This window comes from Brevibacillus sp. FSL K6-6036 (genome assembly GCF_037964015.1).
Classification (GTDB): domain Bacteria; phylum Bacillota; class Bacilli; order Brevibacillales; family Brevibacillaceae; genus Brevibacillus; species Brevibacillus borstelensis.
The window spans coordinates 3,537,501-3,594,647 of the sequence record NZ_CP150173.1 but is presented as its reverse complement, the minus strand read 5'-3'; the positions used below and the strand labels follow the sequence as shown (position 1 = coordinate 3,594,647).

Sequence of the window (57,147 nt, the reverse complement as noted above, 5' to 3'; positions counted from 1 at the left end):
ATGTCCTTCATCGGATTTTGGATATAAGGATTGACGCCAATGGCAAATTCCCCGATGAAACGGGCGCCCTCGTCTGTGTCGAATACTTCGTTGATCTTTTTCGTATCGTTGGCGGTCGCTTCGACGATTTTGCCATCCTTGAAGGTCAGCTTGATATTGTCGTATGTAAAGCCTTGGTAAGGAGACGGCGTATTGTAGGAGATGACGCCGTTGACAGAGTCGCGAACAGGTGCGGTAAACACTTCCCCGTCCGGAATATTGGCTTCCCCGGCGCATTTGATCGCAGGAATGCCTTTGATGGAAAAGCTCAGATCGGTGCCAGGACCTACGATGCGGACCTTGTCGGTTTTCTCCATCAGTTCGACGAGGCTGTCCATCGCCTTATCCATTTTTCCGTAATCCAGCGTGCAGACATCGAAATAGAAATCTTCAAAGGCTGCCGTGCTCATGTTGGCCAACTGGGCCATCGAAGCGTTCGGGTAGCGGAGGACGACCCATTTTGTTTCAGGAACACGCACATCCAGTACCGGGCGCGTGTGCAGTCTGGAACTCAACTGGATCTTGTCGCCGGGAACATCAGCGTATTCATTGATGTTGTCGCCGCCGCGAATGCCGATGTAGACGTCCATCTTCTTCATGAAGGACACGTCAGCCTCGCGCATGATTTCCAGTTGCTTTTCATTGGTGTGAAGAAGCAGTTCACGCTGAATCGTAGGATCGATCAGCTGTACGAAAGGATTGCCTCCTGCTGCATACACTTCCCTGATGACGGCGCGAGTCAGTTCGGAAACAGAACCGACGGCATAGATGAGAACGTTTTCACCGCTTTGTACGCGGGTCGAGTAATTGACCAGAACATTGGCCAGTTTTTCCAAACGGGGATCTTTCATGGGTGAGTGTACCTCGCTTTCAGTAGCGTTCATACAGTATTGTAACATGAGAAAATCTGGCTTTGCCAGAAACCGCTATGCAAGCGATAAAAAATTTTTTTCTTACTCGTGAAGAAAAGAAAAAAGCTACCCGTCGACAGGGCAGCATGCGTATGAAACGCGCTATTCAGGATCCGGTCCTAATATATATGCAATCATTGGCCCTTATGTTCCACTAGTGCTGATTAATTGTCACAAGAGCAGCCGACAATTACCAACAGGATAAACAGGATCAACACCAGAGTGAAGTCGTCAAGGTTGCCGTTAAAGATGCTACTCATTAAACATCCTCCTTTGTTTGTTAAGCGTCAGTGCTTACATCCATAACATATGGGTTTTCGCACAATGCCGTAACAAGGGCAAACGCCCATTTTTCCGAAGTATATTATTCTGAAAACATGGAAAAGCTAGAGGATACGAAAGTACGACGCGAAACGAAAGGATGGCATTTGTCATGCGCAAAGCCTTGTCCGGCATGGACCATTATTTTTTGGAACCCGTTTTGATCAACGTGGGAGAAGACTTCAAATCGATTGTGTGGAAAGCGCAATACGATATGGATTTTAATACGGAGTGTCTGTTCTGTTTTTCCGAAAAGATTACCGGGTACCGGGTCGAAGATGAAGCAGGACGCTCCGGAAAAGTCGCAGTCTGTCCCCATTGCGAAAAAGTGAACGCCATTTACGCTTGAGTAATCCAGGTAACTTTTCCCGCTGCCGCTAAGAAAAAAGGGGGAAAGGTTTAGCCGGGGGGACCATGCTCGCAGAAGGGCATGGCGAAATGGCGGCAACAACAGGTTTCATCGAAGATCCGGGAGCATCAGCCCCTGATCGGGCAAAAGCGATGTCTCTTACAGGGGCATCGCTTTTGCTTGTGTCTGCCACTCTATCCACCATGTACCACCCCTGTTTTAGCAGGATTGAACCCTGTTAAATCGAATACGTAAGGGAGCATACATAAGGCAGGATAGAGGTGAACACATGCACAAGAAATGCAGCCGCTGTGGGAGAGACATGGAGATCATGCTGCGAAATGTCGTGTACCGGAAAAGGGTCAAAATCTTGAATGTACCGGTGCAAGTCTGTCAGAATGATCACTGCTCCCATTCCCAGGTCGTCGACGTAGTCAAGGAAGACCTGAAAGAATTGATGGAGAACCTGGGCCAGTATCCGGAGCGGCAGAACATCGAATTTGAAGACGTGTCAGAACTCTCTCATTTGCTGGTATTGATTGCGAACCAAGAAGAGGATGCTACGGTTCGGCAGGCTTTGGAAGAGCGGGTAAATGAACTGTTGGACCTGTTTTTGCTTGCGCAATCGCTTGGGGATCAGGAGTGGATGCGAGAGCTCCGGCAGCGTTTGACCAAAATCATGATTTGACTGTGGAGAGTTGTCCTGTTTGCTAGGACGGCTCTTTTTGTTATCGCTTCAAAATGCGGAAAGAATGCTTTTCGATACGGAAAGAATGCATCGCGATTGTGGGCTGGCGGGTGCACCGGAAGCATGGACTTCCGCATTTCTTTTCCGTATACTATGAACCACATAGGAGTGATGAGAGGAGCGATACGCCAATGTCAGTAAATCAGCTTCATTCCCTGGAGGAATTGGACCAGTTTGTGTCGGAAACAGGCAAGCGCCTGCTGTTCAAGCATAGTACGGTCTGCCCGATCAGCACGACTGCCTACGAGGAATTTCAAGCATTTTTGCGTGAACAGGACGTGCCGTCAGCGGTTATTCTCGTGCGGGAGGATCGTCCCGTATCCAATGCCGTTGCCGAGCGTTTCGCGATTACGCACGAGTCCCCGCAGATTTTTCTGCTGGAGGACGGCCAGGTCAAATGGCACACATCGCACTGGAAAATCACCAAAGCTGCGATAGCCGAAGCGATTAACGGGTAAACCAAAAACGGGTTGGCATATGGCGCCAGCCCGTTTTTCTATTCGGTCAAACGTTTCTCTCAAAAGCTATTCCCAGTACAATTCCAGTTTGTCGCCCGCCTGCAGCTCGCTATGAAAAGAAGCGGGCTCTCCGTTTATCAGCATGACGAGCCTGGTGAGGCCATCCGTCCCCGGTTTTTCCAGCGAGACGTCAACATAGCGGAAGACATCGCTGAATACGGGCGCGGCAGGCTGTGTCGCCTTTACGGTAATGATCGCACCGTCCTCTACCCGTTCGTGCTGCTCGGCAGGGCGGCCATTCATCGTAATCGACAGGGAAGAAAGCGCGATCGATACGGGAGTGCCGTTGAAGTGGACGGTCATCGACTCCTGCACCCATTCCTCCGGCGGAATGACGTCGCGGATCGCCGGCAGCTCGAGCGGCTCCTCCCGGAAGATCAGCTCATCTCCAGGTCTGACAAAGTCGCTGAGAGAAGCTGCCTTGCCGTTTATCTCCACGACTGTCTGTCGGGATGACAAGGAATACTCACGGCCGTTTACGCTGAATTGAACGGTTTCGGCGGCCGCGTCGGCAGATGCCGCAGAAAGCATGCCGGATTCGCGCAAAACCTCTTCTACCGTTCGCGGCAAACGGATGACAACCTCGCTCCGGTCAGCCAGCTCGGCGTCTAGCGGATGGGGCTGGCCATTCACCAGCGCGATTGGGCCCAAGGAAAGCGGCTGGCTGTTTACGGTCAGCTCCAGCGTATCCAGCTTGTCCATCAAATCGATCACTTGAGCCTTGGCGTCTTCTCCGTCTGATCCCGCCTCTGCCACGATCCGGTCGCCTTCCATGATCGGTGCGTCCAGACCGCTAGCCTCTCCGTTTTTCATGATGACAGGAGCGGTTCCATGCCCGCCGGGGATCATCTTCATCCGGCCGTTGACGGTCAGGGTGATCGCCATTCCCGGACGGCCATGCAGACGGCGAATATCCAGACCGGCAGCGATCAAAGCGTCACCGACGGTCATTTTCCGCAGATCGAAGATGCGGATGGGACTGTCGTTGACGGTGACGGTTACGTACTTCACCGGATGCCGCTGTGCAGCGACCGCAATCCCTACTGGCGTTACGAATTCCGGTCCGTTCAGCAGCGGATGCTCGCCGACAAATTGGCGGATGGCATCCGCTCCTCTGACCGCGACTCGCGCTGCCGGCAGCCCGAGTGCCTCTGCGACCCGTTCCGTCAGCTTGGGTGTCAGGCTGCCGCCGCCGATCAGCATCACGGCTTGCGGAGGCTTGCCGTTGAGCTCGAGGATCTTCATCGCGATTTTTCCGGCGAGATGGTTGATCTCCTTGTCGATTGCTTTTACGATCTCTTCGCTCGGCAGCGTCTGTTCAAGTCCGAGAATATCCGTGAACGTAATCATCTCGGAGCCGGTGAGGGCGCGCTTTACTTCCTCGGCCATCGGGAAGTCGAGCAGGAATGCGTTCATGAGAGCATCGGTAATTTCGTCACCGGCGACGGGCACCATCCCGTACGCGGTAATCGCTCCCTCCTCGGTCAAGGCGACGTCAGATGTGCCGGCGCCGATGTCGACAAGCGCGATGTTCAGCCTGCGCATCGTGACCGGGATGAGGACGTTGATGGCAGCGATCGGCTCCAGCGTGAGCGCCTGCATGTTTAGTCCGCAGCGGTTCAAGGCAGCCAGCAGAGAATCCACGACGACACGTGGCAAAAACGTCGCAATCACGTCTGCACTGGCTGTTTCACCGCGCTGGTCGATCAGGTTGCCGATCAATTCTCCATCCAGAAAGTAATTGACCACGCTGTACCCGACACAGTAATAGCGAGTCACGTCCTGTTCGTTCAGCTCCTGGGCCAACTGTGCCTGTGCCTCCTGTACGGCGGAAAACTCCAATGTCAGGACATCGTCACGGGCAATGGCTGCGTGACGCGACAGATGAATGTCCATCCTCACGCGCTTTGTCCGAAGCGAGCGGCCCGCCGCAGCGACAGCTACCCGCTTGAGCGGCCCGTGCTTTATTTCCAACTCTTCTTTTATTTTTCCGATGACTTTGGAAACGGCGATCACATCGTGTATTTGACCGTCCAGCATCGAGCGTTCGTCGTGCTCGCGGACGGTGCAGTCAATCACGCGAAATTGTTCTCCACAGGGTTCCACGATCAGCCCTACTACGCTGCGGGTTCCGATATCCAAAGCAAAAATCAGCTCTTCTGACGATGATTGTTCATGGTCTGACAATGGGATGTCACTCCTCTTACCGGTGGAAATTCCGGGAAATGAATGTGTATGTTATTCGACTCGAAACGGGGAGAATCCTGTCGAATCAAGGAATCTTCTTATTCCTACAAGAAAATTTTGAAAACGCTATAAAATACTTCACAATTTACTTTCGCGCTTTTTGGCGCTAAACTGCTGACAAAGGGGTTTCGATCCATTATAATAAGCCTAATTTATTTCAAAAAGCCTACAAACTAGAAGAGAAGAGGAGAGTGGAGACGAATGGCACATGATCCAATCGAAACCATGCGCAAACAGATAGACGAGATCAACCTGGAGATTCTCGCCTTAATCAACAAACGGGCAGCTCTTGTCCAAGACTTGGGGAAGGAAAAGCTGAAGCAGGGGATCAATCGTTTTGATCCGGAGCGCGAGCGCGAAATGTTGAACCTACTGGTGGAAAACAACAACGGACCTTTTACCGACAATACCATCCGTCACCTCTTCAAACAGATTTTCCAGGCTTCTCTCGACTTGCAAAAGGACGACAACAAGAAAGTCCTGCTTGTGAGCCGCAAGAAGCAGCCGGAGGACACCGTACTTACCATCAAAGGAGTAGTGTTTGGCGGAGGCGAACCGCTTCTGATCGCCGGACCGTGTTCGGTCGAAAGCTATGAGCAAGTCCGGGCTGTGGCGGAAAACCACGTCAAACGGGGACTTCGCGTATTGCGCGGCGGCGCGTTCAAGCCTCGCACATCGCCTTACGACTTCCAAGGCCTGGGCGAAGAAGGCCTGCAGATTCTCAAGCGCATCGGCGACGAATTCAACCTCGTCACCATCAGCGAGATCGTGACGCCTGCCGACCTGGAGATGGCAACCAAATACATCGACGTGATCCAGATCGGCGCCCGCAACATGCAAAACTTCGAGCTGCTGAAAGCTGTGGGACGCCTCAATCATCCGGTTTTGCTGAAGCGCGGCTTGTCTGCGACGATCGAGGAATTTATCTACGCTGCCGAGTACATCTTGTCCGAAGGCAATACCCAAGTCATGCTCTGCGAACGCGGTATTCGCACGTACGAAAAAGCGACCCGCAACACGCTGGACATCTCCGCAGTGCCGCTTTTGAAGCAGGAGACGCATCTTCCTGTTTTCGTAGACGTCACTCACTCTACCGGCCGCCGCGATCTGCTCCTCCCTACGGCCAAGGCAGGTCTCGCTGTGGGAGCAGACGGTGTCATGCTGGAAGTCCATCCTGACCCGGATGTGGCCCTCTCCGACGCCAAGCAGCAGGTCAACATTCCGCAGTTCAACGAAATCGTGGATCAATTGCTTGCTTCGGGATTATATAAGGAAGCAAAGATTGCCGTAGAAAGATAAACCGCAAGCGGATAACTGAAACTGGATGCACCAAAAGAGCTTTCCCGATTGCGGGAAAGCTCTTTTTGAAAGCCGACACGCTCGAAAGCAGCTATAATGGAAACCTCCCCGCTAAAAAAGCGTATAACTAAGAGAAACAAAGGGGGGACGAGAAATGCTTGCAATGAATGCAGCCATGATTGTTTTTACGCTTTTGATTCTCGCATCTCTCGCTATAGCCGGCTACAAGGCATTTGTCCGCAAGCAAAGCATTTCTCACAGCTACACCCCGTTTGATTATATTGCCGGCCAGACGAACGTGGAGTTTCATGAGGAAAAGGAAGAGCAGGAAGAACACGCCGGTCAGGGAGACGGCTTCGATAAAAATGAACGTTCCAGGCGGTTCCGGGTGTAGCTGGGACATCCTTTCATTTGACGAAAAACCTCGCAACCAGTAAGCTAAAACATAACAGATGGACTTCGGGGGAAGGAGCATGTTTATGAGTGAGCAGGGCCATTGCTGTTCGTCAGAGCGGTCGACGCCGCGGGCAGACAAGATCAAGGCAAATATGATCTCCCGTCTGAACAGAGTTGAGGGACAGGTTCGCGGCATTCGCGGCATGGTGGAAAAGGATGTCTACTGCGACGATATCCTCAACCAGATCGCCGCCGTTCAATCTGCGCTGAATGCCGTCGGAAAAATACTGCTGGAAGGGCACATGAAAAGCTGTGTCATGGAGCGGATCCAACAAGGCGACAACGAAGTGATCGACGAGCTTTTGAAAACGATGAATAAATTGATGAAATGACGGGGAGCCGTGTCCGGAAAACAATTGCAACCGGACACTGCTTGTCGTATCATAGGTGCATACATTTATGAAAACACTATGAAAACCATAAAATGGGGAAAGTGAGGGTGTGTGATGCCGGTAACTATCTATGACGTGGCTCGGGAAGCAGGGGTCTCCATGGCGACAGTGTCCCGAGTCGTTAACGGAAATCCGAACGTAAAACCGCTGACAAGGAAAAAGGTCTTGGCTGCCATTGAGCGCCTCGGATACCGTCCCAATGCAGTCGCACGCGGTTTGGCGAGCAAGAAGACAACTACGGTCGGTGTCATCATTCCGGATATCTCCAGTTTGTTCTTTTCCGAATTGGCACGCGGGATCGAAGACATCGCGACGATGTACAAATACAATATTATTTTGTGCAACTCTGACCAGCGCCTGGAGAAAGAGCTTCAATTGATCAACACCCTGTTGGAAAAGCAGGTGGACGGGTTGTTGTTCATGGGAGCGGAGATTAAAGAGGATCACCTGCAAGCTCTGACTTCTTCCTCCGTCCCTACGGTGCTGGCAGCTACGAGAGACGCCGACAACACGCTGCCTTCGGTCACGATCGATCACTTCCAGGCTGCTTACGATGCCACCAAGGAATTGATCGACCACGGACATGAGCGGATCGCCATGATTACCGGGCCGATGAACGACCCGCTTGGCGGCTTGATGCGCTATCAGGGCTACAAGCGTGCGCTCGAAGATGCGGGTCTGCCGGTTGATGACGCATTGGTCACGCAAGGCAATCTGTTTTATGAGTCCGGCTTGCAGGCAACAGGCCAATTCCTCACACTGGAGAAACGGCCTACGGCTGTGTTTGCGGCCAACGATGAGATGGCCATCGGAGCAATTCACGCGGCGCAGGATGCCGGCCTGAACGTTCCCGAAGACCTCGAGGTGATCGGTCACGACAACATTCGATTGGTCGAAATGGTGCGTCCTCGCCTGACCTCGGTCGTACAGCCGATGTATGATATCGGTGCCGTTGCAATGCGACTGCTCACCAAATACATGAACAACGAACAAGTCGACGAGCATGTCGTTTTGCTGCCGCACCGGATTGAGTATCGGGAAAGCACCAGGCCGCGAGTGACAGCTACGAGCTAAGGCTGCATCACAGCAGCAAGAGGAGGACAGCAATGAGAATCGGAATAATCGGCGCCATGGATGAAGAAATCGCCTTGTACATGGAGAACATGACAGGGACGACTGCTTCTGAAAAGGCGGGGATCACATATTACGAAGGCGAATGGGAAGGCAGTACAATCGTCCTGTGCAAATCAGGCGTGGGAAAAGTAAACGCTGCTGTTACCACGCAAATCCTGATCGACCAGTACAAGGTGGACAGCGTCATTTTTACCGGGGTAGCGGGCGCGCTGCATCCGGAGCTGAACATCGGCGACATTGTCGTTTCGACAGACTGTATCCAGCATGATATCGATGTGACGCCGCTCGGGTTTGCGCCAGGGCAAATTCCGTTTACGGAGAAATCCGTCTGGGAGGCAGACCCGGGCTTGATCCAGCTGGCAGTCAAAGCGGGCAAGGAGCTCGAAGCCGGTGTTCAAGTCACGACCGGCCGTATCCTCTCCGGCGACCAGTTCGTGGCCGACCGCGAAAAGGTACAGCAGCTCCATCAGCAGTTTGCTGCCCATTGCACCGAGATGGAGGGGGCTGCGGTCGGACAAGTATGCTCGATGAACGGCATTCCCTTTGTCGTCGTTCGGTCGATGTCGGATAAGGCAGATGGCTCTGCACACGTCAATTTTCCGGAGTTTACCAAGCTAGCATCCGAGCGCTCCTACTCTATGGTCCAGCGTATGCTGAGAGCGATGACACCCGCAGTCATTGTGTACTCGACGAAAAACTGCATCGACTGCGATATGGTGAAAAATTGGCTGACCGCGAAGGGAATTGCCTTTGAGGTGCGCGATGTCATGACCAGCCGGACGTTCCAGGAGGAAGTAGAACGTTTTGGCTTCATGGGAGTGCCGGTCACCGTAGTCGGGGACAAGGCAGTAAAAGGCTTCCAGCCAGCAGAGCTGGAAAAATTGGTGGACGGACGTTCATAATCGTTTCGACAGTGAAAAAACCGGTCTCTGAGAGGCCGGTTTTTTGTATATGCGAAGGTAAAATTCCTCATTATTCTTGCGATTTGGTCAAATTCAGTCTCCATCTGTGATCGGCGCGTACATTTTGGCTCTCTCCAGCGTCACCCGATTTTTCTCGGTGATTTCGGCTCGGCGGGGGATCGGCGGAAACGGGGTGTCGAACAGCCTGTCCGGAAGCTTTTCTTCACTCAGAGGTTGCCAGCGGGCAAGCCAATTAACCGGCAAAGGCCCGTCTGCAAGTGGTTGATCGCTCATCTCGCTCCACAACAAGGTCCAGGCCCTGGGAACGACCCGCCAGATATCATAGCCGCCGCCGCCGACTGCGATCCATTTTCCGTCGCAATACTCATGGGCGAGTTGATGGGCCAGACGCGGGATTTCCTGATAAATCCTCATGGAGCAGGAAAGGTGCGTAAGCGGATCGTAAGCATGGGCGTCACAGCCGTTTTGTGTCAGAATGACATCCGGTTGAAAGCCTCTGGCCAGCTTCGGAAGCAAATCCCGATAAACATCGAGGAACGAATCGTCCTCTGTAAACGCATCCAAAGGGACGTTTACCGAATAGCCGTATCCGCTTCCATCTCCGCGTTCCGTCAGGTTGCCGGTACCGGGAAACAAGTACTTTCCCGTTTCGTGAATCGAGACGGTCAGGACGTTGGGATCGTCGTAAAAAGCCCATTGCACCCCGTCGCCATGATGGGCGTCCGTGTCGATATAGAGGACGCGCGCATTCCAATGCTTGCGCATATAAGCGATTGCCACGGAGCAGTCGTTGTAGATGCAAAACCCGGAAGCCCGGCCGCGGAAAGCGTGGTGCAGACCGCCAGCGGGATTGAACGCATGCTCGGCACGGCCGGTCATGACAGCGTCTACCGCTTGCAGCGTACCGCCGACGATCCGGGCGGAAGCTTCATGCATTTGCGGAAAACAGGGAACATCCTCCGTCCCCAGACCATAGCTGGCTGCTGCAGGCAGTTCTTTGTCGCTATGTCCCTGTTCGCGAACAAAATCGATGTAGCGCCGGTCGTGCACCAGCGCCAGTTCATCATCCGTGGCCATCCGCGGAGGCAGGATATCGGCGTCAGTCAGTAAGCCATAAGCGCTCATCAGATCATGGGTCAACAGAAGACGGCGCTGGTTGAAAGGGTGTTCATCATTGAAGTAATACTGGGTGTAGTCCGGAGAGTAGATCAGACGAGCGTTGCGGCTCAATGGCTGGTCCCTCCTTCCCCGGGCGCGATGACGGTGAAGCCATGGTCGCGCAGCTTTTGGACGATCGGGCGGGGGTCAATGGTTTGAGCGCGAAAGACGAGACTTTTCTTCGCCGGCTTGGACCCGGGGAAAACGACGATGCTGGATACATTGACCTGGGCTTCCCGGAACACCTGGCTTACTTCCGCAAGCATTCCCACGCGGTCGTCCACCTCCACCTCGATGTGCGAGCTCGGCTTGTTTACGCCAAAAAGCTCGATCAAGCTGTTGAACAAATCCGATTCCGTGATGATGCCAACCAAGCGGTTTCCTTCCACGACGGGAAGCGACCCAACTTTGGATTCGTAGATCTGCACGGCCGCATCCTCGATGAAATCCAGCGGATGGGCAGTGAGGACCTGGCGCTTCATAATCTCGGAAACGGGCTTGCCAAAAATGGTCTCGTCGTCTTTTTTCGGCAACAGAATGGAAGGGAGGGCTTCCCGCAGGTCGCGGTCGGAAAGAATGCCGACGAGACGTTCCTGTTCTACTACGGGCAGGTGTCGAATCTTATTTTCACGGAGCAGCTGCAAGGCTTCGCCGATCGTGGTCGTCGGACTTGCGGTGATGACCTGTCTACGCATAATGCTTTCGATACGCATGAAAGATTATCTCTCCATTCGTAATTGAGATCAAAGCTGACAGAATCTCGTAAAGCAGTGATGCCAGGAGCTAAAATAAGAAACGATTCTGAAACCGCATGGCGTCAAAGGCAGCCACGCTCTCCGGCGGGACGCGCTTGCCGATGCGGGCCATCAAACAGTTTGCCGGATGCGAGCAGATTTCCGGATCATCCGTAGCCATCCAGACCATTCCGGCGCTGCCCATCACTTTCTCCATCACTTTACGGTACTGCCACACATCTAGGCCGGTTCCTTTCAAATCCCAATGCCAGTAGTACTCCGTCGTAATGACGATATAATCCTCCAACGCGTCATCCGAGAAAGCCACCTCCAGCAGGGCTTTGGCCACGCCTCCCGCACGGATGCTCTGGCTCACTTCAATCGCTCCGAGCTCCAGCAGATCAGGGAGCCTGGCCTGGGACCACCTCTCCATCGGGTCCGGATAGAGAAAGGTAGCATAACCGAGCACGAGATCCCCGTCCCGGACGAGTACGATGCGACCTTCAGGCAGTGCCGCGATCTCCACCAGCGCTTTGTGCTGTTCTTCCGGTATCCGAAACGCCTTCAGGCCATCGTCAAATCGCATAGCCGCCAAACGATCCGCTGGAACGGGGCCCTCCACCAGCAGGCTTTTGCCGTTTATTGCGACATGCTTGGAGTAGTATCTCTTGATGTGTTCCATTCGGTCACCTCCCGTAGTAGGAAAACAGAGATGGCAAGCAAGCTACCATCTCTGTTGTGTGTTTCTCATCTCTAGCTGTATTCAGTTTAGTTCGCTGTTACGCTGTTGGATTGTGACGATTCTCCGTAACTATTTACGGCTGTGACATAGTATGAGCCGGCCACATCTCCGGATTTGTTGATATAGCTGGTACCCGTCACCGTGTCGATCAAAAGGAATCCGCTCGCAGGATCGGGACTGTAGTACACGTTGTAGGCAATGACCTGTTCACTGCTGCGGTTTGCCTTCCATTGCAGCTTCCAACCATCGGACGAGGTGGACATCGTCAAGGATTGGGGAGCAGAGGGCGGAGCATTGGAAGGCTGCTGGCCACCATTGCCTTCGTTCGTCTCGCCGGTTGGCGGTACCTGTACATCCGGCGGAATAGCATCAGGCTGTCCGATACCGTTTGGCGGCACGGGAACCTCCCATGTACCGGCAGAGGAGTCGGCAGAAGCGATCGCAGAAGGCGATGATTCTTGTCCGCTGATATCCACAGATGTGATGTAGTACCCGTTCAAGCCGCTGCCGCCTGCGTCTGTATAGGTAACGATTGCAGGATCCTTGACGGTAGCGATCTGCACGAAGCCCACTTGCGGATCGGCCCGATAGACCCGATAGCCGAGGAGATCAGCTTCTCCGCCGGATTGCCAGCTGAGAACCGTCTGATTGCCCGATTTGGAAGCCTTGACGTTGCTCGGCGGAGCGGGCGGACCACCCGTTTCCGTCCGGGGGTCTTCTTTCTCAGGCAGCCGCTGATCCCAATCCGGCGGCTTGGCTGAAGTCTTCCTGTTCTTGTCCGTGACCTCGAGCACTTGCTTGCCGTCTGGTGCCGGGTCTGGTGAACGGAAGAAAATTCCTTCTGTCACGAAATCGTCCGGCGTCCCTTCCTTGGCCAGATAGCGGACATTGTTGTATTCAACGATTCGTGCCCGTTGATGGGCATCGTCCACTTTTGTCGGGACAAACTGGCGATTAAACAGATCGGTTATCAGATGCCCGGCTTCTTTCGACAGCTCGCTCGGCAAAAGGCCCGACTTGCTGTCTATCGTAGCGCTGACGATCCCGGCCGGTTTTTTGAAAGTGGCATCCGGCGGCGACAGCTCGGGATACTTTTCGCCGATTTCTTTAATGATTTTGCCCCAGACGACCATCGGCACGTACTTGTCCTTGTCAGGCATCGGATACGGCTCATCGTAGCCGACCCATACGCCCAAGGAGACCTCAGGGGTATACCCGACAAACCAGAGGTCATTGGAGTTGTTGGTCGTTCCCGTCTTGCCTGCTACATCTACCTTGCGCGGCACGTATTTGCGAATGTGGTTGCCCGTACCGGCATTGACGACGGTGCGGAGCGTATCGGTGACCAGGTATGCTGTTTGTTCGCTGTACACCTGCACGGGCTGGCTTTCGTGACGATAGACGATTTTGCCCTGGCTGTCCTCAATCCGGTCGATGAGGTAAGCGTCGACAAACGAACCGTGGTTGGCAAAAGTAGCATAAGCATTGGTAATTTCTTCGACGGTCAAACCGTAGCTCAGACCGCCGATAACCCCGGTGGCTGCGTAATTGTCATTTTCCACCAGTGTGGTTACGCCCATTTTTTTTACGTACTCCAGAGCGGTCGGGATTCCGACTTTCAGGTAAGTCTTGATCGCCGGGATATTCCACGATTGGCGCAGCGCTTCTCTGGCGCTTACCACGCCCTGGTATTTGTTGTTCCAGTTCATGGGCATGTGCGATCCGTTGCGCCCGTCAGCGAGGACGAGCGGCGAGTCGTCGATCGGTGATCCAGGCTGCAGGATTCCCAGCTCAAAGGCGGGGGCATAGGCAGCCAAAGGCTTCATCGCCGACCCCGGTTGACGCGGAGCAGTCGCGTGATTGGTCTGCTCTACCTTGAAGTCGCGCCCCCCGATCATCCCCAGAATGGCGCCGGTTTTGTTGTGGATGAGCATTGCACCCACTTCTTCCAGCGCGTTTTCAATCTTTTCTGTCTTCCCGTTGGAACGGCGGATGGTGTAGGTCCGGTTTTGGCCGAAATTTTTCGGATCGGCTGCGATTTGCTGCATGAACTTGTATACATCCTTGTGAATCGTGGTATATACCTTGTAGCCCCGTGTCAGGATGTCGCGCCGTTTTTCTTCGACCAACTGGCGGTATTCATTGCGGCCGACTGTTTCCTTGTCGCGCCCTTTTTCTTTCAGATCGGCATCCACCAGTGCCCGTGCTGCGCGTTCCTCGATGTCCATCATCAGGAACGGGACCTCCCTGTAGGCCTGCTTTGTGGGCGCGGCCAGGCGGGGAGTGAGATCAGTCTTGAGGGCCTCGTCGAACTGTGCCTGTGTTATGTAGCCGTTCTCCTGCATGCGCTCGAGCACCATTTTCTGGCGGTCCTTGCCGCGCTGGTATCCTTCGCTCGTAAACGGTGTATACATCCCGGGGTTTTGAATCATTCCCGCCAGGTAAGAGGCCTCTGCCAAATCGAGGTCCTTCACATCCTTGTTGAAAATCCCTTTGGCAGCTGCCTGAACGCCGTAAACAACAGAGCCGTTCACGTTTTTGCCGAGATAGATTTCATTCAGGTAGGCTTCCAGAATCTGATCCTTGGAAAACATGCGCTCGATGCGGATCGCGGTGAAGATTTCGCGAACCTTCCGGGAATGGCTTACTTCCTGGGAGAGGATCGTGTTTTTGACCAGCTGTTGGGTGAGCGTGCTGCCTCCGGTTACGACCGGCTGGTTGGTAAAGTCCTGATAGGCTCCCCGCAGCGTGGATTGCAAGACCACTCCTTTGTGGTGAAAGAAATTTTTGTCTTCCGTCGCAATGACCGCATTGATCAGATGAGGCGATACTTCCGACTTTTTCACCAAACGCCGGTCGCCCTCGGCTGCACGGAGCGGACCGATCAGCGTACCGTCATTGTAGTAGGCAAAGCCGGTCAAATAGTTGGTGAAAATTTTCTCGGCCAACTCTGCTTTGCTGCGTACAGGCTCGTCCTTCACAAGGGCGGCAACGTAGCCTGCCAGAATTCCTCCTGCCAAAACGCCACCCATGAGTCCTAAGAGAAACAGGCCCGAGACGATCAGCGTCACCATTCGTCTGCGGCCTCGTCGGCGTTTTTTCTTTGTCGATTCAGAGGAAGAAGTGTGGTTGTTCGACATGATCTACGACCCCCTAGCATCCTGATTATACCATAGGAGGAACCGCGAGGATAGCAGGTCTGAGTTGACACCGTCGGGGCGTTATGCCAAAATAGCCTTATAATTTTTTGCGAGTAAAATGCAAAACAGCGTCGAACGGCGACAGTAGCAAGTGACAAGCGGATGAAAGGGAAAGTGGCATGGATCAGCCGGACGAAAGTGGCGGAGGATTCGGGCCGATTCCTGCAGAGAGCTGGTGGTCGGTGAAAATCAGCCCCTTGCACGTTGCGAATTACACGTCGGGAGCTTGCCGGTTATGCCGGACGGTGCAGGCCGTTATCCTGTATTCGAGCGGAAAAAATGAGCATTCTTCATTTTTTCAACTAGGGTGGTACCGCGGGTTCAATCTCGTCCCTATTTTGGGGCGGGATTTTTTTGTTTTTCACAAACTTATTTGAATAGGAGCTGTAACAGTGATGAGCAGTGAGCAAATCAATCAAACCAACGAAAAATTCACGCTGACGGAAGCGCAAAAGCAAGAGGTGGAGCGTCAGTTGGCGATCATTCGCCGCGGCGCGATGGAGATCATCCCGGAGGAGGACCTGCGCCGCAAGCTGGAGCGTTTCGTCGTTACGGGCCAGCCGCTGAAGGTGAAGCTCGGGCTCGATCCGTCCGCCCCTGACATTCACGTGGGCCATACGGTTGTCCTGCAAAAAATGCGCCAGTTCCAGGAGCTGGGCCATACGATCCAGCTCGTGATCGGCGACTTTACCGGCCGGATTGGCGACCCCACCGGAAAATCCGAGACCCGCAAACCGCTCACCGAGGAACAAGTAAAGGAAAACGCGAGAAGCTATGTGGAGCAATTCGGAAAGGTGCTCGATGCCAGCCGTGTCGAGGTCAACTACAATTCCAGCTGGCTGGCTCCGCTGACATTCTCCGAGGTTGTGGAACTGGCAGCCAAGACGACGGTTGCCCGCATGCTGGAGCGGGATGATTTTGAAAAACGGTACAAAAGTGAACAGCCGATTTCCCTGCATGAATTTTTTTACCCGCTGATGCAGGGATACGATTCCGTAGCGCTTCAAAGCGACGTCGAGCTGGGCGGTACGGACCAGAAGTTCAACCTTTTGATGGGACGCAACCTGCAAAAGGAATACGGTCAGGAACAGCAAGTGATTCTGACGATGCCGCTCCTTGAGGGCCTGGACGGCGTGCAAAAAATGTCCAAAAGCTTGGGGAACTACATCGGCGTCAACGAACCGGCCAACGAAATATACGGGAAAGCGATGTCTGTGCCGGATGAGCTCATGCTTCGCTACTACGAGCTGGCTACGGACATGAGCAATGAGGATCTGGAGGCGCTCCGGGCAGGGCTGGCAGACGGCAGCGTTCACCCGCGCGATGCGAAAATGAATCTCGCCAAGACCTTTGTCCGGATGTACCACGGAGAGGAAGCGGCGGAAGCGGCGGAGAACTACTTCAAAACCGTATTCCAGCAGCGGGCGCTGCCGACGGACATTCCGGAAGTAAAACTGGACGCAGCCGCGTATGAAAATGGCGAAGCGGGTATCGTCAACCTCGTCTTTGATCTCGGACTGGCAGACTCCAAAGGGGAGGCACGCCGGATGGTTCAGCAAGGAGCTGTCAAAATCAACGAGGAAAAAGTGGCGGACATCAACGCCAGTGTGAAGCTTGCAGACGAGATGGTCGTTCAGGTCGGCAAGCGGAAGTTTGCCAAAGTGAAGCTGGGGTAGTTGAAGCGTATCGTAGAATGGTTAGAGAGCTCCTGCGTTGTATTCCAAAGCACAGCGCCGGGGCTTTTTTCTTCGGGTCAGCTAAAACGAGGAATCGGCAAGGTCGCCGTGGAAGAGAAAAAGGGGAGTCCGAAGACTGTCGGAAATGGGAGTGGAAACGCATGGTGAAACGGCTGATCGAAGACTACGCAAATGGAAGTGAAAAGCTCCGCAGGTCCATCCACGGACTGACTACAGAGGAAATGAGCTTCAAGCCGGGGCCGGAAAAATGGAGCATCCACGAGATCATCGTACATATTTGCGATGCGGAGATCGTAGGCGTGCAGCGGATGAAGAAGGTATTGGCAGAAGACCGGCCGCTCCTGACCGGGTATAATCAGGATGCCTGGGCGCGTTCTTTGGGTTATTCGCAGCAGAATGCCGAGCGGGCCTTGCAGTTGTTCCAGTTGCTGCGTGAGGAAATGGCGTCTGTACTGCAGCGGGTGAAGGATGAAGAGTGGGGGAGAGAAGGCATTCACACCGAAGCGGGTCCGCTTTCGCTGCTGCAGTTGTTGGAGCGCTATGTCAACCATGTCCATGACCATCTGGCACAAATTGAGCGGGTAAAAGCGGCATATGCCGCCCGTTAGCCCTTAAATTCGGAAAGCACTTCTGTAAAGGCTGCGGAGAAAACAAAAAGAGCAGGCCAGTAATGGCACTGCTCTTTTTTTATCCGAAAGATTAACGGCTGTAGAACTCAACGATCAGAACTTCGTTGATTTCAGCAGGCATTTCTTCGCGGTCTGGCAGGCGGTTGAACGTACCTTCCAGTTTGTTGTCGTCGAACGTGATGTAGTTCGGCAGGAAGTTGCGTGCTTCCACAGCATCCTTGATGATTTGCAGGTTGCTGGATTTCTCGCGAACGGAGATCACGTCGCCTGGTTGTACGCGGTAAGAAGGAATGTTAACTTTTTTACCGTTTACCAGGAAGTGGCCGTGGTTAACGAGCTGACGAGCAGCAGGGCGAGTTGGAGCCAGGCCCATGCGGTATACCACGTTATCCAAACGGGATTCCAGCAGTTTCATGAAGTTTTCGCCCAATACGCCAGCCATTTTACCGGCTTGCTCGAATGTGCGGCGGAATTGCTTCTCGCTAACACCAAACATGTGGCGCAGCTTTTGCTTTTCTTGCAGCTGGATACCGTATTCGCTCAGTTTACGACGGTTGTTGTGACCGTGTTGACCTGGAGGAAAGTTGCGTTTAATGTCTTTGCCTGTACCATCCAGGGAAATGCCCAGACGACGAGCCAGTTTGTGACGAGGACCTGTGTAACGTGCCATGTTTTCATTCTCCTTTAAGTTGGATTCGCAGGTGTTTACTTCCGCGAGGCTAGTTTCGTCTTTAGCTACACGAACTTCGGACGGTAGCATTTCCGCATCGTGCTCCTTGGCAGGAGTTCAGCCGCAGCCTGCAAGGGACGAAACTAAGAGGGTCTACCTCCCGTTTTTACCTACAATCAATGCCACCCTGTACACATACAATCAATATTATCTTTTCTTTTAGGAGAATGTCAAGAAAAAATGGGGAGTTGCCTTGTTTGCAGCACGCGGCTGTCTGTCTCTTTTGCCTCTATTTTCTTCTCGCCATGTCCTCTTTCAGTGGCTCTCAGAATCGGGGATTCTCGTCCAGCTTGCTGCGCACCTCCAGGAATCGCGAAAAGGCGATGGCTGCATCGGCCCGGGAAACGGTGTCCTCCGGATGGAATTCCTGGCCGCTTTTCATGATGCCCAGCGAAGTGACAATCACGATGGCCCCACGATTTTTTGACTTGGCGATATCGGTTAGGTCGGACTGGAACATGTCCGAGTAATCCGCCAGCTTGCGATATCCAAGCGCCCGTACCAGCATGTCGGCCAGCTCTTCACGGGTGATTTTCTCGTCCGGCCGCAGCGAGCTTGCATTTCTGTCCAGAAGCCCGCGGTCAACCGCAGCCTCTACGGCAGCAAAATACCTGGATGTATTGGCCACATCGGCAAAGCTTGCCTTGCGTTCCAGTGAGATGCCAAACATCCGTCCCTGGTTCAGGCTGATCATCAGCATTTCGATCATTTCACCGCGCGTAATCTCTTTTTCCGGCATAATCTTTCCGTCAACAAGGGAGAGCGCATCGTACTCGTACATCAACAGCAGTTCCTTCTCGGCCTTGTGTCCATCCAGATCGGAAGGCGGAGTGCGATGCAGTTCAATCGTTTTCCCCGTCGCCGTGCTGCGCCATTCCCCGGATAAGGCATCGAGGAAGTACCCTTGCTCAAGCGGAGTGGTCGTCATGCGGTAGACCAGTTTGGCCTTTCGCTCCGGCAGAGGGGCGATTTCGACACCACCCTTTTGTTCCAGCGGTTTTACCGGGAGCTGCTCCAGCATGTAAACAGCTTCCGGCTTCGCTTCTTTCAGCCAGGCTTCTGCTGCTTTGTCGGCTGAGATGTGATCGCCGAGCCGGGATGGATAACTTTCCCGTCCAAAGTCGAGGTTGAATGACATCAGCTCGCCGCTTTTTTTGTCGTAGGTAAGATGGGCCGATCCCGAAGCTGCCGCTATGCCGTTTACCAAGCGGAGGAAGCGTACGGTGTAGGACGTGTCCGGCTGCTGTTCGCCCGTTTCTTCTTGCGGCGGATCGAGATAAAGCCGGTTGGCCCAGGTGGGCGCGAATTTTTTCAAGTCCTCAACCGCTCTCTTTTCGATTGCTTTTGGATTCGTCTCTTGTTTTGTAGCGGCCGCCTTCAGGGTATCAGGCAAATTGGTGTAAAAGCTGTACACATCGCCGGTGATGGCATCGACCGCAGCCGAAGCAAAAACCTGCTTCTCTTTATTTTCAAAATCGAGATTCCAGACTGGCCTGTTGCTGCGGTGGTCGCTTTCGCTGTAATTGGCAGAGCGAAGTGCATAGCCTTTCAGCCCAAATACCTGATCGACCAGAGAGACGGCTGCATCCTGACTGAGCGGTTTTCCGGCATTGCGAGGCGACAACGGCTTGCTGCTGGCCGGAACAGGCTCTTCTTCTGGCTTTGCCGGTTTCAGCTGGGGCGTCAAGAGAGTGCCGTCCGATCCGTCCAGAAACAGTTTGAAGGGATTGTCGTAGGCCAGGATCGGCTTATCCCTGTTTTCCCCTTGGGCTTCCCAAGGCACTACGTAGGACAGTGTGGGCTTCAGCGCTTTTTGGAAAAGCTCGGCCGCCTCTTCGGAAGATATCATTTTGCCAGGGCTTTCAAAGGTGACGTCATCGTTCCAGGAAACCGAGTAATTGGTCACCTTTCCAGAGGAGTCAACGGTAATATCCACAGAGTTGTCCGGGAACGGAATATCGTCCACGAGACGGACAAAGCGAAACGCATAGGAAGCGTCTGCATTCAGCGGAGTTTTTTGCACCGGCTGATCGTCATGGTACAGTCTCGTCTCCTTCCATTTCGACGGAACGTTGGCGGAGAAAAACTCCTCTGCTTTTTTCCGGGCGTCGTCATACGAAATGCGGTTGGCGTAATCAGGCTTGGATGCGTTCCTGTTGTACGATGAAAAGGACGTCAATTCTCCCGTGTCGGCGTTGATGCCCACACTGTAGGAGTGTTCGATTTCCGCATCGTTCTTTGATTTTTTTACCCAGTAAAACGTCCATTCCGGAAATGCCCGCCAGGGATCGGCAGAGCGGAAGGAGACGTTGTTGAGCTCCAGGCCGGCGGTCGAGACAAATTTGCCGGCAATTTTCATAGCCGCGTCTTTCGAGATTTTTGCCTTGCCTGATTGCGCCGAAGCAGGCTGGCCAGCCGACCCTTTGGAAGCAGGCATGGCAGGAGAGGCTGCGCTGGCCGCGTTTGCGTCTGCGGGCAAAGCTGCTCTCGTCTCCCCGTAAGCAAGCGACCCGGGAGCCAGCAGGCTGGCGGTCAAGAGAATCGATCCGGAACGGACCAACAGTGTTTTCATAATTTATCCCCCCAAGTTGTATCTGACATCTTGCCACTACAACTTCTGACGCAGGGAAGAGAAGCGGCGTTTCAATAGATTGGAAGAAAAACAAACGGAGGAGGAGAAAAATGGGAATTTTGTCCTGGTGCAAAAGCGAATCGTTATGGAATTGCAAACATTCATCTTATATAATAAATAAAGAGTTGTGAATACAAGCAGTACGGCTGAGGAGGAAACGCATTGCATACTGTCATCTACCTCGTTCGCCACGGAGAAACAGATTGGAATCTGGCTCGCCGAATTCAAGGCCACAGTGATATTGCCCTTAATGAATCAGGGAGGAGCCAGGCTCAGAAGGTAGGTGTCCGCTTTCGCGGTGAGACGATTCACGCCGTTTACGCCAGTGATTTGGCCCGCGCACGGGAAACAGCCCAGTGCATCGCCGAGAATGTCGGCTGCACCGTTTCCACTCTGACTACCTTGCGCGAGCGTTGCTATGGAGAGTGGGAAGGGCTGACCTATGAAGAAATCAAGGTCCGTTTTGCAAATATGGACGAGACAGCGTGTGGAATAGAGACGTTTGAGGATATGCAGCAGCGCGCGGCTGCCGCGTTGACCGAACTGGCCGACCGCCATGCGGGAAAAGCGATTGTCGTCGTTTCTCACGGCGGGCTGATTAACAGCTTCCTGCACGGTGTGACAGGCGGCCAGCAGGGAACAGGAATCACCCGAATCGACAATACGGGGATCAACGTGTTTCATTACGTTGACCGGCGATGGGAAGTAGTTACAGTAAATGATACGGACCATTTGGAAGACTGACAAAAAGTGGAGAGAGGGAGTATTGCGTGTCAAGTAAAATGTTGGGGAAGTTGGAAACGGTCTTTTCCTACATGGCCCACTTCATGCTGCTATCCTGGCCGGAAAAGCGCCCGGGCATTCTATTCTTGACAGATTCAGCCGGAATCCTGGTATCGTTCATGGAAATGCAGGTCGGCCAATCCTGGAATCCCAACAAACTCTGCCTCCAGGCGGGCAATAAGCTCATCGACGAACCCCACTCTCCTGTCTCCCAAGCGTTGCGTACAGGAGAGATTTCCGTACAGAAATCCGGAGACGGCGATTTGGTTTGGGGAGCGTTTCCGTTAAAGGAGCATGACGGCCGTATCAGAGCGGTGATTGGCATGGTCGCGCCTCAACAGGAGATCGAGTTCGAGCTGGCTTCGTACATGAGGGGGCTGGAAGCGTTGATTCGGATGGGCTATGACGCATATATTCAGCATGCGACGAGCGACATCATCATGAAGCTGAACCGCCATGAGAGTACGAAGGACCTACTGGAATGCTTGATTCATCAAATTGCCGAAATCATCCAAAAAGGCAGCGTATCCGCTGTAAAGCTGACCGAGGTCGGCACCCTGATCGTGCCGGAGTATTTTACGACGCAGGCAGTGGATGGAAAGGGATGCCACATTACGCAGTTGGCTGCGCGTTTTGCGGGAGTGCCGCTGACCCCCTCGGTGGAGGATGGCTATCGCACCGTCATCCTGCCGATTACTTGTGAAGGAAGACCGCTGTACGCCCTGTTTTTACATCTATCTCCCGAAGAACGAGAAACGTATGACGAGCGGGACGTAGCATTTCTGCAAGAGGTAGGCGAAAAGGCGAGCTACGCCCTCAAAAGAACGATGGTAGCCGACGACTTGCGAAGGGATGCGAGCAAAAAAGATCTGCTCTATCAATTGATGACCAAGATCCAGGCGTCAATCGATGTAAATGACGTACTGAACGAAATCATCAGCAGCATCCGATCCTTGTATCCGCACGCCGTTGTTGACCTGTTCCTCACCGTCGAAACGAATGCGACGACACCGGTTAAGCCGCTCTCCTTCCAAGACGAGGATTGTTCCACAAGCACACGCGCCTATCTGGAAGGAAGCCTGGTCATGGACTACGAGGAGCGGGATGGAGTCACGGTAACCGTGCTTGCCGCACCACTGCTAGGCAAACAGGGCATTTACGGGGTATTGCAGTTGACTACGGACAGGACCGTTTTCTTAAGTCCACATGAGACGGAGTATATCTCGATTTTGGCTGAGACGGCGGGAAAAGCTTTTGAAAACGCCCAGTTGTATCAGCAATCCCGCAATCTTATCAGAGAATTGCGTTTGATTAATGAGATGGCCAGACAGCTGAATCGAAGTCTGAATTTGCAGGAAATCCTCGACTTTGTAACCAAGATGCTTCTGGAGACCTTTTCTACCGAATTTTGCGCCATTTTACGCAAGGAGCAGGGAAAGGAAACCTTTGAAGTGATTTCTTCTTCCCATCCCGAGTGTCAGGGGCGGATTATCCAAGCCGGAGAAAAGCCGATTTCCGAAATACTATCAAGCAAGCAGGCCCTGCTGCTCGTACAACCTGGCTCCGGGCCGCTGTCCTTCTCCTTGCTGCCTTGTTCATCCGTGACGCCGATTGCGTCCCTGATGGGTGTTCCGCTGGTCGTTGAAGGCGAACTGGGAGGCGTCCTGATCGTTGCTGATTCTCGCCATCATTTCTTTAGTTTTGACGATTATAAGCTTTTGGAAATTTTCGGACAGCACGCCAGTTTAGCCATGACCAATGCCATGCTGCATAACGAAGTGGAGCGGATGGTCATCACAGACAATTTGACCGGGCTGTACACGCGGCGCTATCTGAATGAACGCGTCCGGGCCTCTCTCGAAAAGGACGGCTTTGGCTCGTTGATTCTGATGGATATTGACTATTTTAAAGTCGTCAATGATACATACGGCCATCAGGTAGGGGATGAGGTTTTGATCCAGGTCGCCAATCAGATCAAAAGCCATATCAGGGAAAGCGACATCCCCGCGCGCTGGGGAGGAGAAGAGCTGGCGGTCTATCTGCCCCGGGTAGACAAGCTCACTGCACAAGCGATCGCAGAGAGGATTCGCTCTTTTGTTGAAAAAGAGACTTCTCCAAAAGTTACGATCTCTTGCGGTCTGGCCAAGTGGAGCAAGGAACGAAACAGCGATATCAGTGTGGAGTCCCTGTTTTATCAGGCGGATATCGCTTTATACGAGGCAAAAAACAAAGGGAGAAACCAGGTTATATTAGCGTAGGAGCCGTCTGGGCTCTTTTCTTTTGGAGAGACGACGGGAAACAGGAGGGCTACAATGACGACAGAACGTCCAAACAGACAAGCGGCGGAGGTGGCAAAGGGGGTCTATTTATTGGAAATCCCCACCCCGTTTTCCGTTGGTCCGGTGAATCTATACGTGATCAAGGGAGAGCGTCTGACTTTGGTTGACACAGGTCCGCTGACGGATGAGGCGTGGGAGACTTTCGTAGCGGGTCTGAAGTCAATCGGCATCCGACCGGAAGAGATCGAGCAAATCGTCCTGACGCATCATCACGTGGATCATTGCGGACAACTGGAGCGGATTCGCCGGGTATCGGGCGCATCTACTCTCGCTCATCCGCTGGCCATTCCGTATGTAGAGGTGGACGAGGACTTTTTATCCTTTCACGACCGCTTTTTTTATGATCTGTACAAAGAGAGCGGCGTACCGAACGACAAGCTGATCATCATTCAAAAGTACCAAAAGCTGATGATGACCTTCTCGGAGCGAAGCCGCATTGATGTACCGCTCAAGCACGAACAAACCGTTCCCGGCCTTCCCGGGTGGCGCGTTTTATACACGCCGGGCCACTCCCAAAGCCATCTTTCCCTGTACAGGGCGGAAGATCGGGTCATGATCGCAGGCGATCACATCATCAAGCGAATCTCGTCCAATGCGTTTATCGAACCGCCCCGCGATCAGTCGGCTGCGCGTCCGCTGACCCTCGTCCAGTATCGGACTGCACTGCAGATGTGCGCGGATATGGAGATTGATTTGGCATTGTCCGGACACGGGGAGCCGGTTGTGGGCCACCGCGAGCTGATCTTGCAGCGCCTGCAGAGAAATTGGGAGCGGACCGATATGCTGCGGCACTTGCTCGCTGAAGGGGAAAAGACCGCATATGAGCTGACCGCCATGCTATTCCCCATCCTGTATGAAAAGGAACTCCCTTTGACGCTATCCGAGACGTTGGGACATATTGATTTGCTGACGATCCTGCATCAAGTGGAATGCAGAAAAAAAGAGGGGGTTCTCTATTACTCGTTGTGAGTGAATGAAGGTAAAGGGACGCTCTCCGGCTGCCGGATCTCTCAAGCAGAATATCAAGCAGAATAAGCCTTTTCTTCCTCGGAAACCCTAATGGCGACGAAGAGGAGGGACGAAGATGCGCAAAGGATGGAGCATCGTGATGCTTGCCCTGCTTTGTGGAGGCCTGACCGGCTGCAATCAGATGGGGGTCAAGCAAAATGCGGATTCCGCTTTTGAACAGGTCCGTGACCGTTTTTCAGAGCAGCAGGCTTTTGCTTTTCACGGCACGACCAAGCTCGTGACAGGCGATACCGCCAACGGCAACGTAGTCAGTTTTTCCGGACGCAAAACAGGCGATGACATGCTGATGAGAGTCGATTTTGCCGTTCCCGAGCAAAAACAGGCGAAAAGCGTGTCGCTGCTGAGCAAAAATGAACAGATTTACGTTCGGACAGAAGGAAGCGCCGGTTGGAAAAATACAAGCGGCCAAGACACGGTCTTTCGCCAGGAAATGAACAACTGGGATCCAGTGTTCGCTATGGAGCAGATCAATCAAATGAAGAAAAGCGTACTGCCCCTGCAGGATCGCGCCCCAGAGGATGACATCGAAGCAGTGCGGATTTTGATGGACTCGACGAAACTGAAAAGCTGGCTGGCGGAGCAGATGAAAAGTCAGGCGAGCGCCCGGACCCAGTCTCATGCCGGTGGCGCTGCTGTCTTGCAGACAGAGGCAATTCACCAGCCTCGTTTGAAATACGCGTTGACGCTCTCGGACGGAACATGGAACCGGCCGCGGACGGGAGCCACGATACAGGCGACCGAACCGCCAGTGGACGAGATCATTGACCAGATGGAGCTGGAAGCGGAATACACCATTTACTACAACAAAAATACGAAGCTCCCGACCAACATGACGATGTCCATACGCTCGGAATACGATATGAATGACCAGCGAGTCCGCGAGTATACGCAGGTGGAGACATACCTCCAAAACTACGGACAGGCCATTCCGGTACCAGACCCGACTGCGGCGGGGGCCACAGGGTAATTGGCTTTATGCGGGCAGCTTTCCGTATACGTTCACTCTTGTGCAAGAAGGGAGAGTGGACGTTTTTTTATGCGGACAAAAAGATATTCAGCCGGTAGTGTCATACGATCGCAGCTGTTGCAATAGGGATGGCATAGTTTAGCTCGCCACCGCCTTCGGGAATATCGTATGTAACGATTGACGGGACTTCAGCGTATTTCTTCATGGAAAAGCTTTTGGTCCTTTCCTTCGAGGTTGAAAATCTTGTGCCCTCTGCTCTATAAGGACTGCGAAAAGAAGGGCGGCAGGGAAAGTGTGACCAACCAGAACTGTCGGATAAATCGTTGTAGTGCATGCAGGTTTCCTCTGTCATACTTTTATCATACTTGAAATTTCTGCAGGAGGAATCCTGGAAAACTTTGTCGAACTACTAACAAGACTATCTTTTTATGGCGAATGGTCTGTAAAATGAAGTAAGATACCTCCTCTGCGACCTTCATCGGAATGGCGGAGCGAGGAAAGGGGCAGGCAGAATGGACCAGACCAAATTGCGCATTTTGTCTGCAGCAGCAACCCTTTTTGACCAAAAGGGGTACCATGGAACCAGTGTCAGACAAATTGCTGAAGCAGCCGAAGTGAATGCCGCCCTGATTTCGTATCACTTCAAAGGGAAACAGGGTGTTCTCGAAAGGCTGATTTCTTACTACTTTGAAACCTTGTTTCAACAGCTGGAACAGCTCGAGGAGAGCGAGAAAGACCTTCTCCCGATGGAAAGACTGGAAGGGGTCATCCGGCTTTATGTCACATTTCAAAGCGAGCACGCGGCAACGACAAGGCTGATCCAGCGAGAGCTGAGCGTGGAGTCGATGTTGGCCCGTGAAGTGATGACGCTGTATATTAGCCGCTGGAAACACGGAATCGCAAAACCGATCGAAGAAGGGATTGCGGCCGGCGTTTTTATGCCTGTGTCTGTGGAACACGTCCTCTTGATGACAGCAAGCCAATTGATATATCCTTTTCTCCATCCCCAAACAGTGCGGGAGGTTTACTATCTGGAGCCTGCTTCGGCAGAATTTGCAGAGTGGCTGCTTGCCGAAATCATGCGTTCTTTGCATGGATGGCTCTGTTTGCCTTACAATCAGCAAAAGTAAAAACAGCTTTGCCTACAGGGAATTTTGACGCTAAGGGGTTGTCCTAACCGTGAAGAAGAAATGGATCCTGCTCTGCCTTGCAGGAATGATGTTATATAGCCAACCGGCATTGGCCGCGCCTTTCCCGGATAAAACGGATGCAGTCGTACAGGACGCAGGAAAATATACGAAACCAGAGGATCAGAAGAAACTTACAGAGGCAATCAAGCAGCTGCCGGGTACATACAAGGTCGTCGTCGTCGAAAGCACGCAGCCAGAGGCGCAAAGCCCAGACGAGTATGCACAGAAGCTGTACGACAACTACAATTTGCCGGAAGATGCGATGATGATTGTGCTGGATATCAATACCGAACAGCTCGGTGTTTATGCCGGTCCTGCGCTCCAGGCGAAGGGTGCCAGCATGACGATGCTGCATGACAAGGTGACGGCTTACTATGAGCCCTTTCGGAATCAAAAGGATTACTTGTCCGGCATCCAGACGTTTCTCGATGAGGTTGCCGCTGAACTAGACAGACAGCAAAATCAAACGCAGCCTGCCAATAACCCTGCTGCAGATGAAAGCACGCAGGAGGAAAAAGCCGAAAAGCCTGCTTGGGCCAAGCTTCCTTGGTGGTTGTACGCCATTGGGGCCGTCTTTGCAGCTTTGTCTGTCGGTCTGATCTACGCGATGATCAGACGCCGGGCCATTTTTGCCCAAGTGGATGATGTAGAGGATTGGAAAGACGAGCTTGTCGAGAAAATCAACGTAATGGAGATGGACAAGCCGCTTCGCCGGGCTTCCGGAAAGACGGAAGAGAAGTACATGTTCCTGGCAGACCGCAAAGAAAATCTGCTGCGAAATCGCATACCGGATGTCGATATGATGATACTTGACGCGGAGGAAGCATGCGACCGCTTCCGCTTCAAGCTGGCCTTGGGACTGCTGGACGAGGCGAGAGAGACGTTGACCTCCATCGAGCAGGAGCTCAATGACTTAAAACAAGACACCGTCAAAGTGGTAACGACAAAAAAAGAAAGCAAGCTCGCTATCCCGGAAATCGGCAAACAACTGGAGCAGGTGGAGCGCCGCCTGTCCGATCTGCGTCTGGAGTACGGATTGTCGTTCCATGAGCTCAAGGCCGGACTGGATGAGGCCTACGCCATTCGCACCCGAATTAAAGAAGTGCGGGCAGACGGCGACGATGTCGCTGCGTACGATCTTACCTTGAAAGCGCAAAAGATTTTGGGCAGGATCACAGATGCGATCGATAGCATTCCGAAATGGAACGAGCGTATCCGCAAAGAGCTTCCCGAAGAGTACCGCCAGCTGGAGGAAGGAATTGCACAAGCGGCAAGGGACGGATACGATTTGAACCGAAGTGTGCTGGACAACTCTCTCCTGCAGGCAAAGCAGCTCATGATGGCTGCCAAGGCTGCTTTGGAGGAAGGGAATCTGGAGATGCTGGAGACCCACGTGAAGGCATTTGAGGTTCTGCTTGACTCGACCTATCAAAGTATCGAAGAGGCCATCCTGACCGAGCGAAATGGAGCCGCCTCCGCTCAAGTGGCAGCGGCTGCTTCCCCGACTGCTTACCCGGCTGAAGCAGAGTCGATGGAACCGGAGATTATCGGTTTTGACATAGAGAGATCTGCTGTCTCTACTGGTCACCAAGAGAAGGCCGGCCAAGAGAATACGATCGAAGAACATTCAGAGAGGGAAGGCAGTACACAAGCGGCTCCTCCAATCAGCCAGGAAGCACTTGAGACGATGGCTGCAGCAGCACCTTCTGTCGAACCGGATGTGGCCCGTTTGCAAACGGAGCCGGAGATCATCGGTCAGGTTTTGCCTCCGGTACAAGAGATGCGGGAAGAACGGCCTTTTGCAGGGGCTGCCAATGAAATAAGCGGCGCGGAGCGGGCAGAGCTGTTGAACAGTGCCGTTGACAGGAAAAAGGACAACGCCGCAGCTCCCAAGCGTCAAGAACCGGACTATGACGAGGACGACGAGGAATACGAGCTCGTGATCCCGAAAATGGCTTCGGATTGGCAGGAAGAAGAAGCGGAAGAAGAGGCGGAGCGCCTGGTGATCGAGACCGAAGACGAGGCGTTGGATGAGCTGGAACGCATCTCCAATGCATTGGTCCGGATTCGCCAGCAGATTAAGCGAAGCTATTTGCCGGGTGTACCGGAGCATTTGAAGTACTTGTTTGAAGACATTGTGCAAATTTTGGCCCGCATCCAGGCAGTTATGGAAACGTATCGCTATGACATCGAGGAAGTCGCGATGCTGATCAACGATGCCAATGAGTTGCTGCTGGAAACGGAGCGTTTGGCCGAGCGGACGATTTCCGACTGCCAGCAGGCGGAGGGGGCCATCCAGTACACCAATCGCTACAGAAGGCAAAATCGGCAGGTAAACGAACTTTTGACAAAGGCCGAACAGGCATTTCGCCAACTGTTGTTTGCTGAAGCGTTCCAATTGGCTGAAGAAGCCCGCCTGATCGTGGAAGGCGATCCGGAAGAGACGGAAACGCGCTGGCTGCTGCGGCGCAAGAAGAAGGGGTGAAGCAGCTTGCTCCTGCCCATTTTCCTCCTCGCCGGCGGGATCTTGCTGATGATCCAGCCGCGAACCAAGCGGTGGCAAGCGCGTTTGCTCGCCCACTTCAACGGAAATGAACAAAAGGTCAAACAGAGAGCAAACACCTTCTTTTTGTTAGGGTTCGCGTTTATCATGGCAGGACTCGCCTTATTGTATCGTGTGACAACATGATAATCGCAAGAAACACGGCTTCGCCTTTCAGTGGCGAAGCTTTTTTTGCGCGGTGCCCATATTCTCAATGCGTACAAGCGGAAAAGAGCGGTTTGCACACAAAAAAAAGAACGTCGACTGTTGGATCGACGCCCATCTAGAAAGATAAAGGGAGTAGAGGTGTGAGAATCGGAATCCTACTGCTAGGGGGAGTAGAAATCCATTCACTCTTCTTCGAAAAAGAGTACCCACAAGCTAGTTTCCCCGTATAGAAAAAGCCTAAACCTCTTCGAGAAAAAATTGTAGAAATTTTATCCGCGTTTCTCCAGCGCAGCTTGGGCACTATGCGTACCGGCGACATATCCCGAGGAAAAAGCGATGGTAATGTTGTATCCGCCCGTATGAGCATGGACGTCCATCACCTCTCCCGCGAAGAAGAGTCCCGGCATCAGCTTGGATTGCATCGTCCGTGGATCGATTTCCTTGACGCTGACACCTCCACCGGTAATAAACGCTTCCTGCAAAGAAAGCGTGCCGGTGATCGTCAACGGAAACGCTTTGATCAACTGGGCGAACTCTCTCCACTGCTGTTTGCGCATGTGGCTCAGCGTCGTTTCTTCGGAAATACCCGCCATGGACAAAAGAATCGGGATCAGTCTGTCCGGCAGATAGCCTTTGCAGACGTTTTTCACAGCCTTTTTGGGCTGCTCCTCCAACAAGCGCCAGCTCTCTTCGGCAACTTCGTCAAGATGCTTGTGAGGCATCAGGTCAATCGTCAGAGGGAGCGGGACCTGGCCGTGTTTCTTCTGGGTGACGGAGACATAGTGTCCCAGACGCAGGGCAGCAGGGCCGGAAATGCCAAAATGGGTAAAAATCATGTCGCCTTCCTGCGTACTGACCTTCTTTTTCTTTTTCGGATCATACAAAGTCAATTCCACTTCGCGAAGCGACAAGCCCTGCAGCGATTTGTCCCGGATAAAGGAATCGGCAGCAATCAGCGGCACTTCGGTAGGATACAGGTCGGTAATGGTGTGACCGGCATCCCGCGCCCATTCGTAGCCATCTCCAGTAGAGCCTGTCTGCGGAACGGAGCATCCGCCTACCGCGATTACCACACAGGGTGCTTTCAGATGCTCGCCGCTTTTCAATAGCACGCCGTCCGTATGGCCGTTCTCGTACAGCACTTTCTCCACGGGACTGTTTAAGCGAAGCTCGACACCCTGGTTTTTGATCCGCTCGATCAGAGCGTTCGCCACCGTCACAGCTTTATCGGTGACGGGAAACATGCGCCCGCGGTCCTCTTCTTTTAAGGCAACGCCCAGCTCTTCAAAGTACCGGATAATGTCCTGATTGTTAAATTGAGAGAGTGCGCTGAACAGAAAGCGTCCGTTTCCGGGCATTTGCTTGATCAGCTCGTCCAGCTCCTTGGCATTCGTAACATTGCAGCGGCCGCCTCCGGAAATGATCAATTTGCGTCCGAGCTTGTTGCCCTTCTCCACCAGACAGACACGGGCCCCCTGGGAAGAAGCGGCAATGGAAGTCATCAGTCCGGCGGGACCGCCGCCAATGACGATGACATCGTAGTGACTAGCCTTCATCAGTTCTCGTCCTTTTTTCTTAGGGTATGATTGTACGTCTATTGTAGCACAGGAAAAGGAGCGAGCCTATTTTGCCCCGGCAAGCCTCTCACCTTGCAGCACGTCTTCAAGGGAACGCTTTTCCAGAATGTAAGAGGCGGTCGACTGCTGCCGGCAAATCCCGGTTACGATGTACCCTTTGGAAAAGTAGTGAGTGAACAGCTCGCGCGTGGCTTCCCGCCAGGCAGCGGCTGCTCCCATATCCGCCTGTTTGACGGCCTGGAAGTGCGCAGGAACAGGAAGCGACAAGCGCTCCTCCGATTGATCCAGATGTATTCCTGCTGGCTGCACGACACCGTTTTTCTCCTGATAGAAAAGGACGGCCGGAAGCCCGCTGGCGTCAGGTCGAACGCTTTTGCCGGCGTGGTGCTGCATGACGCGGTCGCTTGCGATATGCCAATCCAGTAAAAAACGGTCGGTCGGCAGACCCCGGTTCATATCATCTGCCAGTTCTCCGTAGCAGTTTGGAATATAGCGATGAACCACGCCGCCCAACTTGACCAGATTCAGGTAGGCATTGACCGTCTCAAGCGGGTCGTAGGTCCAGGTAATCCTTCGGTAGCCCTCCGCCAGTGCTTCGCTGCGCTGCATCCATTTCATCTGCACCCCCAGGCCTTGCTTCCGGTATTCAGGCAAAAAGCCGAGCATATGCGAGCAGAGATGCAGCTCCTGATCCGTGTAGCCGGGAAAGCTGTAGAGAAAGCCGATCATGCGGTCGCCGTCGAAGGCGCCAAGAAACAATCCGCCGAATTTGGCCAGTGTCAAGGTCATATGGCTAGGAACGACAGATGATTCGCTCCAGACTGCACTCTCCAGTTCCTCCAGCTTTTCCAGATCCGTTTTCTCTGCCAATTTTCGAAAGGTAATATTCATCGGCGTGCCTTCCTTTCCATTCCGTATCCATAGCATGTGACAGTTAACCATTCGCTCCGGGAATTCGGGATTCCTGCACATCGGGTGTTGCAGTACGGGATGGCAGGTTGCATCCCGGCAGTCCCTGATCAATAATAAAAGGGATGTACGAGAGAAGGGGGTACTGGTATGGAAAACCAGTTTCAATGGAACCTATGGAAGCGACTGACGGAAGCACCGGGCGTATCCGGCTTTGAAGGGCCTGTGCGCGCGATTATGCGGGAATACATAGGAGCATATACGGATGAGATTGTTCATGATCGTCTGGGAAGCATGTTTGGAGTTATGCGCGGCAACGAAAATGGACCGAAAATTATGGTCGCCGGACATATGGATGAGGTCGGGTTTATGGTCACCCGCATTTCGGAAAAAGGATTTCTGTCGTTCCAGACCGTTGGCGGCTGGTGGGGACAGGTTCTGCTTGCTCAGCGGGTACAGGTGATTACGCCGCAGGGAGCGATCGAAGGGGTCATCAGCTCGATCCCGCCGCATGTACTGAGCGACGACCAGCGCAATCGCCCGATGGATGTCCGCAACATGTACATTGACATCGGGGCCGATTCCCGCGAGGAGGCGGAAAAAGCGGGAGTTCGTCCGGGGCAGCAGATCGTTCCGGTATGCCCGCTCACCCAGATGGCCAACCCGCGACGGATCATGGCAAAGGCGTGGGACAATCGCTACGGCTGCAGCCTCGCTGTCGAGCTGGCCAAAGAGCTTCACGAGCATCGCGATCATCCCAATGTAGTCTATGTCGGAGCGACCGTGCAAGAGGAAGTCGCGGGTACACGGGGGGCCAAGACCGCGGCCGGCATGATTGACCCGGACCTGTTCCTGGCAGTGGACGCCAGTCCGGCGGGCGACATTCCCGGAGTAAGAGAAGGCGGAGGAAAACTAGGCGGCGGCGTTCTGATGCGGCTGTATGATCCGATGTACATCATGTCGCCCAACCTGCGCGATTTCCTCATCTCTGTCTGTGAAGAAGAAAACATCCCTTACCAGATCTACATCGCCAAAGGGGGCACCGATGCGGGCGTCGTCCAATATCATGGCACAGGGGTACCGTCTGCGGTGATCGGCATTCCGTCCCGCTACATTCACAGTCATGCGGCAATCATCGACCGGGATGACTATGAGGCAGCGAGGAAGCTTCTCTTTGCCGCTGTAAAGAGGCTTGATAAAGCGACATATGAAAGCATCCTGCCGCGATAGGGAAGGAGGAACAGGACGATGCAGGCCATAACCCTTTATGTAAAACAGCAGGGTGAACAGACCTCGTACGAGTACAACATTTACGATAACAAGTTTTCGCCGAGCAATCTGGCTGTGCGGAAAGTGTTGATGGCCATGCTGGAAAGCGTCCGTCAACGCCTGACCCATCTGGAAATCGAGTACAATGATCAGATGCTCGCTGACAATTGGGGGGCAAAGCGTTCTGCGGAGTGGCTGGTTTTTTTGGGGGCGACGCGAGACAGCATACGCGAAAACCGGAGCGGCGATGTGATTGTCAGCAGACAATTTCGGGCTCCGATGACGGCTGAGCGGTATGATTTCTTTTATACGCTGACCGATATTTCCACGTTTCCGCATTATCGGCTGCAGGAGAACGAGACAGACCGGATTGTGTTCTACTTCTCCCGCTATCTGCAGCTCATCGCGCCGCAGGAGGAAGCCGAAGCTTTTCTCGCAAAGTTGGAGGAGCTTCATCTTCCTTATAAATTAGTTCGTTTGGATTAAAAATTCCCGATTGCCAGCCCGGCGTCGAAAAACAAAAGCCATTTAGCCGTTTCCTTTGGCCAAATGGCTTTCTTTATGCTCAAAGCAGCAAAAGAGTATGGATTTCGCACATCCATTCAACTGCTGACGCGATGGATATAGGGCATTCCGTTTTTATCATGAATCCGGTCAATCATTTCAGTGACTCGCGAGATGTGGTGAGCATGGAAGAAGGTTTCTTCTGTCATGCACCGAAAAAAGGCAGCCACTACTTCCGGGCAAAATTGTGTACCGGCATTGCGAATAATCTCGTCGCAAGCTTTGGAATAGGAGAGCCCTTTTCGGTATGCGCGGGAGGATGTCATGGCATCAAACGAGTCTGCGACTGCGGCCACCCTTGCCAGCAGCGGAATTTCCTCGCCCGCGAGCTGATCAGGATACCCTTTTCCATCGTAGCGCTCATGATGATGGCGTGTTATGCATAAAATGGCGTCAATTTCAGCGGAGTTTTGCCTGCCTGCATCGGCGTACAGCCTTTTCAACAAAGCCTCGCCGCGTATCGGATGAGATCTGATAATTTCATACTCTTCATCTGTCAGGCGGCCCGGTTTTAGCAGTATGCTGTCCTCAATGCCGATTTTGCCAATATCGTGAAGAAGTCCGCCTGTGTACATCGTATCCAACGTTTTTTCATCCAGGTTCATGCTTTGGCCGATGACCCGCATGTAAAAAGCGACTCGCTGGGAGTGGCCCGATGTATACGAATCCCTTTCCTCCAAGGCGACGGCCAATGTTTTCAAAATGCCTTGATTGGTCTCCGCGAGCTGTTGGCCGCGCAGAGTGGAGCTGAGCAGCGCCTTGTCCTTCCGTTTCGTGTTATAAAAAAGAAATGCGGTGATCAGATAGCTGCCAAGAACCAATAAAACCAGTAAAGATTTCAACAAGGAAAGCTGATGGTAGAAGTCCGACTCGGCTGTGGTCAGGCTTACATGCCAGTCCCACTCGGGAAAATACCGTGCTACGGCGATTTTCGTGTCGCGCGTCTCGGTAGTCGGGTCCAATGACGGGTATGTAATAACGGTTTTTCCTTTATGCAGCACTTCACGAACAAGTGTCCGCCCATCAGCATCGGACAATTGAAACATGTTTTGCCCTTCCAGATGCGGGTGCACGAGCAAGTTGCCTTGCGAATTAAAGACGATAAAGGCATCTCCCGAACTCAAGGTCAGCTCCACATCGTTGGTATTGCGGGTTCCGTCCGGGAGCCTGGTTCCGGCCAACAATTTCTTGGCACTCTCTTGAGCCTCTGTGCGAGTTATCGAGTTGTCTTTGACCCGTTTGTCAAACAAGCTCAGTATCTGGAAGACGGAGTTCAACTGTCGGTCCATCGCCTGTACTTCGTTCTGGTAGTAGAGAAGCTTTGTCTGGGAGTAACCGAAGAACACGATTACGGAAAAGATGATAGGAAGCAACATAAGGAACAATGGATAAAGGCGCGTTATGGTCGTTTGCGTCGTTTTCGAAGGCAAGGCGCTACGTCCTTTCCGCAATTTGGTATTCTTCCTCCTCATAATAGGCGAAATCGCTTTAACCTTCAATAAATTCACGAATAATGTCGAAAAAAATAGAGGAAGGGATGGTGATCGCCATCCCTTTCAAGTCATGTAGAAGGGCGGTTTGGTCCCTCCAGTTTTTTATTCCCGTACCCCGGCTGATCATTTTGCACGGAACGAGGCTGTCTGTTGTCTTCGCTTCGTACCTCTTGGTTATTGGAGAAGCGCTTTTTCGATTCGTCCATCATGACCTCCTAGAAAATCCACTGCTGGCGGTTAGATGCCCGCCAGCGTGCAAACTGTCGATCCTGGATGTTGTCCTCAGCCTGTATGAGCAGAGAAGACAGGGGGATGCGCTGAAGCAGTTGCACCTTTTCCTCCTGAATGGGGGGACCATCTTGTTGTGTCCGTTCATCCATCTTTATTTGACACGCTCCTTTTTAGGCATAAAACGGGACTGGATCGGCCCTGCGGCCTCGCTTCCCTGCTTGTGACGCGGCATGGCGTAGAGAGCGAACAATCCCATAACGACAGCGAGAATGATTGTCGTAATGGCGTACACCACCCACGGATAGGGGCTCTTGACCCCGCCCAATCGCTCTACGAGTGTGCCGCCAACAGTTGTGCCGATGGCGGTGCCGATACCCGATACAAAGTTGGCAATCCCGAAATACGCCCCCAGCCATTCCTCTTTGGCAAAGTGACCGACGAGGCTGTCCTGCACAGGCATCAGAAGCATTTCCCCGATGATGAACAGGACGGCAGCAGCGCTCAGCGTGGCAAAGCGGTCCGCGAACCCGATGCCGAACAAACCGGCGCCTATCATCAGGATTCCCGCAACGAGCGATAAATACGGATTGATTTTCAGAAGCACAAAACGGGAAATCAGCCCCTGAAGCAGCACCACACTTACGGAATTGATCGTCCAGATCAGCCCGATCAAATGAGCGGAATGCAGCACGTACTCGCCGCGCAATGGCAGCACCAGCGTGAACTGGGCATAAAAGGCCCAGATCAATAGAGAGAGTCCGGAAAAGAGCAAAAAGCTCCGATGCCGGAAAATATGCCGGTACTCCGATAAGGGCGTGCGTTTGCAATCAGGTCCGACGCAGCGGTCGTTCGGCAGGGTAAACAGGATGCCGGCAGCAAGCAGCAAAAAAACAATCGAGGCCAAGACAAACGGATACAGATCCTTGGTGGTCATCCAGGTGATCGTCAGGCCCGCGATGATAATGCCGAGGTGAGCGAAAATCCCTCTCCAGGAAAAAGCTGCGGTCCGCTGGGTGTTGTCTACGGTGTCAGCGAGCAATGCTTTGATTGTCGGTGCCAGAAATCCAACTCCCAGTCCGTTCACACCTGAGAAAAACAGCAAGGCGGCGTAGCTGTCGCTGTAGTGGTAGCCGAGCATCGCAACAGCCTGGAGCAGTGCTCCCGCCAGCATGATCGAGCGCCGGCCGAGACGGTCGGACAGAGGACCTCCCAAAAGGCTGCCCGCCTGATACGCGATACTGCCGACACCGAGAATGATGCCGACCTGTCCGAGAGAGAGGGCACGGGCTTTTTTTAGGAAAATGGGAAAGATCGGCACGATCAGAAAGGAGGCCAGGTGCATGAAAAAAACCAGGACGAGCAGCAGTGCAAATATTTTGTTCCGCCATAGCTTTCCTGCCGCAACGGTCATAGAGCCGCCTCCTCTTTCGTTTCGGCAATCTTCCCCTAGTATGCATGTTCCCGTAGCCAGTCTATGCACCCGAAAATAGGCGAGAGCGGAATTGAAGGGATAACAGGCTTTCGTCCAATCCAACGGGTGCCTCTCGACATATACCTATACTGTAAAAAAACTGTGGGCATACATGGTGCAAGGTTGCGTCAACAAGGAGGGACAAACGTGAGAGGCTTTTTTGCAAATCACGAAGGGTTTGAAGTAGTGATTTGGATTCTGGTGATCATCTTTCTCCTCTCCATTTTCTTCGACGAAGGGATCGATTAAAGGTGAGTGCATACCGTCCGATTCGCCGGTTAAACCGCTATTACAAAAGAAATGACGGGTTTCGATCCTGGGTTAAGGCTAATGAACAGTGGTTTCGGGAAAATCCGGAAGTATTCCAGCAGGTTCTGCACAATCCCAATATGGTCAATCTGTTCATGGATCTGATGATGATGAACTCCGCGCAAATTCAAAAGAGACTTCGGCGAATGAGGGGACGAGGGAGAAGAGGCTGAGGGCTGCATACAAAAACGGCGTGTCGCTGGCGGCATGCCGTTTTTGCGTGTGTGAGAGCCGTTTGGCTGGGAGCCATATAGCTAGGGACATATAGCCTTTCATATTTGTCCAGCCTCCGGCGTAGGGATAGACTAACGCTGTCAAGCCGGAGGGATGGAGATGGGGCAGGTCATTTTAACCTTTTTTGTGGCGTACGGCATTGTGGTCGGCGGTTCCCTGTGCGGTGGATTGGGCGCTTTTTTAAATGAAAAGCCGCCGCTCTGGTCCATTCATGATTTGGCTGACCAATTGAAAATATGGGGCCTTGTAGGTGCCTTGGGCGGAACGTTTGACTCCTTTTTGCAGATCGAAAAAATCCTCGCGGGCAATTTTTCGCCTGTGTTCAAACAGCTTGTCATGATCGTTGTCGCCTTCCTCGGGGCACATATGGGGACGATTTCGATTCAATGGCTGGTCCAGGTGCGTTCATGAAGGTTATGTTGTGGAAGCGTTACGTAGCTCTCCTGCTCATAGGCGCCATTCTCGGCGGGTCGGGAATGCTGTTTATTTACGGCAGGGAAATGGAGCAGATGATGCTTGTCAAGCGCAGTCTGGAACTGCTGAACGAAAAGCTGATGGAGGAAAATCAGAGCTTGAAGCAGTCGGAAAAAGTGGCCCGGAGAAAACAAGAGGTGGTCATCGATGAGATTCGGGTCACCGTCCTGGATTCAAAGCTGCATGAAACGATTCAACTGCAAATGACAAGGCAGTTGGAAAAAGACTTGGCTTCCCTGAAAGGAAAAAAAGTCGAGCAGGTGGCAGAAGTCCAGGAGATGCTCCATGAAATGCTGCGGAGAAGAGAGTACATCATCGAAGGAACGATGGTCGAGGTGCGCGTCAAAACGGTGGCGATCAGCCGGATTCTCCACTTGTTCGTGACTGCTGAAGTAAAACGCGAGGATATATGAAGATCGGGAAATCTATTTTCGGCAGCGAAACTTTTATTGCGACCCGCCGTATAAAAGGTACAGAAGCTTCTCACTGCATGAAAAAGCAAGGCAATCGATGCGTTGGTAAGGGGAGAATGAGTCCATGTCAATGTTTAAAAAGCTGTTGGCAAGCGTAGGTATCGGGGCTGCCCAAGTAGATGCCCGCCTGGAGAACGATTCGTTGATCCCGGGAGAATGGGTAAGAGGTGAGGTCCACATCACAGGTGGCGATGTTGCACAGGATGTGGACGAAATTTATATGTACGTCGTCACGCATTATGAGCGCGAGGCAAATGATCGCAAGGTAAAGGAAGAATGCACGCTCGGCAAGTACCGTCTTTCTGAACGGTTCGTGCTGAACCCGAAGGAAAAGAAGGTCATTCCGTTTTCCTTCCAGCTTCCGTACGAGACTCCGCTTACGATGGGACGGCAGCCTGTGTACCTGCGTACCGGACTGGACATTAAAAATGCCATCGATCCGGGAGATTCAGACTTCATCGAGGTTCGGCCGCATCCGCTGATGGAAAAAGTGCTGGACGCGATTCAGTCTCTCGGCTTTCAATTATTCAAAGTGGATTGCGAATACAATCGTCATCTCGGGCGCTCTTACCCATTTGTGCAGGAGTTTGAGTTCCGTCCGACAGGCCCCTACCGCAGCCGACTGGAGGAGCTGGAGGCCGTCTTTTATTTGAAGGAGGGAGAACTGGAGGTTCTTCTGGAAATGGACAAACGAGCTCGCGGTTTTCTGGGAGCCTTTCAGGAAGCCTTCAATCTGGACGAACGCTACGCCCGTTTCCGGCTGACCCAGGCTGATTTGCATCGACCGGTCTCGGCGATTGCCGAAGGGATCGAAGAAATCATCCGTCGGAATATTCACTAGCAAAAGGCCAAGCCACGCTCTGAAAAAACCAATACGCATTTGACAAAAACACGCGGGAGTGTGAACGGCACCCCATTTGTTAGGCACAGCTAACATTTGGAGGTGCAGTTCAATTCCCGCGTTTTTATAACGATATGGGAGCTCGCCCACGGTCTGCCCAATCAATCATCCATGAAGAAGCGAACGGTTTGCAATCTTTGCTAACAATCTTCCGAACATCCGACAATCGAGAGCAGAATAAACAGCACCAGAATAAGACCGATACCGTTAAACCCGCCGCTCTTGAACAGACTACTCATGCAAGCATCCTCCTTTGTTTGAATGGGTTCCCTGCTATCGTATTTACGGGCGGGCCTTTCGGTGTTAGGGCGACTACCCATTTTGGGCGACAGGCCGCAGACTGGATCATTCTCAAGAACAATTGATATTCTATTCGAAATATTATTGACAATGTTGAATCCCTTGACGTATGATTCGAAGTAATTGCATAGAGCGGATGACGATTGTGGGAGAGACCGGACCGAAGCGCCCGGCACCGAAGGAGCAAGTCCCAAAAATCCTTGGGAAAGAATCTCTCAGGTACAAGGTACCACAATTGGACGCACCTCTGGAGAGAGCGAACAGCCACCCAAGGGGAAGACTCCCGTGTCAGGAGTTAAACTCTCAGGTAAAAGGACAGAGGAGAGGTAGATTACGTGCTATCTATCTTTCCCTTGTCCTTTTTTGCGTTCGGGAAAGATGGGAGCCAAGGGAGGAATATCGATGAGCTTGCAGGATCACGACAAGGAAATTTTTGAAGCGATCGAAGCGGAACGCCAGCGCCAGCTCGGGACGCTGGAGTTGATCGCATCGGAAAACTTTGTGAGTCAGGACGTTTTGGACGCCATGGGATCGGTTCTGACCAACAAGTATGCGGAAGGCTATCCCGGAAAGCGGTATTACGGCGGCTGCGAGCACGTGGATGTAGTCGAACGCTTGGCGATCGAGCGGGTATCAAAGCTGTTTGGAGCAGCCTATGCCAATGTCCAGCCTCACTCCGGCGCACAGGCGAACACGGCCGTGTTCTTTTCGCTGCTGCAGCCGGGAGATACCTTCATGGGAATGAATCTGTCGCACGGTGGCCATCTGACGCATGGAAGTCCGGTCAGCCTCTCGGGAAAGTGGTTTAATGTCGTGGCATACGGGGTCCGCGAAGAGGATCACCTGATCGATTATGACGAAGTGGAAGCGATTGCCCGCCGGGAAAAGCCGAAGATCATCATCGCAGGCGGCAGCGCCTATTCGCGGACGCTTGATTTCGCCCGCTTTCGCGAGATCGCCGAGCAGGCAGGAGCAAAGCTGATGGTAGACATGGCTCATATCGCCGGCTTGGTGGCGGCGGGCGTGCATCCTTCGCCCGTTCCCCATGCTGACGTCGTGACAAGTACCACGCATAAGACGCTGAGAGGACCGCGCGGCGGCATTGTGTTAACGAATGACGAGGAGATCGCAAAGGGCGTAAACAAAGCGATATTCCCAGGTATTCAGGGCGGGCCGCTGATGCATATCATAGCGGCAAAGGCAGTCTCTTTTAAAGAAGCGCTGCAGCCCGAGTTCAAGAGATACGCTGAGCAAGTGGTGAAAAACGCAAAGGCTCTCGCCGAGACCTTGCTCGAAGAAGGAGCGAGACTGGTTTCGGGGGGCACGGACAATCACCTGCTGCTTCTCGACGTTCGCGTCTTCGGACTGACAGGAAAGGAAGCGGAGCGGCTGTTGGAAGAAGCGGGCATCACCGTCAACAAAAACACGATTCCGTTTGATCCGGAAAGCCCGTTTGTCACCAGCGGGATTCGCATCGGCACTGCCGCTGCCACCACAAGGGGCATGAAAGAAGCGGAAATGAAGACCATCGGACGATCGATTGCTGCTGTTCTGAAAGGAAAAGGAGATCCGTCCGTTCGAGATACGATCAGTCAGTTATGTGCTGCCTATCCGCTCTACAGTCGCGCTTCAGTTTTGCGCTGACGGAGGCTGGCGATGATTTACAAATTGAGCAACCCGGCGGAAGTAAGCGAATTGCTTTCTGCAGAACAGTACATGTCGTTTGTTTCAGAAGAGTAGGAAGCGGCTCCTGCGGGAATGGTGGAACGGACAGGTCCTTTATGGCATAAACCATAAGGGGCCTGTTCTTTTATTGTCTATTTTTTGATTTGCATGTATAAGCCGGGATTTTTCTGACAATACTGCGACTATACATAACCGCAAGGAGGAAAAAATGGAATGAATTTACTGGAGAAAACTAGAAGGATTAACGTCATGCTGCAAAAGACGATGGGAGGAAGCGGGGTAGGGTATCATGATCTGGCTCGGCTGCTGGCCGATGTGATTGGCGCGAACGTCTACATCGTGACGGCAGACGGGACGATTCTCGGAAACGGGGTTCGGGAGGATTTTGGCATCGGACAGGGGCAGGACGGCCGGTCAGGCGCAATGCTGCCATACGGCTACAATCAAAAGCTTTTGGAAGTCAATCAGTCTCTGGCCAATGAGGGGGTACAAAGCCCGTACAGCATGGTACCAGAGGAGCTGTTGCCGCTCTTCCCGCAAATGATGACGACCATCGTTCCGATCAACGCAGGCGGAAGCCGTTTGGGTACCCTCGTATTGCTGCGTGCTTACGGCACTTTTGAAACAGAGGATCTGATCCTGGCCGAAATCGGGGCAACCGTAATCGGCATGAAAATTGTCCGTCAGCGCACGGAACAAATTGAAAATGAAGTTCGCGACAAGACCTTTGCCAAAATCGCGCTTTCCTCCCTTTCCTACAGTGAGCAAATCGCCATCGAAAAAATCATGGAACAGCTCGATGCCAAAGAAGGCCTGCTCGTCGCAAGCCAGTTGGCCGATCAGGCCGGACTGACCCGTTCCGTCATCGTCAACGCGCTCAGAAAGCTTGCCAGTGCAGGTGTGCTGGAATCCCGTTCTCTCGGGATGAAAGGGACCTACATCAAAGTATTGAACGACAAATTCCCGTCCGAATTGGCGAAGTGGAAGACGTCCTAAAGCGAAAATGCCCAATCCAATGCGGATCGGGCGTTTTTCTTTTTGCAGGTGATGGAAAGAGGCAGGAGGGGAGCGTGTGTGCCGGGCGCGCAGAACGCTCTGAACGCCCCGAACGCTTTGAACGCTCTGAACGCTCCAAAGGCTCCAAACGCCCCGAACGCGCCTGCCTCCCTTGCCCCGGTCAAACAGACAGCGTGGTTTGCGGTTTTTCTTGCTCCTGCTGCTTTTTGGCACCTTGCTGAGCCCATAGCGGATGCTGCTCCGCCTCCCTAAAGTGGCGAAACAGGATCAGACTCATCCCGAGCAAGCCGACAGCAATTCCGCCGACGAGAAGCAGCGTACCGGCTTCCAACATCTTTGTTTCAAGCAGGAATGAGCAAAGGGCATAGCTGACCGGACCGAGTCCGATGGACATCGTTGTCAGCAAAGACATGACTCTGCCCAACATGTGGGCGGGGACGATGGTCTGAATGTAGGTGATCAAAGGGATGTTGGTCATCGCCATCGTTATTCCCACAAGCAGCATCATCGACAGACCGAACGGCAGAACATGCATAAAGGAAACGGCAAGGATGCCTGCCCCCATCAGACCGAGGAAGAACGGAAGCAGCAGAAAGCGTCCGCGAAAGCCATTGCAGGCGCCGGTAATGACTCCGCCAATGATCGTGCCGACTCCGAGAGAAGTGCTCAGAGAGCTGTAAGCATTGCTGTCCCAGCCCAATTGCTTGACGAGGAGCGGCAGCCCCATGTTGACAGGACCTGAGAACATCATGTTTACGACCAGCGAGGTTCCGAAGATGATCATCAGCACCGGGATGGTTTTGGCAAAGAGGATTCCTTCAAAAATCTGCCGGAAAAAGGAGGGTTCTTTTGTTTGGCGTGAGGTGTCAATTTCCTCTGCCGGCTCCAGACGAAGGGTAGAAATGATCAGTGTACCGATGAAAAAGGCGGCTGCCATGACAAGAAAGGTCGCGGGATAGCTGGTCAACCGCATCAAGAGCGCTGCCGTGAGCGGACCGCCGACAAGGCTGATCTGCTGTGCGATTTCCATAAGGCTGTTGGCGGGAGCAAGCTGCTCGCGGGAGACGACAAAAGGCAGGACGCTGCTTCTCGCAGGCCAGAAGAAAGCGTCGACGGTACCGAACAGGAAGGCTGTGAGATACGCGGCATAAGGCAGCCAATGACCGGTTTCCTGCAGCAGCAGCAAGCCGAAGGCGCCCAGGACAACTCCGCGGGCCAGGATGGAGCCAAACATGATCCACTTTCGGTTGTACTTGTCAGCCGCGACGCCCCCCACCAGCATAAAGAGCAGGCGCGGGATGGACATGCACATCAGTGTCGTCCCGAGAACCGCTTCTGATCCGGTCTTGTCGACGATAAACCAGGACAAGGCGATAAAAAAAGCGCCGTCAGCCAACGCTGAGATCAGATTGCCGATCCAGAGGCGGAGAAACTGGCTGTTGCGCCAGAGAACCGGATTAGGTGACGGAGTTGCCGTCATCGTCATTGGCGTCAGCCCTCCTGCTAATTTTTCCGACTGTCGTATCGTTGATAAATTCATAGCCGTCCGGCAGCGACTCGTCTTCCGCTACGTAAACGCGTTCATTCGTCATGAATCCGACGTGGACGAAATAAAATACTTCATTCGTATCTTCGATTTCCCCCGCGGCAATCCGGCGCAGGTGTCTTTCCTCAATATCGCCCAATTCCTTCAGGAGCTCGCGGTATTTGTCCAGCCATGCGTTGATTTCATCCCGCGGGCCTTTTATCTCGCCATTGCAGCCAAAAAGCGGCGGCCGTTTGGATTCCTCGGCAAAGTACAGGAAGCTCTCTTCCGGAGCATTGTACAGACGGGTTATGCTGCTGCGAAGATGGTTCAGCATCGTTTCCTGCATCAGCACGGTATCGTCTTTGAGGGACGGCAAGAGGGCGTCGCTTACTTTGAAGTCGTATGCTTTGGAGCGATAAAACTTTTGCACGATCCCGTTTTTTTCTTCCGTTCGAACGACTTCGATGAAGCCGTGATGCTCCAGCTCTTTCAGATGATAGTGCACCTTGGAGGGAGAGAGGGAAAGCTGGGTAGCCAGTTGCTTGCCGGTCTGTTCTTCCCGGACCAGCAGGTTGATGATCTCCATCCGAAGGGCGTCGCTGATTGCTTTCAGTTGCTCCGGGTTTTCGATGACCATGTAACGTTTCAAACGTAATCCACCTTTCAATGTGAAGTGAACGTATGTTATTTTTCAAACGTTCAAATTTTATTGAACGTATTGTAACAACAGAATGACTGGTAGCGCAAGAGGATTCTGCTTTTTTTCACAAATAGTGTTACAATACGGAAAAAAACGGTGAAAGGACAAGAGTAGAGCATGTCATCGATTCTTAAACACCCCGTCTTTCGCCGTCTATACGCGGCACACATCATTCACATCGTCGGAAATGAATTCACCTTTATCGCGGTTGTGGGTCTGCTGCAGGATCTCAGCGGCTCTGGCCTGTCGTTTGCGGCCGTTACGGTTTTTCGGATGCTGCCCTATGTAATCACGAGCTTGTTTTCAGGGGCACTGCTGGAAAACTGGGACAAGCGAAGAGTGATGATCATCGTGAATTTTTTGCGGGGGGTCCTGGTCAGCCTCTTTTTCTGGATCACGACACCCGCGTACCTATGGGCCGTTTTTTTGCTGTTAATTCTGGTCAACGTCTGCAGCGCCTTTTTTCAACCGGCCATGCAGGTAGCCATCGTCCAGTCGGTAAAGCAGGAGGACAGACTGCAAGCCAATTCGCTGTTGCAAGGAACGACGTCCTTTCTGATTATTGTCTGTCAGGGAGTAGCTGCGTTTTTGGTCTATTATTTTTCCTACCGATTTAATTTTCTCCTCGACGCCGCCTGTTATTTCGTCTCGCTGTTGATCCTGTTAAAGCTGCCGTCTCTCAGCGGCACGGAGATGAAAACGAGCATCGGCTTTTTCACGAGACTGCGGGAAGGAATTGACTATATCCGCACGGTTCCGAAAATCAAGTCTGTGCTGCTGTATCAAATGGCGGAACGAATGCTCGGCGCGTATTACATCATGCTGATGTTCCATATCTTGCAGGAGCGCAAAGAAGGCTTGTACGTCTTTGGTCTGCTTGATATACCGCTGGGACTGGGGGGAGTATTGGCCGGTGTTGTCGTGAGCAGGTGGGCAGACCGGGCCGGAGAAAAGGGAGTCAATACTGCGCTTGGCTGGGCCTTGGTAGCCATGAGCCTTTCCGTCTACGGGATGTTCCATTCAGGGCCTATCCTGGTGCTTGCGGTGGCCACCCTGTTTTGCGCTTTTGCTTCCTTCAGCTCTTCGATCATGGCGGTGACTCGTCTGCAGCGCTTGACGGATGCGGAATTTCTGGCCAGGGTCTTTTCGATCAGGGAGATGCTCACGATGGGGAGCTTTGCGGTGGGATGTCTGATCGTAGGCTACGGCGCGGAAAAAGCAGGGAGCTCGCTCGTTTCCACAGGTTTGGCCATTTTTGGAGTGATCGCCGGGCTGATTTGGCTTCTGGCAGCGCGGAGCCTTAAAGAACAGAAAAAAGAAGCAGTATAGCAGTTGCACATTCTCCTATCAGGAACACCTTTTTTGCATGATCGGCGCAAAAGAGGTGTTTTTTGTTCCCAATTAATCAATTTATATATTTTAATAAACATACTAGTTGAAAATGTATGTATTATAAATTAAAATGGTTGAAAAAGTGGAAAAAAGAGGAGATGCATGTGAAGGAACTTTGGAATCATTCCGGTTTTCGCTGGTACTGGACGGGATTGTTTTTGTCCTCGCTGGGAAATTCGTTTGGCTGGATGGCCCTCTCCTGGTTTGTGATGAAAAAGACGGGCTCGCCTGTGGCGATGGGGGGCGTCGTTCTTGCGTTCATGCTTTCATCGGTCGCGGCAGGTCTCGTCGTCGGGGTGCTGCTGGATCGCTTTAACCGGCGCAGACTCATTATTTGGGACAACATTTTGCGCGGCTTGATTTACATAGCGCTTGTCCTGGTGCTTCAGTCGGATTCGCTGCCGCTGTGGACAGTTTATGCCTTGATTATCATGGCGGGGCTGCTCTCGCCGCTCAGCAGCTCGGGAGCACAGGCGCTTCTGCCCCGACTGGTTCCGGACAAAAATCTGTTGGTAAGAGCAAACGGCTTGATGGAAAGCCAGTGGCAGATGACCGGTTTGTTCGGACCGGCCCTGGCAGGAATGTTGATCGCCTTGATCGGAGAGAGCATGGTCCTTTTGGTAGATGCATGTGCCATGTTCCTATGCGCGTTTTGTTTTTACCGCATTTCTGCTGAGTCGCTGGATGATGCTTCTCAGCAAAGCGCTGCGGGCAAGCCGGGGGAATTTTTTCGCTCGCTTGCAGCCGATATTTTGACCGGGTACCGCTTTCTTTTTAAACGGTCACAGCTCGTTTGGCTCATTCTGTTTACGTTTTTCTTCAACATGGCGTACGGCCCTGTCGAGGTTGCCCTGCCGCTTTATGCCGATCAGCTTCTGAAGGGAGGATCGCTTTCGCTCGGTCTGCTGTGGTCGGCGCTGGCAGGAGGAGCGCTGCTCGGTTCCGTCCTGTTCTCAGCGGTCACCTGGAGGATCTCTACCGGCGTCACGCTCTCCTCGATCATTGTCCTGTGGGGAATCACCACGCTACCGCTGGCTTTCTTTTCGCGAACAGATGTGGCCATTATCGCCATGGGGTTGGCAGGGCTGAGCTTTACCCCCTACAACATCATGTATCGCAGCTATTTGCAAAAAAACATTCCTTCTGAAATGCTGGGTCGTGTCTTGACGAGTGTGAGGACCATTACCGGAACGGGGATGCCGGCGGGGGCCGGCATCTCCGGTGTGCTGATTCCGCTGCTCGGATTGCAGGGGCTTCTCGGAGCTGCGTCTGCTGCTTGTATCGTAATTGGACTTTTCGCCTTCCCGCTTCTGCGAGGGCTTGATTCTTCCGGGCTACTTGCGGTTCAGGAGGGGAGCGGCCAAACGCTTCAGCCCGCTCGGCAGGAGGAGATAAAAAAGGGAGAGCAGGTGTAGGCGGCGGGGCATGGCTGCTTCATCCCGCTTGCGTTTGACAGCGCGGAGAATAAGCTTCGCCGTTTCCTCCGGAGTGAGCAGATAACGGGCGACCTTTCCCCGATAAGCGCCTGACTGATCGGCCCGATTTAAAAATGGAGTGTCGATTGGGCCGGGCAGGACGCTGGTGACGAATATACCGGTGTCAGCCAGCTCGTGGCGAAGCCCTTCGCTAAACCGATTGACGGCTGCCTTGCTGCCGGCGTAAACAGCCGCTTTGGCTGTTGCGACTTGTCCCGCCAATGAGCCGATATTGACGATGTGTCCGGAGTTTGCCGCCAGCATCAGAGGCAAGAGGGCGTGGGTCATGTAAAGCAGGCCCGATATATTGGTGTCTACAATCTGTTTGATTTGCTGCAGGTCCATATCTGCAAAAGGTGCAAACAAGGCTGTGCCGGCATTGTTGTACAAAAGATCGCACGTTCCGTAGTTTTGTTTGATCCAGTCGGCGAGCTTGGCACAACCGTCGGCGTCGGTGACATCGAGCAAATAGCAGCGGAGGTTGTCCGGGTTCCCCAACTGTTCGCGCAGGGCTGTCAGTCCTGCCTCCGATCGCCCGGTGGCAATGACCTGATCGCCTTGTTCGAGATGCAGACGAGCCAGCGCCCCGCCCAGTCCTCCCGTAGCGCCGGTGATGACGACAACTTGCCGTTTATCCATGAATACTCACCCTTCGATGGTTCTTTTTAGCAAACAGGTCAATCTATATATGGAAAGTATAAGTGGTTGGCATGTGGTGAAGGATAGCCCCTAGGGGGTGAATATACATGCCAGTAGTAAAGTGCAGTGTAGCCAACTGTGAGTATTGGAGCGAGGGCAACAACTGTAATGCCGACATGATCATGGTGGAAATCGACGCGCACGCGGATGCGAACTTTAAAGAAGAGTTTGCAGGCGAGTACGGCCATGACAGCGAGCACAAGGACAAGGCAGATACTTCTTCCCAAACCTGTTGTCACACCTTCAAACCGAAAAAAACAGCAAAGAAGTAAATCCATCGTAGCAAGGAAAAAGACGTATCCCACGGCTGGTGATACGTCTTTTCCAATTCCTTTGCCTGTCGCCCTCGGGCAAGGGGGCGGCTCAGACGTCTACTTTCAGCTTAGCTATGATTGCGAGCCGAGGAGGCGTTTGATCGGCAGCGACTCCACCAAGGCATCGACCTGCTCCCAGGAATGAACGCGGTGGACAAGCTCAGGCAGAGTTCCCTGATTGTACGGGGTATCAAACAACAGGATAGGAATCTCCAGCGCTTCGGACAACTGGAGAGCATTTTCCAAACGGTCCTCAAGGAACAAGTCCACGTTCCATCTTTGGGCAGCGGCAAGCTTGTCGTGAGAACCGATCAAATCCAGCTCATGAAAAGGAATTCGGTACCGGGAGAACCAATTGAGCGTGACTTCCCGGTGGCGCGCCTCCCGGGCACTGATGTAGATCAGGCGATGGCGGTTGAACCAGCTACGCAAGATCAGATCAGCCGTTCCATGCACAGGGGCTTCATCGTACAAACGTTCACCATGCTTGTCCAGCCAGTCGGCAAACGCTTCATCACTAATGCCGTAGACCTCGGCCAGGTTGTAGACAAAACAGTCTTCGTACCGCAAATGTTTGCCAAAGCTCTCGTTCATCATAGGCACGATACTGCTAGGTTCCGTGACCGTTCCATCAATATCAATGCCAATTGTTAGGGTTCTCTCTGGTTTCATCCTCTCGCCTCCAGTTTAAATTGTACACCCAAGGCAGAGAATAAGGCTACTTCCTTCACCACAATCCTTGTAAAAAGGGGCTGAGCTTAACATGGCGTACGACGAAAACGAGCGTATGAATGCTGAGCGGAAGGAAGCAGACAACGGGCCCGCCGAAATGGTGGATCAGCGGGACACGGAGTTTGCTGTGGACAGCTGGATGGGTGCTGTGTTTAACCCTGACAGCAACAATGCCAAGCGGAACATCGATTACGACCCGCTGACACGCACCGAGCGGTACAATGGGGAACAGCAGAATGCCAACCTCGATGGCGACCTGACCCAAGCGAGGGAGGAAACTGAACACCCCCATTATACAGTCGAGCGTTCGGCAAAGGATTACCAGACTGAAACGGCGGCCGAAATTGCGGAGCCGATCCGTGGAACCCGCCGATCTGCCGAAACCAAGGCAGACCCTGAAAACGGCGCGAGCGGACTTGGAATGACGGGGCTTGGGCTATCCATCCTGTCACTCTTTTTGCTTCCGTACCTGATCGCGCCAGTCGGCTTTGTCCTGGGTTACCTTGCTTATCGCCGAGATGCCCGTACTCTCGGGACGTGGGCGATGATTATCGGGGTTGTAGCTGTTCTTGGCGCTTTGATCGTGTACCCCTATTATGTCGCCCGGTAGTCCTGTTTGACCGCCTCTCCCTTGGGAGGGGTGTTTCTTTTTTACAGGGGTGCAATGTACGCTCCCAGTATGAACGGAATTATTTATAGAAGGATGATAAAAATGGAGTCAGAGCCGCGAGTACGGCGTCACGAAAAACCTCGGCTCTTTGAATGCGGCCTTCGGTAAGCAAACCGTAAGCGCCCCCACGGTGGTTGCTTCCGGCAGTGCCGCTCCACTCGTCGATCACCGCAGACAGTTCGATTCCTTCCCGTTTTATACGATCCACGGCTGCACTTGGGATGGGAAAAGCAAGGCCCTTTCCGATCGAAAGCTGTTCTCCGTTCCAGGCGGCACATACGGAGATCAAATACCATTGGTTGGTATGGACACTGTCAAACGTAAGGCCTCCTTCTAATCCCAATCCGACAAATCCTTCACCTGCTTCGAGCCGGGCCGCTTTTGCCCGATTGATGGCGCCTTTGATCGTTTCTTCCTCGGATAGAGGCTGTCCGGATATGCCGGATGAAACGGATAGGCACACCGGTTCAGAGCCGGTAGCCATCCGAACCGCCTTTACCTTCGCTTCGTTGTTCGTGCCCAAAGCGTATTTCAGTGCGGAAAAATCCATTTGAACTACCCTCCACATGTATCGGTTACGGGTAGTATACCATGTCCCACGAAAGGATGTTCTGTGATAACATGAGGGGAGAAGAACGACGAAACGAGAGAGGAACCTGCGATGAAATTTACCAAGATGCATGGGCTGGGAAATGACTACGTCTATGTCAATTGTTTTGAGGAGCCCCTCCAGCAAGTCGATTTGCCGGAATTGGCCCGGAGGGTAAGTGATCGAAATTTCGGCATCGGCGGGGACGGATTGATTTTGATTATGCCTTCCGATGTGGCGGACTTTCGCATGAGAGTGTTCAACAATGATGGCAGTGAAGCCAAAAACTGCGGCAACGGGTTGCGCTGTGTCAGCAAATACGTCGTAGACCACGGTTTGACCAACAAGGAGTCGTTTACCGTGGAGACACTGGGGGGCATCGTCACTCCGCGTGTCCGGCTTGGTGCAAACGGCAGGGTGGAGCTGGTCACGATTGATATGGGAGAGCCGCGCTTTGCCCGTTCCGCGATTCCGATGACGGGGAGTCCGGATGAACAGGTGGTGGAGTATCCGCTCACGGTAGAGGGACGGACGTTTCCCATGACTGCCGTTTCGATGGGCAATCCCCATGCCATCCTGTTTGTAGAAGAGCTCAAGGAAGAGGATGTAACCGCATATGGGCCGCATATTGAGCGGCATGAGTGGTTTCCGGAGCGGACCAATGTCGAGTTTATTCAGGTACTGAATCGGCAGGAGCTGTTGTTTCGCGTGTGGGAACGCGGTTCCGGCGTGACGCTTGCATGCGGGACCGGGGCATGTGCCGCTGCTGTTGCCGCGAGTCTCAGCGGAAAAACAGACCGGACGGTAACCGTTCACTTGGCTGGCGGAGATTTGCTGATCGAGTGGCGGGAGAGCGATAATCGCGTCTATATGACCGGCCCTGCTACGGAAGTGTATCAAGGTGTGTATGGAGAACCGCTTCCGATGGTGGGAAGCGCAGAATAATTTGCGAATGACATGATACATGCCAAGTAAAGAATCCCGCCTTCAGCGAAAAGCCGAGGGCGGGATTTTGAATGGAAGAACCTGTTGGTACGTACGACTTTTCTGCTGGAACGATGCTGGGACGACTTGTCAGTTCCGCATCAAAGTCCTACCTGCTCCGACCCGCCGCTACTTTTACCGCTGCCTGATGATCCGGGTCGACCTGATTGTCTTTATGGCGAAGGCTGTTTGGGAAGTGGATGTCAAAATGACCGTCGAAATCATTGTCCGCTATGTATTCCATGCTATGCGGCATAGAAGTCATGGAGGCGGCCAGCTTCCTTCCCTTTACTTCGACGAGTACCGGACGGACGCTCCAGGAATAGGTCCCGCCCCATACCTCTTTGATGATCGCCGCGTCTTTTGCCGTCAGCGGCTCGGTATCCGAGTGGAATGCGCCGATGGTCCGCTTCACCTGAAAGCTTTTGCCGGTGTAAAAATCGGTTACTGTGGCGACAGCATTGATCGGAAACAGGTATTGTGCGGCTTCAAACCAGTCCAGATATTCGCCGTAGGATGCGCTCGGAGCAGAAGTGACCGGGATATGGTGAACGGGGATTTTTACGACTTGCCCGACTTGCAGGAAATCGTTTTCCGACAGATTGTTCACCCGCAAAAACTCGTCCCGGGGAATCCCGTACGCAATCGAGACCGTCCACGGTGTATCCCCTTTGACAACCGTGTAGGAAGTCGTGGTTACCCAAGGCTTGTCCTCGGCGGCAGGCGACTCTGCACCAGGTGTCTTATCGGCGGGTGTGGCCGATGTACTCTCGCTGCCCGCCGAAGAGGGGGGCGTATCAGTATGTTTCTGTGGAATGACCAGCTTTTGCCCAATCCACAACTCGGTCGTCTTCAACTGATTGGCATCCACGATGGCTTGAATGGATACTTGAAAACGATCAGCAATCTTCCACAGCATGTCCCCCTTTACGACCGTGTAGACAGAACCGGTTTGGGGAGCAGATGGATTCCCGGATACAGGGATCAAAAGCCTTTGTCCGACGAGAAGGTCTGTGCTTTGCAGTTTGTTGGCCTCGACAATAGCGGAAATGGTTGTACCGAATTTTCCGGCAATTTTCCACAGGACATCGCCGGATTGAACCGTGTATACCGGGGAAACTGGCGGTATGTAAAGAGATTGGCCCACGAAGAGCATGTCCGACTGTAGTTGATTGACCTGTTTGACCCGGGCAACGGTAACACCGTACCTTGCTGCGATATTCCCCAAGGTATCCCCGGCTTTGACTGTGATCGTCTGAGCGGAAGCGCTGGCGGCAGGAAGAAGTGAGAGCGCCAGGAGCGAGCTGATGGTCATGCGTTTCCAAGCTGTGCTGAACATGGTGTCTTTCCTCCTTGATGTTGAGCTCTTGTTGTGAAAATAGTGTAACAACAGTGTATATGGAGGAAACAGCTTCTTGCATTGGATAAATGCTTCCTCGATTGGCAAACGTACCCAGATCGTGAAAACAAAAAATGCGTGAAAGTCGGCACAGACAGTGCGTCCTTTCACGCTAACGGAAATCAACGATACGGATTGTCACCCGTTGTACACCTCATTTAGATAGGCTGTTTCTGCTTTGTCGATCTTCGCATGGTTCATTTTTGTCAGCTCCGCTTGAAGTCTTTTCAATTCGGCTTCCATTTTGCGGATTTTCTCTTGCATTGCTTGTGCAGTCATGATGATTTCTCTCCTCTTCGTTGTCTTTTATCTAAATTTACTGACTATTTTAACGAATGGGCAGCCGCCTGTAAAGAGCACTTTGGGAATGTAAGCGCTTGTAACTGTGACGGTTTCTTGACGATTAAAAATAATTGATCGTAACAGGCAGGCCGTCCATCTTGCCATAAGTCATGCATGCTTTCCCTAACAGCCTCTCGCTAGCTTCCGAAAACAGGTACTGACCACCCCCAAAACTGGGGAAAGTAAAGAAGTAGCGAGCTTCTCTCTATGTGGAAAGAAACAAGTCGTGTTATGATGAAAGGTAGACTTTGGGCAATCGCCAAACAGGAAGGTGTGGACTGGTGATTTATTTTGATAACAGCGCCACGACCCGACCGCATCCTCAAGTGATTGAGGTGGTCAAACGAGCGATGGAAACTTACTTTGGTAATCCCTCTTCGCTGCATCAAAAAGGGTTGGAGGCAGAAAACGTGCTGAAGCAGGCCCGTCTGGTAGCCGCTCAGTACCTCGGTTGCAAACCGTCGGAGATCCTGTTCACTTCTGGTGGAACGGAAAGCAACAACGCCGCAATCAAAGGAGTGGCGTTTCAATATCAGGGTAGGGGCAAGCATATTGTGACGACTAGCATCGAGCATCCTGCAGTGTACGATGTATGCAAGCAGCTTGAGAGCTTCGGTTTTTCCGTCACTTTCCTGCCTGTCGATCGCGATGGACGGGTGTCCGTCGAAGACGTCAAAAAAGCAGTTCGAGACGATACGATACTCGTGTCTGTCATGCATGTAAACAATGAGCTCGGGACGATTCAGCCAATCGCCGAAATTGGAGAATGGCTCAAACAATTCCCGAAAACCTTGTTTCATGTAGACGCTGTGCAAAGCTTTGGAAAGCTTCCGCTCCGTGTCAAAGAGTGGGGCATTGACCTTGCGAGCATTTCGGCTCACAAATTTCATGGTCCCCGTGGGACAGGGATTCTCTTTAAACGCGAGGGTCTGATCATCCAGCCGCTGCTGATGGGCGGGGGACAAGAGGGCGGTTTCCGGTCGGGAACCGAAAATCTTCCGGCGGTTGCCGGCATGGCCAAAGCGATCCGCATGTTGGCGGAGGAAGGAAAGCGCGATGCTGATCGATTGAGCGAGTTAACGCGATATTTGCGGGAAGGCCTTTCAAGCATATCTGGCTGCGTGATCAACACTCCCGCAGAGGGAAGTGCCCCGCATATCGTCAATGTCTCGTTTCCCGGAATGAAGGCAGAGGTTGTACTCCATGCCCTGGAGGAACGCGGTTTTCTCGTCTCTACGAAATCAGCCTGTTCGTCCAAAGCAGATGAACCGAGCAGGGTGCTGACAGCGACCGGAATGGACAGAGAGCAGGCTTTATCAGCGATCCGGATAAGCCTGGGAAGAGAGAATACGGCGGAAGAAGTCGAAAAGTTCATTGCTGCCGTGAGGGAAGTCGGCAGCATGCGCTCATATATGAAAGAAAAAGTGTAACGATGCAAAGGAGCGGACAATGAATTACGATGTTATTTTAATTCGATACGGCGAATTGGCCCTGAAAGGCAAAAATCGCGATTTGTTTGAAGAGGCGCTGGTGCGCAGCGTGAAAAGTGTATTGCGTTCCTTTTACAAGATTAAGGTTCGCCGCAATTACGGCCGTATGTATGTGGAGCTTCACGGAGAAGACTCCCAGGCTGTCATGGAACGCCTGAAGCGGGTATTTGGAATCTCTTCCTTCAGTCCGACGGTTCAGGTAGAGCCGGATGAAGAGCTGATTAAGGAAAAGTCGCTGGAGATGATCCGGCAAATCCAGCCGGAGCCAAGGACCTTTCGCGTGGAAACGCGGCGTGCCGACAAGCGGTTTCCGAAAACTTCGATGGAGGTCAGCCGGATGGTGGGCACGCATATCTTGCGCAATCTCCCTGCCATTAAAGTAGACGTTCATCAACCGGAGGCAGTCGTCAATATCGAAATCCGGGCTGAGGGGACGTACATTAGCTGCCAAACCATCCCGGGACCAGGCGGCTTGCCAGTAGGGTCCGGCGGCAAAGTGCTGCTGCTTCTGTCTGGCGGGATCGACAGTCCGGTCGCAGGCTGGATGATGATGAAGCGGGGAGTTACGCTGGAGGCGATCCATTTCCACAGCCCGCCGTTTACCAGTGAACGCTCGCTGGAAAAGGTGCGGGATCTGGCCCATAAGCTGACCAAATGGGGCGGAACTGTTCGGCTGCATGTGGTCCCTTTTACCGATATTCAGACGGCAATCCGGCAAAACTGCCCTGAAGACTACATGATTACGATTATGCGCCGCTTTATGATGAGGATTTCCGAGCGAATCGCGGATGACAACAACGCTTTGGCCTTGGCAACAGGGGAAAGCCTGGGGCAGGTTGCATCCCAAACACTCGAGAGCATGAATACGATCAACGATGTCGTATCCATTCCGATTCTGCGTCCTCTGATTGCCATGGATAAATCGGAGATCATGGACATTTCCAGAAGGATCGATACGTATGAGCTCTCCATTCTGCCTTTTGAGGACTGCTGCACGATCTTTACACCGAAAAAACCTGTCACGAGACCAAAACCGTATATGGCAGAGCGCTTCGAAGAAAAATTGGACGTGGATGCGATGGTCGAAGACGCAGTCAAGCGCACGGTGGTTGAAGAGATTACATCCAAACCTCGCGAAGTGATCAACGATTTGTTTTAGTTTTTTGCGTAAGCGGGTTTCATTAAATATGTGGAGACGAAAATCGGGGGGAGAACGATGATTGTCCGGTATGAACGCAATGGCAAGGTTAAGCACGGCTGGATGGTGGAAGAGGAGCAAAAGGTAAGGGTGATCGAGGGCGATATTTACAAAGTCCAGTCAGCCAAGCCCATTATGACCGGTTTGGAGCTGCCGCTAAGTGAGGTAACCCTGCTGGCCCCTTGTACGCCGAGCAAGGTCGTTTGCATTGGGGTAAATTATTTCGATCACGCTGAAGAGATGGGAATGGAAACACCCGAAGAGCCGTTGATGTTTCTAAAACCGTCGACGACGGTTGTAGGGCCGGGCGAACCGATTATTTATCCCCGGTTAACGAATCAGCTTCATTATGAAGCCGAATTGGCTGTCGTGATCAAAAAGCGGGCCCATCGTGTAAAAGCAGAGGAAGCGGAGGACTTTATTCTCGGATATACCTGCGCCATCGATGTAACCGCAAGAGACCTCCAGCATAAGGACGGCCAGTGGACGAGATCGAAAAGCTTTGATACATTTTGTCCGCTTGGACCTGCGATTGCCGCCAAATTGGATCATCGGGACGCACGCATAGTCACTCGGGTAAATGGAGAGGTACGGCAGGATGCTTCCACGCGGCAGATGATTTTTCCTGTCCCCCGTTTGATTGAGGCAGTATCGGCGGTTATGACTCTTTTGCCGGGAGATGTAATTCTAACGGGAACCCCCGTTGGAGTAGGGGAGCTTCATCCTGGTGATGAGATTTCCGTTACGATCGAGGGTATCGGTACCCTCGCTACCCATGTCATCGCTGAATCATAATGTGTATGCATGACCTGGCTTCAAATAGTAAGCTCACCTCTCCTTTGCGGGCAGG

At 52.9% G+C, this 57,147-nt stretch carries 55 protein-coding genes and 1 riboswitch (1 of these 56 cut by a window edge); of the genes, 33 read left to right on the top strand and 22 right to left on the bottom strand.

Features of this window, described 5'->3' with window-relative positions:
- Positions 1–890, bottom strand: the 5' portion of a protein-coding gene (locus NST37_RS18145) for an aminopeptidase (RefSeq protein WP_003389162.1). Its footprint begins 223 nt before the window's first position; 890 of the gene's 1,113 nt are visible here — the first part of the coding sequence; its start codon is at positions 888–890; its stop codon lies off the left edge, out of view.
- 224 nt (positions 891–1,114) lie between these two features.
- Complete coding sequence (locus NST37_RS18140) at positions 1,115–1,210, bottom strand: YjcZ family sporulation protein (protein ID WP_024982869.1); 96 nt, start codon at positions 1,208–1,210, stop codon at positions 1,115–1,117.
- A 173-nt stretch (positions 1,211–1,383) separates the two neighbouring features.
- Here NST37_RS18140 and NST37_RS18135 point away from each other — a divergent pair, with 173 nt between their 5' ends.
- From NST37_RS18135 to ytxJ, 3 genes are all read left to right on the top strand, one after another.
- Entirely contained in the window at positions 1,384–1,620 is a 237-nt protein-coding gene (locus tag NST37_RS18135; protein WP_003389164.1) for a hypothetical protein, read from the top strand.
- 289 nt (positions 1,621–1,909) lie between these two features.
- A complete protein-coding gene (locus tag NST37_RS18130; RefSeq protein WP_024982868.1) occupies positions 1,910–2,308 on the top strand; it encodes a hypothetical protein in 399 nt (132 codons plus the stop codon).
- 191 nt (positions 2,309–2,499) lie between these two features.
- Positions 2,500–2,826: a bacillithiol system redox-active protein YtxJ gene (gene ytxJ, locus NST37_RS18125; RefSeq protein ID WP_003389166.1), complete on the top strand. Its 327-nt coding sequence runs from the start codon at positions 2,500–2,502 to the stop codon at positions 2,824–2,826.
- A gap of 66 nt (positions 2,827–2,892) precedes the next feature.
- On the opposite strand, the gene NST37_RS18120 is transcribed toward ytxJ, so the two are convergent.
- A complete protein-coding gene (locus NST37_RS18120; RefSeq protein ID WP_339185629.1) occupies positions 2,893–5,073 on the bottom strand; it encodes a cell division protein FtsA in 2,181 nt (726 codons plus the stop codon).
- A 261-nt stretch (positions 5,074–5,334) separates the two neighbouring features.
- On the opposite strand from NST37_RS18120, the gene NST37_RS18115 reads away from it, so the two are divergent.
- The 5 genes from NST37_RS18115 to NST37_RS18095 all read left to right on the top strand — a co-directional run bounded on the left by NST37_RS18115 (position 5,335) and on the right by NST37_RS18095 (position 9,316).
- A complete protein-coding gene (locus NST37_RS18115) occupies positions 5,335–6,432 on the top strand; it encodes a bifunctional 3-deoxy-7-phosphoheptulonate synthase/chorismate mutase (protein ID WP_031933116.1) in 1,098 nt (365 codons plus the stop codon).
- 154 nt (positions 6,433–6,586) lie between these two features.
- Positions 6,587–6,826, top strand: coding sequence for a DUF3951 domain-containing protein (locus tag NST37_RS18110; RefSeq protein WP_003389169.1), 240 nt, complete (start codon positions 6,587–6,589; stop codon positions 6,824–6,826).
- Between the two features lie 85 nt (positions 6,827–6,911).
- Positions 6,912–7,220, top strand: a complete 309-nt coding sequence (locus NST37_RS18105; RefSeq protein WP_003389170.1) for a metal-sensitive transcriptional regulator — start codon at positions 6,912–6,914, stop codon at positions 7,218–7,220.
- A 114-nt stretch (positions 7,221–7,334) separates the two neighbouring features.
- A complete protein-coding gene (gene ccpA / locus NST37_RS18100; protein ID WP_024982866.1) occupies positions 7,335–8,354 on the top strand; it encodes a catabolite control protein A in 1,020 nt (339 codons plus the stop codon).
- Between the two features lie 32 nt (positions 8,355–8,386).
- Positions 8,387–9,316, top strand: a complete 930-nt coding sequence (locus NST37_RS18095; RefSeq protein ID WP_024982865.1) for a 5'-methylthioadenosine/adenosylhomocysteine nucleosidase — start codon at positions 8,387–8,389, stop codon at positions 9,314–9,316.
- Between the two features lie 93 nt (positions 9,317–9,409).
- On the opposite strand, the gene NST37_RS18090 is transcribed toward NST37_RS18095, so the two are convergent.
- From NST37_RS18090 to NST37_RS18075, 4 genes are all read right to left on the bottom strand, one after another.
- A complete protein-coding gene (locus NST37_RS18090; protein ID WP_003389174.1) occupies positions 9,410–10,567 on the bottom strand; it encodes an acetoin utilization protein AcuC in 1,158 nt (385 codons plus the stop codon).
- Positions 10,564–11,208, bottom strand: a complete 645-nt coding sequence (locus NST37_RS18085) for a CBS and ACT domain-containing protein (protein ID WP_003389175.1) — start codon at positions 11,206–11,208, stop codon at positions 10,564–10,566. Before NST37_RS18085 ends, NST37_RS18090 begins: the two co-directional genes overlap by 4 nt.
- A 70-nt stretch (positions 11,209–11,278) precedes the next feature.
- Entirely contained in the window at positions 11,279–11,911 is a 633-nt protein-coding gene (locus NST37_RS18080; RefSeq protein WP_003389176.1) for a hypothetical protein, read from the bottom strand.
- Positions 11,912–11,997: 86 nt separating this feature from the next.
- Positions 11,998–15,111, bottom strand: coding sequence for a transglycosylase domain-containing protein (locus tag NST37_RS18075; RefSeq protein WP_339185628.1), 3,114 nt, complete (start codon positions 15,109–15,111; stop codon positions 11,998–12,000).
- Between the two features lie 455 nt (positions 15,112–15,566).
- On the opposite strand from NST37_RS18075, the gene tyrS reads away from it, so the two are divergent.
- Both tyrS and NST37_RS18065 read left to right on the top strand, forming a co-directional pair.
- Positions 15,567–16,847 (top strand): tyrosine--tRNA ligase, encoded by a 1,281-nt coding sequence (gene tyrS / locus NST37_RS18070; protein ID WP_003389179.1) that lies wholly within the window; start codon positions 15,567–15,569, stop codon positions 16,845–16,847.
- Between the two features lie 161 nt (positions 16,848–17,008).
- A complete protein-coding gene (locus NST37_RS18065; protein WP_327970302.1) occupies positions 17,009–17,476 on the top strand; it encodes a DinB family protein in 468 nt (155 codons plus the stop codon).
- 91 nt (positions 17,477–17,567) lie between these two features.
- On the opposite strand, the gene rpsD is transcribed toward NST37_RS18065, so the two are convergent.
- Positions 17,568–18,167, bottom strand: coding sequence for a 30S ribosomal protein S4 (rpsD, locus tag NST37_RS18060; protein WP_003389184.1), 600 nt, complete (start codon positions 18,165–18,167; stop codon positions 17,568–17,570).
- Positions 18,168–18,492: 325 nt separating this feature from the next.
- Positions 18,493–20,799, bottom strand: coding sequence for a YcdB/YcdC domain-containing protein (locus NST37_RS18055; protein WP_327956266.1), 2,307 nt, complete (start codon positions 20,797–20,799; stop codon positions 18,493–18,495).
- 222 nt (positions 20,800–21,021) lie between these two features.
- Here NST37_RS18055 and NST37_RS18050 point away from each other — a divergent pair, with 222 nt between their 5' ends.
- The 7 genes from NST37_RS18050 (at position 21,022) to NST37_RS18020 (ending at position 29,856) form a co-directional block, all read left to right on the top strand.
- On the top strand, positions 21,022–21,603 hold the full coding sequence (locus NST37_RS18050; protein ID WP_003389186.1) for a histidine phosphatase family protein: 582 nt from the start codon (positions 21,022–21,024) through the stop codon (positions 21,601–21,603).
- Between the two features lie 26 nt (positions 21,604–21,629).
- Positions 21,630–23,900: a diguanylate cyclase gene (locus NST37_RS18045; RefSeq protein ID WP_339185627.1), complete on the top strand. Its 2,271-nt coding sequence runs from the start codon at positions 21,630–21,632 to the stop codon at positions 23,898–23,900.
- Positions 23,901–23,954: 54 nt separating this feature from the next.
- Positions 23,955–24,950: an MBL fold metallo-hydrolase gene (locus NST37_RS18040; protein ID WP_339185626.1), complete on the top strand. Its 996-nt coding sequence runs from the start codon at positions 23,955–23,957 to the stop codon at positions 24,948–24,950.
- 115 nt (positions 24,951–25,065) lie between these two features.
- A complete protein-coding gene (locus NST37_RS18035; protein ID WP_031933110.1) occupies positions 25,066–25,977 on the top strand; it encodes a hypothetical protein in 912 nt (303 codons plus the stop codon).
- A 512-nt stretch (positions 25,978–26,489) separates the two neighbouring features.
- Entirely contained in the window at positions 26,490–27,107 is a 618-nt protein-coding gene (gene refZ / locus NST37_RS18030; protein ID WP_024982858.1) for a forespore capture DNA-binding protein RefZ, read from the top strand.
- Between the two features lie 49 nt (positions 27,108–27,156).
- Positions 27,157–29,652 carry a septation ring formation regulator EzrA gene (locus NST37_RS18025; protein ID WP_339185625.1) on the top strand — a complete coding sequence of 832 codons (2,496 nt, stop codon included), beginning with the start codon at positions 27,157–27,159 and terminating at the stop codon, positions 29,650–29,652.
- 6 nt (positions 29,653–29,658) lie between these two features.
- The gene (locus NST37_RS18020) at positions 29,659–29,856 is read left to right on the top strand and encodes a hypothetical protein (RefSeq protein ID WP_003389193.1); all 198 of its coding nucleotides are present in this window, start codon (positions 29,659–29,661) and stop codon (positions 29,854–29,856) included.
- Between the two features lie 290 nt (positions 29,857–30,146).
- On the opposite strand, the gene NST37_RS18015 is transcribed toward NST37_RS18020, so the two are convergent.
- Positions 30,147–31,433 (bottom strand): NAD(P)/FAD-dependent oxidoreductase, encoded by a 1,287-nt coding sequence (locus NST37_RS18015; protein ID WP_003389195.1) that lies wholly within the window; start codon positions 31,431–31,433, stop codon positions 30,147–30,149.
- Between the two features lie 66 nt (positions 31,434–31,499).
- Positions 31,500–32,345, bottom strand: coding sequence for a GNAT family N-acetyltransferase (locus NST37_RS18010; protein WP_003389196.1), 846 nt, complete (start codon positions 32,343–32,345; stop codon positions 31,500–31,502).
- Between the two features lie 168 nt (positions 32,346–32,513).
- Here NST37_RS18010 and NST37_RS18005 point away from each other — a divergent pair, with 168 nt between their 5' ends.
- Both NST37_RS18005 and NST37_RS18000 read left to right on the top strand, forming a co-directional pair.
- Positions 32,514–33,593, top strand: coding sequence for a M42 family metallopeptidase (locus tag NST37_RS18005; RefSeq protein ID WP_003389197.1), 1,080 nt, complete (start codon positions 32,514–32,516; stop codon positions 33,591–33,593).
- Between the two features lie 18 nt (positions 33,594–33,611).
- Positions 33,612–34,118, top strand: coding sequence for a hypothetical protein (locus NST37_RS18000; protein WP_003389198.1), 507 nt, complete (start codon positions 33,612–33,614; stop codon positions 34,116–34,118).
- 116 nt (positions 34,119–34,234) lie between these two features.
- On the opposite strand, the gene NST37_RS17995 is transcribed toward NST37_RS18000, so the two are convergent.
- The 3 genes from NST37_RS17995 to NST37_RS17985 all read right to left on the bottom strand — a co-directional run bounded on the left by NST37_RS17995 (position 34,235) and on the right by NST37_RS17985 (position 37,331).
- On the bottom strand, positions 34,235–35,647 hold the full coding sequence (locus tag NST37_RS17995; RefSeq protein WP_003389199.1) for an HD domain-containing phosphohydrolase: 1,413 nt from the start codon (positions 35,645–35,647) through the stop codon (positions 34,235–34,237).
- Positions 35,648–35,757: 110 nt separating this feature from the next.
- On the bottom strand, positions 35,758–35,898 hold the full coding sequence (locus NST37_RS17990) for a hypothetical protein (RefSeq protein WP_003389200.1): 141 nt from the start codon (positions 35,896–35,898) through the stop codon (positions 35,758–35,760).
- A 173-nt stretch (positions 35,899–36,071) separates the two neighbouring features.
- Positions 36,072–37,331, bottom strand: coding sequence for an MFS transporter (locus NST37_RS17985; protein WP_003389201.1), 1,260 nt, complete (start codon positions 37,329–37,331; stop codon positions 36,072–36,074).
- A gap of 311 nt (positions 37,332–37,642) precedes the next feature.
- Between NST37_RS17985 and NST37_RS17980 the strand changes: the two genes are divergently transcribed.
- The 4 genes from NST37_RS17980 (at position 37,643) to NST37_RS17965 (ending at position 39,722) form a co-directional block, all read left to right on the top strand.
- Positions 37,643–37,873: a hypothetical protein gene (locus NST37_RS17980; protein ID WP_035979042.1), complete on the top strand. Its 231-nt coding sequence runs from the start codon at positions 37,643–37,645 to the stop codon at positions 37,871–37,873.
- A 160-nt stretch (positions 37,874–38,033) separates the two neighbouring features.
- Positions 38,034–38,345 carry a YtrH family sporulation protein gene (locus NST37_RS17975; protein ID WP_003389202.1) on the top strand — a complete coding sequence of 104 codons (312 nt, stop codon included), beginning with the start codon at positions 38,034–38,036 and terminating at the stop codon, positions 38,343–38,345.
- Positions 38,342–38,821, top strand: coding sequence for a hypothetical protein (locus NST37_RS17970; protein ID WP_031933106.1), 480 nt, complete (start codon positions 38,342–38,344; stop codon positions 38,819–38,821). The genes NST37_RS17975 and NST37_RS17970 overlap by 4 nt, the downstream gene beginning before the upstream one ends.
- A 124-nt stretch (positions 38,822–38,945) precedes the next feature.
- Positions 38,946–39,722, top strand: coding sequence for a sporulation protein (locus NST37_RS17965; protein WP_003389205.1), 777 nt, complete (start codon positions 38,946–38,948; stop codon positions 39,720–39,722).
- A 200-nt stretch (positions 39,723–39,922) separates the two neighbouring features.
- Here the strand turns inward: NST37_RS17965 and yjcZ are convergent, their stop codons facing one another.
- Positions 39,923–40,021 carry a sporulation protein YjcZ gene (yjcZ, locus tag NST37_RS17960; protein WP_141334129.1) on the bottom strand — a complete coding sequence of 33 codons (99 nt, stop codon included), beginning with the start codon at positions 40,019–40,021 and terminating at the stop codon, positions 39,923–39,925.
- Between the two features lie 197 nt (positions 40,022–40,218).
- Positions 40,219–40,324, top strand: a riboswitch (glycine riboswitch).
- A gap of 160 nt (positions 40,325–40,484) precedes the next feature.
- Between yjcZ and glyA the strand changes: the two genes are divergently transcribed.
- A complete protein-coding gene (glyA, locus tag NST37_RS17955; protein WP_003389207.1) occupies positions 40,485–41,726 on the top strand; it encodes a serine hydroxymethyltransferase in 1,242 nt (413 codons plus the stop codon).
- 255 nt (positions 41,727–41,981) lie between these two features.
- On the top strand, positions 41,982–42,764 hold the full coding sequence (gene codY, locus NST37_RS17950) for a GTP-sensing pleiotropic transcriptional regulator CodY (RefSeq protein WP_031933103.1): 783 nt from the start codon (positions 41,982–41,984) through the stop codon (positions 42,762–42,764).
- Positions 42,765–42,945: 181 nt separating this feature from the next.
- On the opposite strand, the gene NST37_RS17945 is transcribed toward codY, so the two are convergent.
- Together NST37_RS17945 and NST37_RS17940 are read right to left on the bottom strand one after the other, a co-directional pair.
- Positions 42,946–44,271 (bottom strand): MFS transporter, encoded by a 1,326-nt coding sequence (locus tag NST37_RS17945; protein ID WP_003389210.1) that lies wholly within the window; start codon positions 44,269–44,271, stop codon positions 42,946–42,948.
- On the bottom strand, positions 44,243–44,962 hold the full coding sequence (locus tag NST37_RS17940) for a helix-turn-helix domain-containing protein (RefSeq protein ID WP_024982846.1): 720 nt from the start codon (positions 44,960–44,962) through the stop codon (positions 44,243–44,245). The genes NST37_RS17945 and NST37_RS17940 overlap by 29 nt, the downstream gene beginning before the upstream one ends.
- A gap of 168 nt (positions 44,963–45,130) precedes the next feature.
- On the opposite strand from NST37_RS17940, the gene NST37_RS17935 reads away from it, so the two are divergent.
- Positions 45,131–46,342, top strand: coding sequence for an MFS transporter (locus NST37_RS17935; RefSeq protein ID WP_339185624.1), 1,212 nt, complete (start codon positions 45,131–45,133; stop codon positions 46,340–46,342).
- Positions 46,343–46,458: 116 nt separating this feature from the next.
- Positions 46,459–47,820 carry an MFS transporter gene (locus NST37_RS17930; RefSeq protein ID WP_327925900.1) on the top strand — a complete coding sequence of 454 codons (1,362 nt, stop codon included), beginning with the start codon at positions 46,459–46,461 and terminating at the stop codon, positions 47,818–47,820.
- Here NST37_RS17930 and NST37_RS17925 read toward each other — a convergent pair.
- Positions 47,740–48,519, bottom strand: a complete 780-nt coding sequence (locus NST37_RS17925) for an SDR family NAD(P)-dependent oxidoreductase (protein WP_003389217.1) — start codon at positions 48,517–48,519, stop codon at positions 47,740–47,742. The two genes, NST37_RS17930 and NST37_RS17925, sit on opposite strands and share 81 nt — an antisense overlap.
- Positions 48,520–48,626: 107 nt before the next feature.
- On the opposite strand from NST37_RS17925, the gene NST37_RS17920 reads away from it, so the two are divergent.
- Complete coding sequence (locus NST37_RS17920) at positions 48,627–48,851, top strand: DUF1540 domain-containing protein (RefSeq protein ID WP_003389218.1); 225 nt, start codon at positions 48,627–48,629, stop codon at positions 48,849–48,851.
- A 114-nt stretch (positions 48,852–48,965) separates the two neighbouring features.
- Here the strand turns inward: NST37_RS17920 and NST37_RS17915 are convergent, their stop codons facing one another.
- A complete protein-coding gene (locus tag NST37_RS17915; RefSeq protein ID WP_024982842.1) occupies positions 48,966–49,565 on the bottom strand; it encodes a nucleotidase in 600 nt (199 codons plus the stop codon).
- 91 nt (positions 49,566–49,656) lie between these two features.
- On the opposite strand from NST37_RS17915, the gene NST37_RS17910 reads away from it, so the two are divergent.
- The gene (locus tag NST37_RS17910; protein ID WP_024982841.1) at positions 49,657–50,235 is read left to right on the top strand and encodes a DUF456 domain-containing protein; all 579 of its coding nucleotides are present in this window, start codon (positions 49,657–49,659) and stop codon (positions 50,233–50,235) included.
- Between the two features lie 79 nt (positions 50,236–50,314).
- Here the strand turns inward: NST37_RS17910 and NST37_RS17905 are convergent, their stop codons facing one another.
- A complete protein-coding gene (locus NST37_RS17905; protein ID WP_003389221.1) occupies positions 50,315–50,845 on the bottom strand; it encodes an inosine/xanthosine triphosphatase in 531 nt (176 codons plus the stop codon).
- Positions 50,846–50,956: 111 nt separating this feature from the next.
- Here NST37_RS17905 and dapF point away from each other — a divergent pair, with 111 nt between their 5' ends.
- Positions 50,957–51,829 carry a diaminopimelate epimerase gene (gene dapF / locus NST37_RS17900; protein WP_031933098.1) on the top strand — a complete coding sequence of 291 codons (873 nt, stop codon included), beginning with the start codon at positions 50,957–50,959 and terminating at the stop codon, positions 51,827–51,829.
- Positions 51,830–51,977: 148 nt separating this feature from the next.
- Here dapF and NST37_RS17895 read toward each other — a convergent pair whose 3' ends face one another.
- Together NST37_RS17895 and NST37_RS17890 are read right to left on the bottom strand one after the other, a co-directional pair.
- Entirely contained in the window at positions 51,978–53,207 is a 1,230-nt protein-coding gene (locus tag NST37_RS17895) for a LysM peptidoglycan-binding domain-containing protein (protein ID WP_339185623.1), read from the bottom strand.
- A gap of 198 nt (positions 53,208–53,405) precedes the next feature.
- The gene (locus NST37_RS17890) at positions 53,406–53,546 is read right to left on the bottom strand and encodes a hypothetical protein (protein WP_003389224.1); all 141 of its coding nucleotides are present in this window, start codon (positions 53,544–53,546) and stop codon (positions 53,406–53,408) included.
- Positions 53,547–53,890: 344 nt separating this feature from the next.
- Here NST37_RS17890 and NST37_RS17885 point away from each other — a divergent pair, with 344 nt between their 5' ends.
- From NST37_RS17885 to NST37_RS17875, 3 genes are read left to right on the top strand one after another with little or no spacing between them, the layout of a single operon-like run.
- Positions 53,891–55,039, top strand: coding sequence for a cysteine desulfurase family protein (locus tag NST37_RS17885; RefSeq protein ID WP_003389225.1), 1,149 nt, complete (start codon positions 53,891–53,893; stop codon positions 55,037–55,039).
- Between the two features lie 19 nt (positions 55,040–55,058).
- Entirely contained in the window at positions 55,059–56,258 is a 1,200-nt protein-coding gene (thiI, locus tag NST37_RS17880) for a tRNA uracil 4-sulfurtransferase ThiI (protein WP_003389226.1), read from the top strand.
- Between the two features lie 57 nt (positions 56,259–56,315).
- Complete coding sequence (locus tag NST37_RS17875) at positions 56,316–57,092, top strand: fumarylacetoacetate hydrolase family protein (RefSeq protein ID WP_003389228.1); 777 nt, start codon at positions 56,316–56,318, stop codon at positions 57,090–57,092.
- The last annotated feature ends 55 nt before the right edge of the window (positions 57,093–57,147 follow it).

Excerpts from the sequence above, each read along its gene's own strand:
- NST37_RS18015 (WP_003389195.1), bottom strand. The coding sequence starts at position 31,433 with ATGAAGGCTAGTCACTACGATGTCATCGTCATTGGCGGCGGTCCCGCC.
- NST37_RS17890 (WP_003389224.1), bottom strand. The coding sequence starts at position 53,546 with ATGACTGCACAAGCAATGCAAGAGAAAATCCGCAAAATGGAAGCCGAA.
- NST37_RS18115 (WP_031933116.1), top strand. The coding sequence starts at position 5,335 with ATGGCACATGATCCAATCGAAACCATGCGCAAACAGATAGACGAGATC.
- NST37_RS17985 (WP_003389201.1), bottom strand. The coding sequence starts at position 37,331 with ATGACCGTTGCGGCAGGAAAGCTATGGCGGAACAAAATATTTGCACTG.
- NST37_RS18005 (WP_003389197.1), top strand. The coding sequence starts at position 32,514 with ATGGAAAACCAGTTTCAATGGAACCTATGGAAGCGACTGACGGAAGCA.
- NST37_RS17875 (WP_003389228.1), top strand. The coding sequence starts at position 56,316 with ATGATTGTCCGGTATGAACGCAATGGCAAGGTTAAGCACGGCTGGATG.
- refZ (WP_024982858.1), top strand. The coding sequence starts at position 26,490 with ATGGACCAGACCAAATTGCGCATTTTGTCTGCAGCAGCAACCCTTTTT.
- NST37_RS18035 (WP_031933110.1), top strand. The coding sequence starts at position 25,066 with ATGCGCAAAGGATGGAGCATCGTGATGCTTGCCCTGCTTTGTGGAGGC.
- NST37_RS18055 (WP_327956266.1), bottom strand. The coding sequence starts at position 20,799 with ATGAAAACACTGTTGGTCCGTTCCGGATCGATTCTCTTGACCGCCAGC.
- NST37_RS18000 (WP_003389198.1), top strand. The coding sequence starts at position 33,612 with ATGCAGGCCATAACCCTTTATGTAAAACAGCAGGGTGAACAGACCTCG.
- NST37_RS18040 (WP_339185626.1), top strand. The coding sequence starts at position 23,955 with ATGACGACAGAACGTCCAAACAGACAAGCGGCGGAGGTGGCAAAGGGG.
- codY (WP_031933103.1), top strand. The coding sequence starts at position 41,982 with ATGAATTTACTGGAGAAAACTAGAAGGATTAACGTCATGCTGCAAAAG.
- NST37_RS18095 (WP_024982865.1), top strand. The coding sequence starts at position 8,387 with ATGAGAATCGGAATAATCGGCGCCATGGATGAAGAAATCGCCTTGTAC.
- NST37_RS18105 (WP_003389170.1), top strand. The coding sequence starts at position 6,912 with ATGAGTGAGCAGGGCCATTGCTGTTCGTCAGAGCGGTCGACGCCGCGG.
- NST37_RS17925 (WP_003389217.1), bottom strand. The coding sequence starts at position 48,519 with ATGGATAAACGGCAAGTTGTCGTCATCACCGGCGCTACGGGAGGACTG.
- NST37_RS18130 (WP_024982868.1), top strand. The coding sequence starts at position 1,910 with ATGCACAAGAAATGCAGCCGCTGTGGGAGAGACATGGAGATCATGCTG.
- NST37_RS18085 (WP_003389175.1), bottom strand. The coding sequence starts at position 11,208 with ATGCGTATCGAAAGCATTATGCGTAGACAGGTCATCACCGCAAGTCCG.
- NST37_RS18065 (WP_327970302.1), top strand. The coding sequence starts at position 17,009 with ATGGTGAAACGGCTGATCGAAGACTACGCAAATGGAAGTGAAAAGCTC.
- glyA (WP_003389207.1), top strand. The coding sequence starts at position 40,485 with ATGAGCTTGCAGGATCACGACAAGGAAATTTTTGAAGCGATCGAAGCG.
- NST37_RS18110 (WP_003389169.1), top strand. The coding sequence starts at position 6,587 with ATGCTTGCAATGAATGCAGCCATGATTGTTTTTACGCTTTTGATTCTC.
- NST37_RS18075 (WP_339185628.1), bottom strand. The coding sequence starts at position 15,111 with ATGTCGAACAACCACACTTCTTCCTCTGAATCGACAAAGAAAAAACGC.
- NST37_RS18135 (WP_003389164.1), top strand. The coding sequence starts at position 1,384 with ATGCGCAAAGCCTTGTCCGGCATGGACCATTATTTTTTGGAACCCGTT.
- NST37_RS17915 (WP_024982842.1), bottom strand. The coding sequence starts at position 49,565 with ATGAAACCAGAGAGAACCCTAACAATTGGCATTGATATTGATGGAACG.
- dapF (WP_031933098.1), top strand. The coding sequence starts at position 50,957 with ATGAAATTTACCAAGATGCATGGGCTGGGAAATGACTACGTCTATGTC.
- NST37_RS17945 (WP_003389210.1), bottom strand. The coding sequence starts at position 44,271 with ATGACGATGACGGCAACTCCGTCACCTAATCCGGTTCTCTGGCGCAAC.
- yjcZ (WP_141334129.1), bottom strand. The coding sequence starts at position 40,021 with ATGAGTAGTCTGTTCAAGAGCGGCGGGTTTAACGGTATCGGTCTTATT.
- thiI (WP_003389226.1), top strand. The coding sequence starts at position 55,059 with ATGAATTACGATGTTATTTTAATTCGATACGGCGAATTGGCCCTGAAA.
- NST37_RS18010 (WP_003389196.1), bottom strand. The coding sequence starts at position 32,345 with ATGAATATTACCTTTCGAAAATTGGCAGAGAAAACGGATCTGGAAAAG.
- ccpA (WP_024982866.1), top strand. The coding sequence starts at position 7,335 with ATGCCGGTAACTATCTATGACGTGGCTCGGGAAGCAGGGGTCTCCATG.
- tyrS (WP_003389179.1), top strand. The coding sequence starts at position 15,567 with ATGAGCAGTGAGCAAATCAATCAAACCAACGAAAAATTCACGCTGACG.
- ytxJ (WP_003389166.1), top strand. The coding sequence starts at position 2,500 with ATGTCAGTAAATCAGCTTCATTCCCTGGAGGAATTGGACCAGTTTGTG.
- NST37_RS17905 (WP_003389221.1), bottom strand. The coding sequence starts at position 50,845 with ATGGATTTTTCCGCACTGAAATACGCTTTGGGCACGAACAACGAAGCG.
- NST37_RS18080 (WP_003389176.1), bottom strand. The coding sequence starts at position 11,911 with ATGGAACACATCAAGAGATACTACTCCAAGCATGTCGCAATAAACGGC.
- rpsD (WP_003389184.1), bottom strand. The coding sequence starts at position 18,167 with ATGGCACGTTACACAGGTCCTCGTCACAAACTGGCTCGTCGTCTGGGC.
- NST37_RS17990 (WP_003389200.1), bottom strand. The coding sequence starts at position 35,898 with ATGATGGACGAATCGAAAAAGCGCTTCTCCAATAACCAAGAGGTACGA.
- NST37_RS17920 (WP_003389218.1), top strand. The coding sequence starts at position 48,627 with ATGCCAGTAGTAAAGTGCAGTGTAGCCAACTGTGAGTATTGGAGCGAG.
- NST37_RS17910 (WP_024982841.1), top strand. The coding sequence starts at position 49,657 with ATGGCGTACGACGAAAACGAGCGTATGAATGCTGAGCGGAAGGAAGCA.
- NST37_RS17935 (WP_339185624.1), top strand. The coding sequence starts at position 45,131 with ATGTCATCGATTCTTAAACACCCCGTCTTTCGCCGTCTATACGCGGCA.
- NST37_RS17930 (WP_327925900.1), top strand. The coding sequence starts at position 46,459 with ATGTATTATAAATTAAAATGGTTGAAAAAGTGGAAAAAAGAGGAGATG.
- NST37_RS17965 (WP_003389205.1), top strand. The coding sequence starts at position 38,946 with ATGTCAATGTTTAAAAAGCTGTTGGCAAGCGTAGGTATCGGGGCTGCC.
- NST37_RS17895 (WP_339185623.1), bottom strand. The coding sequence starts at position 53,207 with ATGTTCAGCACAGCTTGGAAACGCATGACCATCAGCTCGCTCCTGGCG.
- NST37_RS18140 (WP_024982869.1), bottom strand. The coding sequence starts at position 1,210 with ATGAGTAGCATCTTTAACGGCAACCTTGACGACTTCACTCTGGTGTTG.
- NST37_RS17970 (WP_031933106.1), top strand. The coding sequence starts at position 38,342 with ATGAAGGTTATGTTGTGGAAGCGTTACGTAGCTCTCCTGCTCATAGGC.
- NST37_RS17975 (WP_003389202.1), top strand. The coding sequence starts at position 38,034 with ATGGGGCAGGTCATTTTAACCTTTTTTGTGGCGTACGGCATTGTGGTC.